Annotated in this window: 47 protein-coding genes; 25 read left to right on the top strand and 22 right to left on the bottom strand. The window is 73.3% G+C overall.

Translation table 11 applies throughout. The features are described from left to right. Window positions 1-107 precede the first annotated feature (107 nt). Window positions 108-554 carry a DUF2550 domain-containing protein gene (locus WA762_RS12565; RefSeq protein ID WP_335935715.1) on the top strand — a complete coding sequence of 149 codons (447 nt, stop codon included), beginning with the start codon at window positions 108-110 and terminating at the stop codon, window positions 552-554. Window positions 555-981: 427 nt separating this feature from the next. On the opposite strand, the gene WA762_RS12560 is transcribed toward WA762_RS12565, so the two are convergent. Next, window positions 982-2,859 carry a glycoside hydrolase family 18 chitinase gene (locus WA762_RS12560; protein ID WP_335935621.1) on the bottom strand — a complete coding sequence of 626 codons (1,878 nt, stop codon included), beginning with the start codon at window positions 2,857-2,859 and terminating at the stop codon, window positions 982-984. Window positions 2,860-3,257: 398 nt separating this feature from the next. Between WA762_RS12560 and WA762_RS12555 the strand changes: the two genes are divergently transcribed. Then, complete coding sequence (locus WA762_RS12555) at window positions 3,258-3,800, top strand: hypothetical protein (RefSeq protein ID WP_335935620.1); 543 nt, start codon at window positions 3,258-3,260, stop codon at window positions 3,798-3,800. Between the two features lie 81 nt (window positions 3,801-3,881). Here the strand turns inward: WA762_RS12555 and WA762_RS12550 are convergent, their stop codons facing one another. Next, complete coding sequence (locus WA762_RS12550) at window positions 3,882-4,454, bottom strand: cob(I)yrinic acid a,c-diamide adenosyltransferase (RefSeq protein WP_335935619.1); 573 nt, start codon at window positions 4,452-4,454, stop codon at window positions 3,882-3,884. Window positions 4,455-4,774: 320 nt separating this feature from the next. Here WA762_RS12550 and WA762_RS12545 point away from each other — a divergent pair, with 320 nt between their 5' ends. The 3 genes from WA762_RS12545 to WA762_RS12535 all read left to right on the top strand — a co-directional run bounded on the left by WA762_RS12545 (window position 4,775) and on the right by WA762_RS12535 (window position 9,263). After that, complete coding sequence (locus tag WA762_RS12545) at window positions 4,775-5,623, top strand: 3-hydroxyacyl-CoA dehydrogenase family protein (protein WP_335935618.1); 849 nt, start codon at window positions 4,775-4,777, stop codon at window positions 5,621-5,623. Window positions 5,624-5,887: 264 nt separating this feature from the next. Continuing rightward, window positions 5,888-6,211, top strand: coding sequence for an STAS domain-containing protein (locus WA762_RS12540; protein WP_335935617.1), 324 nt, complete (start codon window positions 5,888-5,890; stop codon window positions 6,209-6,211). 436 nt (window positions 6,212-6,647) lie between these two features. Next, window positions 6,648-9,263 (top strand): ATP-binding protein, encoded by a 2,616-nt coding sequence (locus tag WA762_RS12535; RefSeq protein ID WP_335935616.1) that lies wholly within the window; start codon window positions 6,648-6,650, stop codon window positions 9,261-9,263. Between the two features lie 331 nt (window positions 9,264-9,594). Here the strand turns inward: WA762_RS12535 and nucS are convergent, their stop codons facing one another. Next, window positions 9,595-10,266: an endonuclease NucS gene (gene nucS, locus WA762_RS12530; protein ID WP_335935615.1), complete on the bottom strand. Its 672-nt coding sequence runs from the start codon at window positions 10,264-10,266 to the stop codon at window positions 9,595-9,597. A 284-nt stretch (window positions 10,267-10,550) separates the two neighbouring features. Here nucS and WA762_RS12525 point away from each other — a divergent pair, with 284 nt between their 5' ends. After that, window positions 10,551-10,943, top strand: coding sequence for an SCO5389 family protein (locus WA762_RS12525; protein ID WP_335935614.1), 393 nt, complete (start codon window positions 10,551-10,553; stop codon window positions 10,941-10,943). A 173-nt stretch (window positions 10,944-11,116) separates the two neighbouring features. On the opposite strand, the gene WA762_RS12520 is transcribed toward WA762_RS12525, so the two are convergent. Then, window positions 11,117-12,175 (bottom strand): LLM class flavin-dependent oxidoreductase, encoded by a 1,059-nt coding sequence (locus tag WA762_RS12520; protein ID WP_335935613.1) that lies wholly within the window; start codon window positions 12,173-12,175, stop codon window positions 11,117-11,119. Window positions 12,176-12,386: 211 nt separating this feature from the next. Here WA762_RS12520 and WA762_RS12515 point away from each other — a divergent pair, with 211 nt between their 5' ends. Continuing rightward, on the top strand, window positions 12,387-12,716 hold the full coding sequence (locus WA762_RS12515) for an ATP/GTP-binding protein (RefSeq protein WP_335935612.1): 330 nt from the start codon (window positions 12,387-12,389) through the stop codon (window positions 12,714-12,716). A gap of 85 nt (window positions 12,717-12,801) precedes the next feature. Here WA762_RS12515 and WA762_RS12510 read toward each other — a convergent pair whose 3' ends face one another. From WA762_RS12510 to mce, 7 genes are all read right to left on the bottom strand, one after another. Continuing rightward, window positions 12,802-13,689, bottom strand: coding sequence for an ABC transporter permease subunit (locus tag WA762_RS12510; RefSeq protein ID WP_335935611.1), 888 nt, complete (start codon window positions 13,687-13,689; stop codon window positions 12,802-12,804). Next, the gene (locus WA762_RS12505; RefSeq protein WP_335935610.1) at window positions 13,686-14,825 is read right to left on the bottom strand and encodes an ABC transporter ATP-binding protein; all 1,140 of its coding nucleotides are present in this window, start codon (window positions 14,823-14,825) and stop codon (window positions 13,686-13,688) included. Before WA762_RS12505 ends, WA762_RS12510 begins: the two co-directional genes overlap by 4 nt. Window positions 14,826-15,170: 345 nt before the next feature. Next, a complete protein-coding gene (locus tag WA762_RS12500) occupies window positions 15,171-15,950 on the bottom strand; it encodes an ABC transporter permease (protein WP_335935609.1) in 780 nt (259 codons plus the stop codon). A gap of 5 nt (window positions 15,951-15,955) precedes the next feature. Beyond that, window positions 15,956-17,053: an ABC transporter ATP-binding protein gene (locus tag WA762_RS12495; RefSeq protein WP_335935608.1), complete on the bottom strand. Its 1,098-nt coding sequence runs from the start codon at window positions 17,051-17,053 to the stop codon at window positions 15,956-15,958. A gap of 242 nt (window positions 17,054-17,295) precedes the next feature. Continuing rightward, window positions 17,296-18,231: a coiled-coil domain-containing protein gene (locus WA762_RS12490; RefSeq protein WP_335935607.1), complete on the bottom strand. Its 936-nt coding sequence runs from the start codon at window positions 18,229-18,231 to the stop codon at window positions 17,296-17,298. A 418-nt stretch (window positions 18,232-18,649) separates the two neighbouring features. After that, on the bottom strand, window positions 18,650-22,576 hold the full coding sequence (scy, locus tag WA762_RS12485) for a polarized growth protein Scy (protein WP_335935606.1): 3,927 nt from the start codon (window positions 22,574-22,576) through the stop codon (window positions 18,650-18,652). 164 nt (window positions 22,577-22,740) lie between these two features. After that, the gene (mce, locus tag WA762_RS12480; RefSeq protein ID WP_335935605.1) at window positions 22,741-23,169 is read right to left on the bottom strand and encodes a methylmalonyl-CoA epimerase; all 429 of its coding nucleotides are present in this window, start codon (window positions 23,167-23,169) and stop codon (window positions 22,741-22,743) included. A gap of 135 nt (window positions 23,170-23,304) precedes the next feature. On the opposite strand from mce, the gene WA762_RS12475 reads away from it, so the two are divergent. From WA762_RS12475 to WA762_RS12460, 4 genes are all read left to right on the top strand, one after another. After that, on the top strand, window positions 23,305-24,504 hold the full coding sequence (locus WA762_RS12475) for an acetyl-CoA C-acetyltransferase (protein ID WP_335935604.1): 1,200 nt from the start codon (window positions 23,305-23,307) through the stop codon (window positions 24,502-24,504). A 209-nt stretch (window positions 24,505-24,713) separates the two neighbouring features. Then, the gene (meaB, locus tag WA762_RS12470) at window positions 24,714-25,670 is read left to right on the top strand and encodes a methylmalonyl Co-A mutase-associated GTPase MeaB (protein ID WP_335935603.1); all 957 of its coding nucleotides are present in this window, start codon (window positions 24,714-24,716) and stop codon (window positions 25,668-25,670) included. Between the two features lie 362 nt (window positions 25,671-26,032). After that, window positions 26,033-28,522: a protein kinase domain-containing protein gene (locus WA762_RS12465; RefSeq protein ID WP_335935602.1), complete on the top strand. Its 2,490-nt coding sequence runs from the start codon at window positions 26,033-26,035 to the stop codon at window positions 28,520-28,522. A 61-nt stretch (window positions 28,523-28,583) separates the two neighbouring features. Then, window positions 28,584-30,929, top strand: coding sequence for a protein kinase domain-containing protein (locus WA762_RS12460; RefSeq protein WP_335935601.1), 2,346 nt, complete (start codon window positions 28,584-28,586; stop codon window positions 30,927-30,929). A 54-nt stretch (window positions 30,930-30,983) separates the two neighbouring features. Here the strand turns inward: WA762_RS12460 and WA762_RS12455 are convergent, their stop codons facing one another. The 4 genes from WA762_RS12455 to WA762_RS12440 all read right to left on the bottom strand — a co-directional run bounded on the left by WA762_RS12455 (window position 30,984) and on the right by WA762_RS12440 (window position 33,647). Then, window positions 30,984-31,460 carry a MarR family winged helix-turn-helix transcriptional regulator gene (locus WA762_RS12455; protein WP_335935600.1) on the bottom strand — a complete coding sequence of 159 codons (477 nt, stop codon included), beginning with the start codon at window positions 31,458-31,460 and terminating at the stop codon, window positions 30,984-30,986. A gap of 137 nt (window positions 31,461-31,597) precedes the next feature. Then, window positions 31,598-32,362: an AIM24 family protein gene (locus tag WA762_RS12450; protein WP_335935599.1), complete on the bottom strand. Its 765-nt coding sequence runs from the start codon at window positions 32,360-32,362 to the stop codon at window positions 31,598-31,600. Continuing rightward, a complete protein-coding gene (locus WA762_RS12445; protein WP_335935598.1) occupies window positions 32,359-33,009 on the bottom strand; it encodes an AIM24 family protein in 651 nt (216 codons plus the stop codon). Before WA762_RS12445 ends, WA762_RS12450 begins: the two co-directional genes overlap by 4 nt. Then, window positions 33,009-33,647 carry an AIM24 family protein gene (locus WA762_RS12440; RefSeq protein ID WP_335935597.1) on the bottom strand — a complete coding sequence of 213 codons (639 nt, stop codon included), beginning with the start codon at window positions 33,645-33,647 and terminating at the stop codon, window positions 33,009-33,011. Before WA762_RS12440 ends, WA762_RS12445 begins: the two co-directional genes overlap by 1 nt. 390 nt (window positions 33,648-34,037) lie before the next feature. Between WA762_RS12440 and WA762_RS12435 the strand changes: the two genes are divergently transcribed. Together WA762_RS12435 and WA762_RS12430 are read left to right on the top strand one after the other, a co-directional pair. Next, a complete protein-coding gene (locus WA762_RS12435; protein WP_335935596.1) occupies window positions 34,038-34,388 on the top strand; it encodes a DUF3817 domain-containing protein in 351 nt (116 codons plus the stop codon). Continuing rightward, complete coding sequence (locus WA762_RS12430; RefSeq protein ID WP_335935595.1) at window positions 34,385-34,684, top strand: MTH1187 family thiamine-binding protein; 300 nt, start codon at window positions 34,385-34,387, stop codon at window positions 34,682-34,684. The genes WA762_RS12435 and WA762_RS12430 overlap by 4 nt, the downstream gene beginning before the upstream one ends. 175 nt (window positions 34,685-34,859) lie before the next feature. On the opposite strand, the gene WA762_RS12425 is transcribed toward WA762_RS12430, so the two are convergent. Beyond that, entirely contained in the window at window positions 34,860-35,861 is a 1,002-nt protein-coding gene (locus WA762_RS12425; RefSeq protein ID WP_335935594.1) for an ArsR/SmtB family transcription factor, read from the bottom strand. A 111-nt stretch (window positions 35,862-35,972) separates the two neighbouring features. Between WA762_RS12425 and WA762_RS12420 the strand changes: the two genes are divergently transcribed. The 4 genes from WA762_RS12420 to WA762_RS12405 all read left to right on the top strand — a co-directional run bounded on the left by WA762_RS12420 (window position 35,973) and on the right by WA762_RS12405 (window position 40,275). Further along, window positions 35,973-37,481: an MFS transporter gene (locus WA762_RS12420; protein ID WP_335935593.1), complete on the top strand. Its 1,509-nt coding sequence runs from the start codon at window positions 35,973-35,975 to the stop codon at window positions 37,479-37,481. Window positions 37,482-37,491: 10 nt separating this feature from the next. Then, on the top strand, window positions 37,492-38,001 hold the full coding sequence (locus WA762_RS12415) for a MarR family winged helix-turn-helix transcriptional regulator (RefSeq protein WP_335935592.1): 510 nt from the start codon (window positions 37,492-37,494) through the stop codon (window positions 37,999-38,001). Window positions 38,002-38,135: 134 nt separating this feature from the next. Next, a complete protein-coding gene (locus WA762_RS12410; protein ID WP_335935591.1) occupies window positions 38,136-38,468 on the top strand; it encodes a DUF3817 domain-containing protein in 333 nt (110 codons plus the stop codon). 106 nt (window positions 38,469-38,574) lie between these two features. Then, on the top strand, window positions 38,575-40,275 hold the full coding sequence (locus WA762_RS12405; protein WP_335935590.1) for an acyl-CoA mutase large subunit family protein: 1,701 nt from the start codon (window positions 38,575-38,577) through the stop codon (window positions 40,273-40,275). A gap of 84 nt (window positions 40,276-40,359) precedes the next feature. Here the strand turns inward: WA762_RS12405 and WA762_RS12400 are convergent, their stop codons facing one another. Beyond that, window positions 40,360-40,989, bottom strand: coding sequence for a TetR/AcrR family transcriptional regulator (locus WA762_RS12400; protein WP_335935589.1), 630 nt, complete (start codon window positions 40,987-40,989; stop codon window positions 40,360-40,362). A 314-nt stretch (window positions 40,990-41,303) separates the two neighbouring features. Between WA762_RS12400 and WA762_RS12395 the strand changes: the two genes are divergently transcribed. From WA762_RS12395 to WA762_RS12380, 4 genes are all read left to right on the top strand, one after another. Beyond that, a complete protein-coding gene (locus WA762_RS12395; RefSeq protein WP_335935588.1) occupies window positions 41,304-42,278 on the top strand; it encodes a tetratricopeptide repeat protein in 975 nt (324 codons plus the stop codon). A gap of 600 nt (window positions 42,279-42,878) precedes the next feature. Next, window positions 42,879-43,532: a DUF6230 family protein gene (locus tag WA762_RS12390; protein ID WP_335935587.1), complete on the top strand. Its 654-nt coding sequence runs from the start codon at window positions 42,879-42,881 to the stop codon at window positions 43,530-43,532. Between the two features lie 97 nt (window positions 43,533-43,629). Next, window positions 43,630-44,205 carry a DUF6114 domain-containing protein gene (locus WA762_RS12385; protein ID WP_335935586.1) on the top strand — a complete coding sequence of 192 codons (576 nt, stop codon included), beginning with the start codon at window positions 43,630-43,632 and terminating at the stop codon, window positions 44,203-44,205. Further along, window positions 44,195-45,538: a hypothetical protein gene (locus WA762_RS12380; protein ID WP_335935585.1), complete on the top strand. Its 1,344-nt coding sequence runs from the start codon at window positions 44,195-44,197 to the stop codon at window positions 45,536-45,538. Before WA762_RS12385 ends, WA762_RS12380 begins: the two co-directional genes overlap by 11 nt. A 118-nt stretch (window positions 45,539-45,656) precedes the next feature. Here WA762_RS12380 and pyk read toward each other — a convergent pair whose 3' ends face one another. The 3 genes from pyk to pta form a co-directional block, all read right to left on the bottom strand. After that, window positions 45,657-47,087 carry a pyruvate kinase gene (gene pyk / locus WA762_RS12375; protein ID WP_335935584.1) on the bottom strand — a complete coding sequence of 477 codons (1,431 nt, stop codon included), beginning with the start codon at window positions 47,085-47,087 and terminating at the stop codon, window positions 45,657-45,659. Window positions 47,088-47,161: 74 nt separating this feature from the next. Beyond that, a complete protein-coding gene (locus WA762_RS12370; protein WP_335935714.1) occupies window positions 47,162-48,376 on the bottom strand; it encodes an acetate kinase in 1,215 nt (404 codons plus the stop codon). A gap of 35 nt (window positions 48,377-48,411) precedes the next feature. Further along, window positions 48,412-50,523 carry a phosphate acetyltransferase gene (gene pta, locus WA762_RS12365; protein WP_335935583.1) on the bottom strand — a complete coding sequence of 704 codons (2,112 nt, stop codon included), beginning with the start codon at window positions 50,521-50,523 and terminating at the stop codon, window positions 48,412-48,414. Window positions 50,524-50,818: 295 nt separating this feature from the next. On the opposite strand from pta, the gene WA762_RS12360 reads away from it, so the two are divergent. After that, complete coding sequence (locus WA762_RS12360; RefSeq protein ID WP_335935582.1) at window positions 50,819-51,844, top strand: ATP-dependent 6-phosphofructokinase; 1,026 nt, start codon at window positions 50,819-50,821, stop codon at window positions 51,842-51,844. Between the two features lie 160 nt (window positions 51,845-52,004). On the opposite strand, the gene WA762_RS12355 is transcribed toward WA762_RS12360, so the two are convergent. Continuing rightward, a complete protein-coding gene (locus WA762_RS12355) occupies window positions 52,005-52,676 on the bottom strand; it encodes a response regulator (protein ID WP_335935581.1) in 672 nt (223 codons plus the stop codon). Beyond that, entirely contained in the window at window positions 52,673-54,493 is a 1,821-nt protein-coding gene (locus tag WA762_RS12350) for a sensor histidine kinase (protein WP_335935580.1), read from the bottom strand. The genes WA762_RS12355 and WA762_RS12350 overlap by 4 nt, the downstream gene beginning before the upstream one ends. A gap of 167 nt (window positions 54,494-54,660) precedes the next feature. Between WA762_RS12350 and WA762_RS12345 the strand changes: the two genes are divergently transcribed. From WA762_RS12345 to trxA, 3 genes are all read left to right on the top strand, one after another. Continuing rightward, window positions 54,661-56,028: a cation:dicarboxylate symporter family transporter gene (locus tag WA762_RS12345; RefSeq protein WP_335935579.1), complete on the top strand. Its 1,368-nt coding sequence runs from the start codon at window positions 54,661-54,663 to the stop codon at window positions 56,026-56,028. Between the two features lie 110 nt (window positions 56,029-56,138). Then, on the top strand, window positions 56,139-56,543 hold the full coding sequence (locus WA762_RS12340; protein WP_335935578.1) for a MerR family transcriptional regulator: 405 nt from the start codon (window positions 56,139-56,141) through the stop codon (window positions 56,541-56,543). Window positions 56,544-56,546: 3 nt separating this feature from the next. After that, window positions 56,547-56,894: a thioredoxin gene (gene trxA / locus WA762_RS12335; RefSeq protein WP_335935577.1), complete on the top strand. Its 348-nt coding sequence runs from the start codon at window positions 56,547-56,549 to the stop codon at window positions 56,892-56,894. Window positions 56,895-56,946: the final 52 nt, after the last annotated feature.

The raw sequence follows: 56,946 nt of genomic DNA, 5'->3' as shown, positions 1-56,946 counted from the left end.
CGGCACGGCCTGGAGACCCCTCCGGACCGTGCCGCGGCTGAGGCGATGCAGGTGCCTGTGAAATTCTGGTGTATCCGTTACTCGACGACGCGAGGAGGTCGGTGGAGATGTTCCTCGCGCTGTGGGTGGGCGGGCTCGTCGTCGCCCTGGTCCTGGTGGGACTCTTCGTCTTCGGTCTGCGCCGGAGGCTGATCCAGCGTTCCGGGGGGACCTTCGACTGCAGCCTCCGCTGGAACGTGCCGGGGGAGCCCGATGTCTCGGGCAAGGGCTGGGTGTACGGGGTCGCCCGGTACAGCGGCGACCGGATCGACTGGTTCCGGGTCTTCTCGTACTCGCTCCGTCCGCGCCGGGTCCTGGAGCGGGCCTCGATCGAGGTGATCGCGCGCCGGATGCCCGAGGGCGAGGAGGAGCTGGCGCTCCTCTCGGACGCCGTGGTGCTCGGCTGTCTCCACCGCGGGACCCGCCTGGAGCTGGCCATGAGCGAGGACGCGCTGACCGGCTTCCTCGCCTGGCTGGAGGCGGCCCCGCCCGGCCAGCGGGTCAACGTGGCCTGAGAACCGGTGTCCCACGGGCGGGGGATGTTCGTCGTGCCGCGCGTGGTGCCGTCCGTGGTTCCGTCTGTCGCTCGCTCCACGGGACGCCGACGGATTCGGCCGGTCCGGTCGGTTCCGGGGGCGTCTCGCGTCCCGGCGAGAGCCGGTTTCCCGGGCGCGTGGGCCCTGTGGGTGCGGCGGGGGCGCGCCCGTTCTTTCTTCCCGTGCCACGGCCCCTGGGCGCGCGCCCTGTCGGCGCGGCGGCGCCGGGCCCGTTCTTCGTACGCCACGGCCCCCGCCGGTGAACTCACCGATCGGGGGCCGTGGCCTACGGTCCCGCTCCGCGGGCTCCGGCGGGAGCCCGCGGGAACGCGGAAACCGGGGAGACAGGGGGCGGACCTGTCTCCCCGGTGGCTTTCCGGAGGAGCGCGCCACGGCGCGCGAGGGGTTACTTCAGGCCGTTGCTGATGGCGCCGACCAGTTCACCGTTGGCGGTGTCGCCGCTGAACTCCCAGAAGAACGCGCCTCCCAGGCCCTGATTCTTCGCCCAGGTCATCTTGGAGGAGATGGTGGCCGGGGTGTCGTAGCTCCACCAGTTGGAGCCGCAGCGCGCGTACGCGGTGCCGGCGATGGTGCCGGTGGCGGGGCAGCTGTTCTTGAGGACCTTGTAGTCCTCGATGCCGGCCTCGTAGGTGCCGGGGGCGGCGCCGGTGGCGGTGCCGCCGGGCGCGTCCTGGGTGACGCCGGTCCAGCCGCGGCCGTAGAAGCCGATGCCGAGCAGGAGCTTGGAGGCGGGGACGCCCTGGGCCTTCAGCTTGGCGATGGCGTCGGCGGAGTTGAAGCCGGCCTGCGGGATGCCGTCGTACGAGGTCAGCGGGGAGTGCGGGGCGGTCGGGCCCTTCGCCTCCCAGGCGCCGAAGAAGTCGTACGTCATCACGTTGTACCAGTCCAGGGACTGCACGGCGCCCGCGTAGTCCGTCGCGTCGATCTTGCCGCCCGCGGAGGCGTCGGCGGTGATGGCGGCCGTCACCAGGTTCTTGCTGCCGAACTTGGCGCGGAGCGCGGACGTGATGCCCTTCAGCGCGTTCGGGCCGCTGGTGTCACAGGTCAGACCGCAGGCGTTGGGGTACTCCCAGTCGACGTCGATGCCGTCGAAGACATCGGCCCAGCGCGGGTCCTCGACCAGGTTGTAGCAGGACTCGGCGAACGCGGCCGGGTTCTTCGCGGCGTCGGTGAAGCCGCCGGACCAGGTCCAGCCGCCGAACGACCACAGCACCTTGATGTGCGGGTACTTCGCCTTCAGCTTGCGCAGCTGGTTGAAGCTTCCGCGCAGCGGCTGGTCCCAGGTGTCGGCGACGCCGTCGACCGACTGGTCGGCGGTGTACGCCTTCTCGTAGTCGGCGTAGGAGTCACCGATCGTGCACTTGCCGCCCTGGACGTTGCCGAAGGCGTAGTTGATGTGCGTGATCTTCTCGGCGGAGCCGGAGGTGACCAGGTTCTTGACGTGGTAGTTCCGGCCGTAGACGCCCCACTCGGTGAAGTAGCCGAGGTTGACCTTGCCGCCGGGGCCGGGCGGGTTCCCGCCGCCGCCACCGGTGGTGTGGACCTTGACGGCGGCACTGGCCGGGCCGGTCTGGTCCGCGGTGTCACGGGCCCGCACCGTGTAGGAGTAGTCGGTGCCCGCCGTCAGACCGGTGTCGGTGTAGGTGGTGCCGGTGACGGTGGCGACGACGGCGCCGTCGCGCAGCACGTCGTAGTTCTTGATGCCCTTGTCGTCCGTCGCCGCGGCCCAGCTCAGCTTCACCGAGGTGTCGGTGATGTTGCTCGCGGTGGGGGTGCCGGGCGCGGAGGGGGCGTTGTCGCCGGGGACGCTGCCGCCGTCGCAGGAGCCGCCGTTCAGCTTGCAGCCGGTGGGGGCGCCGGAGCCGGTGCCGTTGAAGCCGAAGGAGATGCTGGCGCCGGGCGCGAGCGAGCCGTTCCAGCTCAGGTTCTTCGCGGTCCAGTGGGTGCCGGAGCCGGTGACGGTGGCGTCCCAGGCGGAGCCGACCGCGGTGCCCGTGGGGAAGTCCCACTCGACGGTCCAGGACGACAGGGCGGTGGTGCCGGTGTTCTTCACCGTCCACTGGCCCTCGAAGCCGCTGCCCCAGTCGGACTTCTTGAGGTACGTGGCGGTCGCCGAGGTGGCGGCTTCGGCGGGGGAGGCCAGGCCGACCATGGCGGCGAGCGGAAGGAGCAGCGCGGTGACGCCCGCGACCGCTCTGGACTTGGTGGCTCTACCGGTCCCGAGTCTGAATCGGGTCCGGCGTAGGGGGGTTTCAGTGCTCAACGGTGCTCCTCGGTTGAGGTCCGGACAATCGGGGGTGGTCCGTGGACTGCAAACCCTGCGCCGCCCAGAGCGCGCCTTGTCATGGCGCACTCACCGCAGTGTGTTGTCCGGCGAGATTAGGAAGGTCTGGACCAATCGTCAAGAGGTCCAGACCAAAGAACGTGCTCCCGTTCCCCGCACTCAACTCCCGTGCCGGTGCCGCCGCCTGGGGCCTTTGCGCCGTTCCGCCCGGGAACCCGCGCGGCGAAGCCCCGTCTCCCCGCAGGGAATCACCACCGGGTCTCCCTCGGTCTCCGCCGGGGTCTCCATCGAAAGAAGCAGATGGATTTCGTCTCCGGCGACGAGGAAACGGGGCCGCGCGGCCGTGAGAATGGGGGAGAACGGGAGGGAGAAGAACCGTGATCGTCACGCTGATCCTGCTCTGCGAAGTCGGCTTCTGGGTGCTGCTGGCCGTGGGGCTCGCGCTGCGGTACGCGGCGAGGAGGCCGCGGCTGGGCGCGGCCGTGCTGCTGTGCGAACCCCTGCTGGAGCTGGTGCTGTTGGCGGTGACGGCCATCGACCTGCGGAACGGGGCCGTGGCCGACTGGAAGCACGGGCTGGCCGCGGTCTACATCGGCTTCACAGTGGGGCTCGGCCACTCCACCATCCGCTGGGTCGACGCCCGGGTCGCCCACCGCTTCGCGGGCGGCCCGCCGCCGGCGCGGCCGCCGAAGTACGGCATGGCGCGCGCGGCGCACGAGTGGAAGGTCGCGGCCCGCTGGGGAGCCGCCTCGCTGACGGCGCTGGCGCTGCTCCAGGCGGCCGTCTGGTACGTCGGCGACGGCGACGTGTCGACGCTGCGGTCATGGCAGCAGACGATGCTGTTCGTGCTCGGGATCAACGTGGTCATCGCGGGCAGCTACACCCTGTTCCCGAAACGGGAGCCCGCGGGGAAGCCGTGACGCCTGACGCCCGCCCGGGGCCCCGGGACACCCGGCGTCCGCCGGGCCGGGGCGCGGCGGCGGACGCGGCGGGCGGTTCGGCTACCGCTCCCCGCCCGGCACCCACAGCACGTCCCCGACCTCCTTGTTCGCCGTCCGCGCGAGGATGAACAGCAGGTCGGAGAGCCGGTTGAGATACGTGGCCGTCAGCGCGTTCATCGTCTCGCCGTGCACCTCCAGAGCCGCCCAGGTGGACCGCTCCGCGCGCCTGACCACCGTGCACGCCTGGTGCAGCAGCGCCGCCCCCGGCGTACCGCCCGGCAGGATGAAGCTGCGGAGCTTCTCCAGATGCTCCAGGAAGCGGTCGCAGTCCGCCTCCAGCTTGTCGACGTAGCTCTGCTCCACGCGCAGCGGCGGGTACTTCGGGTTCTCGACGACCGGGGTCGACAGGTCCGCGCCCACGTCGAACAGGTCGTTCTGCACGCGGGAGAGGACCTTCACGACCTCCTCCGGAAGCCGGCCCAGCGCGATCGCCGTGCCGATGACGGCATTGGCCTCGTTCGCGTCGGCGTACGCCGCGATCCGCAGATCGGTCTTGGCGGTCCGGGACATGTCACCGAGGCTGGTGGTGCCCTGGTCGCCGGTGCGGGTGTAGATGCGTGTCAGATTGACCATGCGGCCAGCCTAGGCCGTATCCCCTCATCGCCGCCCCGACGCCCCGACGCGGCACGGCGGACGGCGGGGCGGCGACGCGGTCCGGGGCCCGTCTCCGCACCCTCGCTCACGGTGCGGCGCGAAGGGGCTCAACTGCGCCCGGCGGGCCGTCGGGTGGAGTGTCGGTGTGATGTCCGTCATGTGAGACGTGACGCGCATCTCTTCGTGGTCACAGGAACCCTCGCGGGTACTAATCTCCGCCGAAGAACAATGTGAACAACCGTTATGACCGGGGCCGTGCAGACCAGCTGCAGGGGCGAACCGAACCGAGGGGTGCAGACGTGGCCAGGAAGCTCGCCGTCATCGGAGCCGGACTCATGGGGTCCGGCATCGCGCAGGTCTCCGCCCAGGCGGGCTGGGACGTCGTGCTGCGCGACGTCACCGACGAGGCCCTGACCCGTGGCCGGGACGGCATCAGGGCCTCCTACGACAAGTTCGTCTCCAAGGGGAAGCTGGAGGCGGCGGACGCCGAGGCCGCGCTCGCCCGGATCACCACGACCACCGATCTCGACGCCGTCGCCGACGCGGACGTGGTCGTGGAGGCCGTCTTCGAGAAGCTCGACGTCAAGCACGAGATCTTCCGGTCCCTCGACAAGATCGTCCGGGAGGACGCCGTCCTCGCGTCCAACACGTCCGCCATCCCGATCACCAAGATCGCGGCCGTGACCGAGCGCCCGGAGCGCGTCGTCGGCGTGCACTTCTTCTCGCCGGTGCCGATGATGCGGCTGTGCGAGCTCGTCCGCGGCTACAAGACCAGCGACGAGACCCTCGCCACCGCGCGGGAGTTCGCCGAGTCCGTCGGCAAGACCTGCATCGTCGTCAACCGCGACGTGGCGGGCTTCGTCACCACCCGGCTGATCTCGGCGCTCGTCGTCGAGGCCGCCAAGCTGTACGAGTCGGGCGTCGCCTCGGCCGAGGACATCGACATCGCCTGCAAGCTGGGCTTCGGGCACGCCATGGGGCCGCTCGCCACCGCCGACCTGACCGGCGTCGACATCCTGCTCCACGCCACGAACAACATCTACACCGAGTCGCAGGACGAGAAGTTCGCCGCACCCGAGCTGATGCGCCGGATGGTGGACGCGGGTGACATCGGCCGCAAGAGCGGGCAGGGCTTCTACACGTACTGATCTTTTTTCGGTCCTCCGGTCCGCCCGACCCGCCGTCGGTCGGGCCCGGAGGAGCGGGGGGCTTCCGGGGCGACCGGGCGCTTCATCGCCGGGTCTCCGCCCTCGGGCTTTCAAGGCCCGTCGCGGGCCTCGGTCACTCCGTGGAGTGAAATCGGCATCGGTTCGCTTACAGACGGCAACTTCTCTGTCTCCGCCGCAGTCAGTTGTGGGAGAGACAGAACAGACAGACGAAATCTTGTGACGGAGCATTCCCGGGGAGCACATATGCACATCAGGGGCGACCACACCGAGCTGGTCGTCGGGGGCCGCCTCGACGTCCGGAGCGCGGCGGACGCCCGTACGGCCCTGCACTCGGCACTCGACGACGGAGCCGGAGACCTGGTGCTCGACCTGACCGAGCTGGACTCCTGGGACGCCACGGGGCTCGGCGTCATCATGGGCGCGCACCGCCGCGCCGGGCGGGCCGGGCGGCGGCTGGTGCTGCGGGGCGTGCCGCCGCAGATGCAGCGCCTGCTGGTCGCCACCCGCCTGCACCGCATCCTGGCCATCGAGGGCGGCCTCGCCGCGGACTCCCTGCCGCGCGTGTGATCACGGGCTGCCGCCCGCCCGACCACGGATTTCCCCACCTCCGCCACGGACTTCCCGCGTGCGCGCGGAGCGCCGTGCGGGTGACCGCGGCCGGGGCGCGCGGTGGCGGCACGGACCGCGCGGACGCCCGCCGGACCGCCCCAAGGGGCGTACGGTCGCGGCCCGTTGCCGACGCGGGCTCCGGCCCGTCCGCCGTCGGATTCCGGCACGCGCGAAATCGGCCATGCGGTGCGCACGAGGAGTCACATTCCGTACGAGAACGCGCGCATCGGACAGCTCGGCCCCCCCGACCGTGCGCGGGAACCGGGCGACGGTCTAGGGTCGGCCCGTCCGCCGATTGACGGCACCCCCCGGGCGGACACCGGCCCGGAGGCGACAGCAGGGCGCGCGAGGCCGGGAGGGGCAATCATGCGCGACGCGTCTGGGGGCTTTGGCGATGGACCCGACACACCAGGGGCCGGAGGAGTACGGCCGGGACGAGAACGGCTCCGGCGGCGGCGCCGACGGACGGCGCCCCTCCCCGGAACCGTCGCCGGGCTCCCGCACCCGTTCGGGCAGAGGAGGCGCCGCCGCTCCGGACTTCGGGCAGCCGGCGCCGCATCCGGCCCGGGTCGTCCGGCTCATATCGGGCGACTATCTGCTCACCGTCAACCCGGTCGACGGCAGCGAGGTCGAGCTGTGCCCGCCGGGGGAACACCCCGAGCCCCCGGTCCGGCGCACCGCGACGGAGCGCGCCGCCCGTGAACGCGCCGCCGCGCCCCCCGTGCCGCCGGGGCCGCCCGCCCCTCAACCGCCCCTCCTCGAACGCTCGGAGGAGCGCGAGCGGCTGGTGCGCCTGCTGGCCCGGGGCCGCTCCGTACGGCTCACCGGACCGGCCGGCTCCGGCCGTACCACCCTGCTGAACGCCGTCGCCGCCGACTGCGCCGACTTCGCGCCCGACGGCGTCGTACGGCTCTCCGGCCACAAGCGGTCCGTCACGGACGTGCTGTACGCGCTCTTCGAGGCCGTCTACGAGGCCGCGCCGCACCGGCCCGAGCACGCCGGCCTCCTCGACCTCCTGCGGGGCGTCGGCGCCGTGGTCCTCCTCGACGACCTGGAGTTCGGCGGGGCCGCCCTGGAGGAACTGCTCGACGCCACACCGGAGTGCGCCTTCCTGCTCACGGCGACCCCGGACGTCGCCGCCCCGGCCCCCGACTCGGACCTCGAAGAGGTCTTCCTCCCCGGACTCGGCCGGGGCTCCTCGGTCGAGCTGCTGGAACGGCTCGTCGAGCGTCCGCTCACCGAGGAGGAGAAGAACTGGGCGGGGGACCTCTGGTTCGAGTCCGAGGGGCTGCCGCTGCGCTTCGTCCAGGCGGGCGCCCTGCTGTGCCGGCGCGATCTGCTGCGCGCCGACCCCGGGGCCCGCGACCTCTCCGGCGCGCCCGCCGCCGCGGACCGTCCCGCGGAGCCGCCCTTCGGGCACGACGAGGCCACCGACGGCGTTCACATACCGCTGCCCGGTCTCGGCGAGGCCGCGGCGCCCGCCCCGCTGCTCGCCTCCGGGCTCAGCGAGCCCGCCCGCGACACCCTGCGCTTCGCGGTCGCGCTCGGCGGCGAGGTGCCGCACCAGGCGCACCTGCCGGCGCTGGTGGGGGACACCCACGCGGATGCCGCCCTGGGCGAGCTGGCCGCCTGCGGACTGCTCTCCCCGGCTGGCTCCCGCTACCGCCTGGCCGCGGGGGCCGTCGCCCAGCTGGAGGCCGCCGGATACGGAGCGGACAGCGCCGAGCACGCCCGGACGGCGGCCCAGCACTACGCCTGGTGGGCCGGGCACCCCTCGGTCACCCCGGGCAGGGTCACCGCCGAGGCCGACGCGGTCGTCGCCGCCCTGGCCCGGCTCGTCCCCGGCGAGGAGGCCGGGCAGACCAGCGCGGCCGTGCTCCTGGCCCGCAGCGCCGCCCCGGCCTTCGCGGCGGGGCTGCACTGGGGCGCCTGGGAGAAGACCCTGAGGATCGGTCAGGAGGCAGCCAGGATCGCCGGGGAGGTGGCCGAAGAGGCGTACTTCCACCATGAGCTGGGCATTCTGGCGCTCTGCTCCGGCAGCCCGGACCGGGCCCGGACGGAGCTGGAGACGTCCATCGGGATGCGCGGGGCCCTCGCCGACAAGCCCGGCATGGTGGTCGGGCGGCGCGCGCTGGCCCTGGTCGCGGACCGCTCCGGCGGACCGCTGCCCGGCGGACCGCTGCCGGGCGGCCCGACGCCCGGCGGTCCCGTACCGGGCGGTCCCGTGCCCGGCGGTCCGGTGGCCGGAGGGCCCGCGGCGGTGGGCCGGACGACGCCGACGCCCCGGTTCGACGAGACGACGCCGCTGCCCCTGGGGCCGGCGGCCGCGGCGGCGCGGAAGCGGGCGCCGGGGTCCGCGACGGACACCACCGCGGTGATCCCCTCGCGCGCCGGAGCCGCCCCCGCACCGGGCGCGGGCGCGGCCAAGGGCCGCATCGCCCTGCTGGGGAAGGCCCGGCGCAATCTGGTCGCGATCGGCGCGGGCGCGCTGCTCGCCGCCGTGCTCGGCACGGTCGTGGTCCTGGGCGCCACCTCCGGCGACGGCACGCCCCGGGGGAACCCGGGCGTCACGTCCGAGGAGTCGCCGGGCGACGACGCGAACGGGGCGACGGACGACGGCCCGGCGGACGGCTCCGGTCAGCAGGACCGGGCGCCCGACGACGGCCCGGTGACGGCCGGCCCGTCGGAGGGCGAGCCCACCCCGAGCGGAAGCGGTACGCCGACGGGCTCGGCGGAGCCCAGCGACCGCCCCTCGCCGGGCGCCCCGTCCGACGACCACCCCGCCCCGGACGGGACGACCGACCCGGCCACGCCGACGAAGCCGTCCACGCCGACGGCGTCGGGGGAGCCGAGCCCGAGCCCGACGGACGACACCTCCACGGAACCGACGCCCCAGCCCTCGGAGACCCAGCCGGTCCCCCCGGACACCACCGACTCGGCGGGCGGACCGGCCTCGTCCTCCCTCTCGGCGTCGGCGGAGGCCGAGGACGGCGCGCCGGAGGTGGTCTGAGCCGCGCCGGGATCGCCGCGCCGGGATCGCCGCGCCGCGTCCGGGCCGGCGTCACATGCGGGAGCGGAACGACGGACGCCGCCGGAAGGCCGCGTGACCGCCCGCCGCCACGCGGGAAAGCGGAACGCCGGACGCGTACGGGGCGTCCGGCGTCGGGGCGATGCGGCGGGGGAGCGGGGCCGGCCAGGAGAGCGGAGCCGGCCGGTGGAAACGGGCTGTTCGGGGCGGAGACGGGCCGGTCAGGGCGGAAAGGGACCGGCCAGGGGAAACGGGGCCGTCCGGCGGAAGCGGGCCGTCCGCGGGGACGGGCCCGGACCGGGGGAGCGGGGCGTCAGAACAGCCGCAGCTTGTCGTCCTCGATGCCGCGCAGCGCGTCGTAGTCGAGGACCACGCAGTCGATGCCCCGGTCCGTCGCCAGCACCCGGGCCTGCGGCTTGATCTCCTGCGCCGCGAAGACGCCCTTCACGGGGGCGAGGTGGGGATCGCGGTTGAGCAGCTCCAGATAGCGGGTCAGCTGCTCCACGCCGTCGATGTCGCCGCGCCGCTTCAGCTCCACGGCCACCGTGCCCCCGTCCGCGTCCCGGCAGAGGATGTCGACGGGGCCGATCGCGGTGAAGTACTCGCGGCGGATCAGCGTGTAGCCCTCGCCGAGAGTCTCGATCCGGTCGGCGAGGAGTTCCTGAAGATGCGCCTCGACGCCGTCCTTGATGAGCCCCGGGTCGACGCCGAGTTCGTGCGACGAGTCGTGGAGGATCTCCTCCATCGTGATGATCAGTTTCTCGCCCGCCTTGTTCACCACGGTCCAGACGGACGCGGTGTCGTCGGCGCCCTCCTTGAGGGTGCAGGGCGGCGACATCCAGTTGAGGGGCTTGTACGCCCGGTCGTCGGCGTGGATCGATACGCTCCCGTCCGCCTTGATCAGGATCAGGCGGGGGGCGGAGGGCAGGTGGGCGGTGAGCCGGCCGGCGTAGTCGACGGAGCAGCGGGCGATGACGAGACGCATGGTCGGCAACGCTACTCGACGACGGGTCCTCCACGCGATTCTCCCCCTTCCGTCCCCGACCGGACCGGACCGCCCGGAGCGCCGGTGAGATCGGGTGCTTTCGTTCTTGTCCCTCTTTGCTCTCCTTCGTGAGTGGCCGGTTGTGTTCCCAATCTCCTGGTGCGGCCAGGACCGCACCCTTACCGTGTAATCAGGAGGTCGCCGTGTGTGCACGCCGCGTCGTCGCCCTCCTTGCCCTGCCCGTAGGGCCCCGGCCCGGCGTCGGGGCCGCGAGAGGAGAACCCATGTCGCTCGACGTCTCACCGGCGCTGTTGGAACAGGCCGAGCGAGGCGAGGTCGACGAAGCCGATTTCGTCGACTGCGTCCGGACCTCCCTGCCCTATGCGTGGGAGATGATCAGCTCGTTGGTGGCCCAGCTGAAGGTCGACGGCGGAGAGTTCGCCGACAACCAGACGCCCCCGCCGGACGAGCAGGCCCGTGGTCAGCTGCTGCGTGCGCTCGCGAGTGATGCGATACGCGGCGCTCTGCAACGGCACTTCGGAGTGCGCCTGGCATTCCAGAACTGCCACCGCGTCGCGGTGTTCCCGTTGGACTCCTCGGCCGACGAACGGTTGGCCCGATTCACCTCGGTGAGGGGTCAGTTGCTCAACCAGTCGCCCGAACTCCGGGACTGCTGAGGTCGGTTCGGCGGCAGGGTCTGCCCGGTCATGAGCCGTCGGGCAGACCCTGAGCGCTGCCGTCGTCGTGCCGCGGACCCCGGCCGGGGCGGGCCGGCCGGACCGGGGCGGTGAGCACGGAGCACGTTTCGCGATGCCCCCGCGGAGTGCGTCCCGCGACGCCTCGGACGGCCTCAGGCGAGGAGCGGCAGCACCTCCGTGCCCAGCCGCGCCACGTTCTCCTCCGTGACCGTCAGATCGCCCGAGCCCTCCACCAGGAGCGCGAAGCGGGTGATGCCCGTCCGCTCGGCGGTGGCGGCGAGCCGGTCGGCGGCCAGCCGGGGCGGGCCCACCGGATGAAGACCGCACAACAGCTCCGTATAGGCCACCGGGTCGCGCATCACCCGGTGCCGTCCGTCCACCGTCACATGGGCGTCCAGACCCTGCCGCAGCCAGCCGGGCATCGCCTTGACCAGGGTCTCCACCGCGTCCTCGGCGTGGTCGGAGATCTGCGCCACCCCCGCCGAGACGTGTCCGGCGGCCCGGACGCTCTCCGGCGGACGGCCCGCGGCCAGCGCGGTCGACCGCCACAGGGCGATCATCTCCGCCTTCTCCTCGTCCCCGCAGTGCATCCCGAGGAGCATCGGCAGCCCGCGCTCCGCGGCCAGCCGCACCGTCTTCGGCGAGGTGCAGGCGACGACCACCTCGGGGCCGCCGCACCCCTCGCCGCCCGGCCCGGCGCCGCCGCAGCCGTCGAGCGGGTCGTCGGCCCGGGGGACCACCGCCACCTCGCGGAAGCCGTATCGCGGACCCTTCCCGGCCACTCTCGGCGCGGTCAGCCAGTCGAGCAACAGCCCCAGGGACTCCGGGAAGTCCCTCTCGTACGCCTCCAGACCGCCGCCGAACACCTCCAGGTCCACCCAGGGGCCGCCCCGGCCGACGCCGAGGGTGAATCTGCCGCCGCTGGTGAGATGGAGCAGCGCGGTCTGTTCGCCCAGCGCGACCGGATGCTGGGCCGGCAGCACGCTCACCGCCGTGCCCACCCGGATCCTTCTGGTCCGGCCCAGCAGCAGCGCGGCCAGGGTGACGGCGGACGGGCAGACCCCGTACGGCACGAAATGGTGCTCCGCCAGCCAGACCGAGTCGAGCCCGGACTCCTCCGCGACCTCGGTGGACCGGATCGCGCGATGCAGCGCCTCCCCCGGGCCCTGCCCCGGAAACTGGGCTGCCAGTACGAACGTTCCCACGCGCATCGCCAATTGCCTCCTCGCGGCCGACGCGGGTCTCTCCCCTACGGGCAACAACGTCTGACACGTGCCAAGGGCACGGGGTGGAGGCGGGTTGTTCTGATTGTCCGGTAAGTCGGCAAAGTCGGAGGGAACGTTCCGGCACGACAGGGTGCGCGTGGCTGGGCCGAATGGCCCTACGCTGGGGGAAACCGCCCGCCCGTCTGTGAGGTGTCCCGTGTCCCCGCGCCGCAACCGCCCCCGAGGCGGCGAGAGTCCCCACGAGCCGGCCATGGAGTGGGGGACCCGGTACGGCGGTGGCGGACGCACCGAGGAGTGGCGGGGCGAGGAGTGGTCGGTGCGCCCGGTGAGCGGCGCGAGCGCCGCGGGCAAGCGGTACCGCTGTCCCGGCTGCGACCAGGAGATCCCGCCCGGCGTCCCGCACCTGGTGGCCTGGTCCGAGTACGGCGGGATCGACGACCGCAGGCACTGGCACAAGGCGTGCTGGAACGCGAAGGACCGCCGCACCACGCAGGTGCAGCGGTCCAGGAACGCACCCCGCCACTGAGGCGGGCGGTCGGCGGAGGGCGGTCGGCGAGGGCGACCGGGCGGGGCGGCCCGTCGGACGTCCCGGCCCGTCGGACTCCCGCTTCTCAGACGTCCCGCTTCTCCAGCGTCACATAGGCGATCGCCATGGCCACGGCCGTCGCCCCGAGCATGGCCCACAGCGGGTCCCAGCCGGTCGGGCCGGAACCGCTGACCGAGGTGTCGTAGAGGACGCTGAGCAGACTGGGGATGGAGTAGGTGAAGAGCGCCTTCTGCACGCCGTGCAGGGACTCCGTGAACATGAACATCCCCAGCACCAACGGCAGCAGCACCACACCGATCATGACGGTGATGGCCCCGGCGGAGTGCCGGACCAGGGTGCCGACCGCCAGGGAGAACAGCCCCAGCAGCGCGATGAAGAGGCCGACGCCGACGGTGGCGCGCAGCCAGTCGTCCGCGTCCGCCCGCCGGCCGCTCAGCATCGAGGCCTGCACCACGGCGACCGCCGTGGCCGACACCGTGGTGACGGCGAAGGCGAGCAGGAAGAAGACGGCCGCCTTGGCGGACAGCACCCGGGAACGGCTGGGGCAGGCCGTCAGCGTTGCGCGGATCAGGCCCGTGCCGTACTCGGACGTGATGGTCAGCACGCCGAGCGTGATCACGCAGAGCGAGCCCAGCAGCACACCGAAGAAACCGAAGCTGAGCTCGGGGACATCGCTGATGAGGGAGTCGGTCAGCCGGAGGGTGACCGCCACCAGCACGCCGAGACCGATCACCAGGACGGTCATGACGCCGAGCGTCCACATGGTGGAGCGCACCGAGCGGATCTTGGTCCACTCGGCGGCGAGCGCGTCGCCGAAGGAGGCGGGCCGCGCCGTGATCGGGGAGGCGTAGGACCCGGTCGGCGCGTCCTGCCGGTTCTGCCGGGGAAGGGGCGCCTGCTGACCCGGCGCCTGCGGGTGGCCGGCTGCCTGCGGGGTCGGCGGTGTCGTCATCGGGCGTCCTCGCTGGTCTCGCTCTTGGTCAGGTCTGCGGGGGCCGCCGGGGCGGTGCGGGGAGGGGCCGCCGGGGCTGCGGCCGGGGTCCGCGCGGGCGGCGGCGGGGCGTACCAGCCCTCCTGCGGCACCTCGGGGATCCGCTGCTCCCCGTACGGGTGCTGTCCGTACGGGTCACCGGGGCCCGGCGCCGGCTGCTGCAGCCCGGCCTTCTGGTCCGCCGTCGAGCGGTAGTCCACGGCCCCCTGCGTCATCCGCATGTACGCCTCCTCCAGCGACGCCTGGTGCGGGGAGAGCTCCCACAGCCGGACGTCCGCCTCATGGGCGAGATCGCTGATCCCCGGCAGTGTCAGGCCGGTGATCCGCAGCGCCCCGTCGGGCTCGGAGAGCACCTGGCCGCCCGCCTCGATGAGCGCGGCGGTCAGCCTCTCCCGGGACTCCGGGGGCCCGTCCGCCACCCGCACCCGGGCGAAGCCGGCCGAGTTGGCGGCGATGAAGTCCTTGACGCTCATGTCGGCGAGCAGCTGCCCCCGGCCGATCACGATCAGATGGTCGGCGGTGAGCGCCATCTCGCTCATCAGGTGCGAGGAGACGAAGACCGTGCGGCCCTCCGCCGCGAGGGCCTTCATCAGGTTGCGGACCCAGAGGATGCCCTCGGGGTCGAGCCCGTTGACGGGTTCGTCGAAGAGCAGCACCTGGGGGTCGCCCAGCAGCGCCGCCGCGATCCCGAGCCGCTGGCCCATGCCGAGCGAGAAGCCCTTGGTCCGCTTCCGCGCGACCTCGTGCAGCCCGACGACCCCGAGCACCTCGTCGACCCGCGCGGCCGGGATCCCGGCCAACTGGGCCAGCGAGAGGAGGTGGTTGCGGGCGCTGCGCCCGCCGTGCACGGCCTTGGCGTCCAGCAGCGCGCCCACCTCGCGCGGGGCGTTCGGCAGGTGCCGGAAGGGGTGGCCGCCGATCGTGACATGACCGGAGGTCGGCCGGTCCAGACCCAGCATCATGCGCATGGTGGTGGACTTGCCCGACCCGTTGGGGCCGAGGAAGCCCGTGACGGTACCCGGCCGCACCTGGAACGAAAGGTTGTACACGGCCGTCTTCGCGCCGTAGCGCTTGGTCAGGCCGACTGCCTCGATCATGCTTCAGCCCCATCGACTCTTGTCCGTCGTCGGGGCCGGGCCGTCCGGCCGCACACCCCCCGTAAGGGTTACGAGGATATCCAGCCCTTGACGGTTGCGGCCAAGCCGCTCGGGCCGCGCGTCGCGGCCCGTCGTGCGGCCGGCGACCGTACGGGACCGGTCGGGGCGGCTTCCCGGGCGGCGGCCGTCAAGCCGCCGACGAGGCGGATGTCACGCTTACGGGGGAGGGGCGGGCCGTCCCGCAGGGCGGCCCGCCCGCCGCCGCCAGTCCGCCGCGTCCCGGCCCGTCCCCCAGGACGGCCCGCCCCGGTCCCGGTGCCCGGCGTCCGCGCCCCGGCCCGTCGCTCAGGCGTCGCGCTTCCGCAGCACGAGAAGGCCGCCGACCAGCGCCGCCGCCGTCCACGCCAACAGGATGCCGAGCCCGCCCCACGGGCCGTACGGGCTCGGGCCGCTGCTCATGGCGTCCGGCACCACCTGCATGATCTTGGAACCGGCCTGGTCGGGGAAGTAGCGGGCGACCTTCTTCGCGCCCGGCACCACCGACAGGATCCGCGAGACCAGGAAGAAGAAGGGCATCAGGATGCCCAGCGACAGCATGGAGCTGCGCAGCATCGTCGCCACGCCCATGGAGAAGGTCCCGATCAGCCCCATGTAGAGCCCGCCGCCGATCACCGCGCGCAGGACGTGCGGCGCGCCGATGTCCGTACGCAGCGTCCCGAGCAGCGCCTGCCCCAGGAAGAACGAGACGAAGGAGGTGACGAGGCCGACCGCCAGCGCCAGCGCCCCCGCCACGGCGATCTTGCCGAAGAGGAAGGAGCCGCGTCGGGGCACCGCCGCCAGCGAGGTGCGGATCATGCCCGAGCTGTACTCCGTGCCGACCACCAGGACGCCGAAGACGACCATGGCCAGCTGCCCCAGAACCATGCCGGAGAAGCTGACGAACGTCGGGTCGAAGGTGGCCCGCTCCATCGGGGGCAGGTCGTCGAACTGGGCGTTCATCAGGGCGCAGAGCGCCGCGCTCATCAGAACCGTCACGGCGAACGCGGAGACCAGGGTCCAGACGGTCGACGAGACCGTACGGATCTTGGTCCACTCGGAGGTCAGGACCGCGGAGACCGATGCCATCGTCGTCACACCTCCTTGCCGGTGGAATCGGTGATGCCGGTGGGACCAGTGACGCCCGTGGCGCCGGTGGGGTCGCTGACGCCTGTGGCGCCGGTGATGCCGGTGGGATGGCTGACGCCCGCGCTGCCGGTGGTCCGTCGGAGGTACTGCTCGCCCCAGCGAGGGCCCGGGGGCGGCGGCGCGCCGGGGGAGCCGGGCTCCGAATGCGCGTGGTACTCCACCGCGTCCGCCGTCATCCGCATGAACGCCTCCTCCAGGGAGGCCCGCTGCGAGCTCAGCTCGTGCAGCACGATCCGGTGCCGGGCGGCGAGTTCGCCCAGCGCCTCGGTGGTGGCGCCGTCGACCTCCAGTACGCCGGCCGCCGTCTCGACCACGACCAGCCCCTCCGCGTGCAGCACGTCCCGCAGCCGCTCCTGGTCCGGCGAGCGCAGCCGGACGTAGCCGCGGGAGTTCCGGTGGATGAAGTCGGCCATCGAGGTGTCGGCGAGCAGCCGGCCCTGGCCGATCACGATCAGATGGTCGGCGGTGAGCGCCATCTCGCTCATCAGGTGCGAGGAGACGAAGACGGTCCGCCCCTCCGCGGCGAGGGCCTTCATCAGGTTGCGGATCCAGTGGATGCCCTCGGGGTCGAGCCCATTGACGGGCTCGTCGAAGAGCAGCACCCGGGGGTCGCCCAGCAGCGCCGCCGCGATCCCGAGCCGCTGGCTCATGCCGAGGGAGAAGCCCCGGGTCCGCTTCTTCGCGACCGCGGTCAGGCCGACGGTGTCCAGCACCTCGGCGACCCGGCCCACCGGGATGCGGTTGCTCTGCGCCAGACAGAGCAGGTTGTTGTACGCGCTGCGCCCGCCGTGCATCGACTTGGCCTCCAGCAGCGCGCCGACGTGCTTCAGGGGCTCGTCGAGCTCGCGGTAGCGCCGGCCGTCGATGCGCACCGAACCGCTCGTCGGGTTGTCGAGGTCGAGCACCATCCGCATCGTGGTCGATTTGCCCGCCCCGTTCGGGCCCAGAAAACCCGTCACCATTCCGGGGCGGACCCGGAACGAGAGCCGGTCCACGGCGACCTTGTCCCCGAAGCGCTTGGTGAGGCCATCGAGCTCGATCATGCGCTCACGCTAAGCGCTGACCCGGCCTCCCCGGTGGACCGGCGCGCGGCCGTGGCGCGCCCGCCGGGGACGGCGCGGCCCCGGCCCGGGAGGGCGCCCGCCGGGGCCCCGGAAAGCGGCAGACGCCCTCCCGGGCCGCAGAGCCGCCGGGGCCCGGAAACGCCCGCGCGCCCGGCGCCGCCACGAGGGCGGAGCCGGGCGCGCCGGGAGTCACGCGGAGATACGGCCGCGGGCCGTCCGGATCAGCGGGTCTGCTGGGCCGGGACGCCGCGGGTGGACTCCTCGTCGCCGGTACCGCCCGCGGCGGCCACCGCGGCGCCGGTGAGCGTCGCCAGCATCTCGCGGACGTTGGTCAGCTGGGCGTTGATCGAGTCGCGGCGGTTGGTGAGCGCCGCCAGCTCGCGCTCCGATTCGCTGCGGATGCGGTCGGCCTTCGCGTTGGCGTCGGCCACGATGTCCTCGGACTGGCGCTGCGCGGTCTCGACCGTCTGACGGGCCCGGCGCTCGGCGTCCGTACGGAGCTTCTCGGCCTCCAGGCGGAGCTGCTCGGCACGGTGCTCGATCTCGGCCAGACGCTTCTCGGCCTTGGCCTGACGGGACGCCAGGTCGCGCTCCGACTGGTCGCGGCGCTTGGCCAGGTTGGTCTCGAAGTCGGCGGCGGCCTGGGCGGCCTTGGCGCGGGTCTCCTCGAAGAGGGCGTCCGCCTCCTCGCGCTTCTGCGCGGCGTCCTTCTGGGCGTCCGCGACCAGCGTGCCGGCCTCGCCCTTGGCCTTCTCGACGATGCGCGCGCCCTCGTCCTCGGCCTTCGTCTTGCGGTCGGCGGCGAACGCCTCCGCGTCGTCGCGCACCTGCTGGGCGGCCGACTCGGCGAGTTCGCGGAGCTGCTCGGCGGCGCGGCGGGCCTCCTCGCGCTGCTCCTTCGCCTCCTCCTCGGCCAGGCGCAGGATCTTCTCCACGCGCGCGCCGAGACCGGCGTACGACGGCTCCGCGTCGGTCACCTGGGCCTGGGCGCTCTGCGTCTCGAGGTGCAGCTCCTCGATGCGCTTCTCGAGCGAGGTGATTCGGGCGAGGGCGCTGTCACGGTCGGCGACGAGCTTGGCGATGCGGTTGTCTACCTGACTGCGGTCGTATCCACGTCGCACGAGCTCGAAGCCGAAGGGGGAGGAAGGGTCGCTCATGGGGTTCCTGTCGAAAGAGACCGGTGAGGTGTTAGGGGGAATCCTAGGCCGCGGAACGGCGTGTCATCGAGTGGATGCGGTTTCGATCTGGAGAATGACACCCCTTTTGGGTGGCCGACCCCCGGTGGCGCTTGCCAACCGGAGGGCCGAACCTCCTTTTCTCGGCGCGGACATGACGTGGCATGGGCTCTCGGGAGACGTACCGGCTCCTGGACGACGTGACTGACTCTCGGATGGCGTACCGGCTCCGGTGCACTGGGGGTGTCTGATGAATGAGTGCGGGAGAAGGAGCGGGGGCCGGTGCGTGCGATCGCAAGGCGCCGGAGCGTCTGCGTGGCGGAGCCACGTGGGCGGTTCGGCAACGCCGCGAGCGTGCGCACCGGACCCCGCGACGCCGCAGGTATGTGTCAGACACCCCCTAGCCCTCGGACGACTTGCCGCCCGAGCGGCCGCCCGAGGACGCACCGGCCTTGACGCCGCCGTTGGAACCACCGTTGCCGCCCTTGCCGCCTGACGGCGTCTCGAACGACTCCAGGGCCTCCAGCACGTCCTGCACGCGGGAGATCTCGGTGTTGATGTCCTCGCGGCGGCGCACCAGCACATCCAGCTCGTGCCGGCCCTCGTCGACCATGCGCTTCGCCTCGGCCGCCGCGTCGGCCCGCAGCTTCTCGGCCTCGCGGACCAGCGTGGCCTTCTTCTGCTCGGCCTCCTTCAGCAGCGTCTCGGCCCGCTTCACCGCCGCGATCCGGACCTTGCTCGCCTCCGAATTCGCGTTCGCCAGCAGCTCCTTGGCCTTGGCTTCGGCGTCCTCGCGCTGCTCGGTCGCCGCCTTCATCAGCTTGTCGACGCGCTCGCCCGCCGTCTTCATCTGCTCGGCGGTCTCCCGCCGCGCCCGGTCGTGGAGCTCCTCGATCTCGCTCTCGATCCTGGTCCGCAGCTCCTCCGCCCGTTCCCGGATGGCGGTGGCGTCCCGGCGGGCCCCGACCAGCAACTCGTCGGCGTCCGTACGGGCCCGCTCCACCAGGGAGTTGCCCTCCACGGTCGCCTCCGAGGTGATCCGCACGGCCTCCTTGCGGGCCGCGCCGACCATCGTGTCGGCCTGCTTCTCCGCCTCCGCGGTGGTGCGCAGCGCCTCCTCGCGGGCCTTCTCGACGAGCTGGTCCGCCTGCTCGGCGGCGTCGGCACGGCGCTTCGCCGCCGCCTCCCGCGCCTCGTCGAGCAGCCGGTCCGCCTCCTCGCGGGCCCGGGTGCGGGTCTGCTCGGCCGCGGCCTCCGCCTCGGCGCGCGCCCGCTCGGCCTCCTCGCGGGTGCGGGCCGCGTGCTCCTGCGCCGACGCCACGGTGGCCGCCGCCTCCGCGCGCAGCCGCTCGGACTCGTCCGTCGCCTCGGCGCGGACCCGCCGCGCCTCCTGCTCCGCCTCGCCGACCAGCCCGGCGGCCCGCTCGGTGGCCTCCTCGACGAGCGTCCCGGCCTGCCGCGTCGCCTCGTCGACGCGCTCGGCGGCCTGCCGCGCCGACTCCGCGAGGAGCCGCTCGGACTCGCTCGTCGCCTCGCCGACCAGCCGGTCGGCCTGGGCCGCGGCCTCGGACCGCATCCGATTGGCGTCCTCGCGGGCCTCGGCCCGGCTGCGCGCCGCGTCCTGCTCCGCCGACGCCAGCGAGTCGGACGCCTCGGTGCGCATCCGCTGGCTGTACTCCGCGGCGTCCGCGCGCAGCCGCTCCGACTCGGCGGCCGCCTCCGCGCGCAGCCGCTCCGACTCGGTGATCGCCTCCGCGACCGTCCGCTCGGCCATCGCCTTCGCGGCCTCGGACTCCTCCTGCGCCTCCCGGCGGATCCGCGCCGCGTCCTCGCCCGCCCGGTCGCGTTCCGCGTAGGCGTCGGTGCGAACCCGGTCCGCCTCCTCCTGCGCCTCGGACCTGGTCCGCTCCGCCGCGTGCTCCGCGGCGGAGCGCAGCCCGGCGATCTCCTCCTCGGCCTGCTCCTGGAGCCCGCTGACCGAGTCCCGCACCTTCTGGGCGGCCTGCTCGGCCGCGGCGACCAGCTCGGTCGCCCGGCCCTCCGCCTCCTCGACCAGCCGCTGGGCCTCGGCCTGCGCCTCCTCGACCCGCTTGCGGGCCGAGGCCAGCAGCTCCTCGCTCTGCTCGCGGGCCCGCTCGCGCTCCTGGTTCGCCTCGGTGCGCGCCGCGTCGAGGGTCTCCTCGGCCTCCCGGCGACGCCGGTTCGCCTCCTCGCGCGCCGCCTCCAGCGCCTCGGTGGCCTCCGCCTCCACCCGCTCGGCGGCGGCCGCCGCCTCGGACCTCAGCCGGTCGGCGTTCTCCTGCGCCTCGGTCTTGAGCCGCTCCGCCTCGGCGGCCGCCTCCGTGCGCAGCCGTACGGCGGTGGACTCGCCCTCCGCCCGCGACTGCGAGGCGTCCGCCGCGGCCTCCTCGCGCAGCCGCTCCGCCTCCGCCTCGGCCTGCTCCCGCAGCGCCTTCAGCCGCTCGGCGGCCTCCGTGCGCAGCCGCTCGGACTCCTCGTTCGTCTCGCGGCGGATCCGCTCCGCCTCGGCGCGCGCCTCCGCGAGCGCCTCTTCGGCGGCGACGAGCTTGGCCCCGGCCTCGCCGTGCTGCCGGGCCAGCTCCTCGGCCGCCTCGGCCTCCCGGGCCGCGACCGCGCCCTCGGTCTCCTCGCGCAGCTCCGCCGCCGCCCGCTCCGCCGCGGCGGTGGTGGACTCGGCCTGCTCCTCCGCCTCGGCGCGCAGCTGCTCCGCCTCCGCGCGGGCGCGCTCCAGGGCCTCCTCGGCCTGCTTGCGCAGCGTGGCGGCGCGCTCGGACGCCTCGGTGCGGACCCGCTCGCTCTCGGCGCTCGCGGTCGCGCGCAGCTCCTCCGCGTCGCTCTTCGCCTTGGCCAGCAGCTCCTCGGCGGTCTTCGCGCCCTCCTCCAGCTGCTGGACGGCCTCGCGGCGGGCCTCGCCCCGGATCCGCTCGCCCTCGGCGACCGCCTCGGAACGCAGCTGCTCGGCCTCGCCGCGCAGCCGGCGCGCCTCCTCCTGGAGCTCGACCGTCCGGGCCCGGTACTCCTCGGTGTCGTCCTTGGCCGCGCCCTTGAGCTGATCGGCCTGCTCGGCCGCCTCGGCGCGCAGCCGGTCCGCCTCGGCCTGGGCCTCGCGGCGGATCCGCTCGGCCTCCTCGCCCGCCGCCCGGGTGGTGGACTTCGCGTCCTCGGACGCCTTGGTCAGCACCTCCTCGGCGGACCTGGCGGCCTTGGCGAGCTGGGCCGCGGCGTCCTCGGCGGCGTCCGAGCGGGCCTTCTCGGCCGCCTCGGCCTTCAGCCGCTCCGCGTCGTCGCGGGCGTCCGCGAGCGCCTGTTCGGCCTCCGCCCGGAGCGCCTCGGCCTCCTTGGTGGCCTCGCCGACCAGCCGGGCGACCTCCGACCTGGCCGTACGGGTGCGCTGCTCGTTCTCCGACTCGGCGGCGGCCAGCCGCTTGGCGGCCGTCTCCTTCGCCTCCGCCGTGACCTTCTCGGCCTCCAGCCGGGCCTCGCGCAGCCGGGTCTCGGCCTCCTGCATGCGCTGCTCGGCGGCCCGGCTCAGCTCCGCCGTCCGCTGCCGCGCCTGCTCGGTCTCGGCGGCCGTCGACGAACGCAGCCGCTCGGCGTGGCCCGCGGCCTCCTGCGCCTGGGCGGAGGCGGTGTCCAGCATCCGCTCGGCGTCCTTGCGGGCGCGCAGCAGGAGCGTCTCCGCCTCGGCACGGGCCGCCTCGGCCTCGGCGCCGAGCCGCTGCCGGGTCTCCTCCGCCAGCCGGGCGGACTCCGCCCGCGCCGCCGCCAGCGCCTGCTCGGCCTCGGCCCTGGACTCGTCCAGCAGCCGCCGCGCCTGCGACTCCGTCCGGGCCCTGAGCTGCTCGGCCCAGGCGACGTTCTCGTTGACGTGGGACTCGACCGTACGGCGGCGCTCGGCCAGCTCCTGGTCCAGCTGCTGGCGCCGCTGCACCGCCTCGTTGTGCAGCTCGGCCTGGAGCCGCGCCTGGTGCTCGGCGTGCTCCTGGAGGATCCGCTGCGTCTGCGCCCGGGCCTCGCGCAGCTCCCGTTCGGCGTCGGTGCGCATCTGCTCGGCCTGCATCTGCGCGTTCCGGAGCATCTGCTCCGCCTGGTAACCGATGTCCGCGCCGTCGTACGCGGGACGGTTCGCGAGATTGCGCCGAGCCTCGTGCAGCTTGGCGCGCAAGACCTCGACCTGGTAACCGAGGTCCTCGGCGTGCTGGACGGCCTTCTCCCGGTCGGTCTTCAGCCGGTCCATCTCGGCTTCGAACCGCGAGAGATGGTCGTCGTCAGCTCGGTGGCTCTCCTGGCGTTCGTAGCCCCGCACTGCGCGGTCCCATCCGTCCCATGGTCGCAACTCTCCAACGAGTACCGTTCGCCGGCGAACGGTCCCCCGGGGAATGGTGACAGATCAACGGCTGGGGACGCGGCGCGGCCCCGACCCGGCCCCGGCCCGGAACGGCCCACTCTACCGGGCCAGGTAACCGGAGGTCAGTGCTCCGCTGCGGACGTGACCAGTTCGGTCAGGACGCCGTGGCAGTCCTTGGGGTGCAGGAAGGTGATCCGGGACCCCATCGACCCGGTCCGCGGCTCGTCGTAGAGCACTCTGACCCCCTTCCCGCGGATCTCCGCGGCGTCCGCGTCGACGTCCGCGGTGCCGAAGGCGATGTGATGGACGCCCTCCCCGTTCTTCGCCAGCCACTTCCCGACCGGGGAGTCCTCCCGGATCGGCTCCAGGAGCTGGAGGTACGAGGCGCCCCCGTCGGACGTATCGTTGATCTTGAGCATGGCCTCGCGTACGCCCTGCTCCTCGTTGACCTCCGTGTGGAACACCTCGAACCCGTAGGTCGAGCGGTAGAACTCGACGGTCCTGTCCAGGTCGGAACAGGCGATCCCGATGTGGTCGATGCGCGTCAGCATGGAACCAGTGCAGCGCCCCGCCCATGGTTACGCAACGTGCGCGCCGTCACACTCGCTGCCGGATGACGGGCGGGGTACCGCTCAGTACATTCGAGTAAACCCTCGTTCACACCTCATCCCAGGGGGCTGCGCCTCATGTCAGGAACGACCGGTAACACCTCAGTGATCGTCGCGGGCGCGCGTACGCCCATGGGCCGTCTCCTCGGTTCCCTGAAGAGCTTCTCCGCCGCCGAGCTCGGCGGCTTCGCCATCAGGGCCGCGCTGGACCGGGCCGGCATCGGCGGCGACCAGGTCGAGTACGTGATCATGGGGCAGGTGCTCCAGGCCGGGGCCGGCCAGATCCCGGCCCGCCAGGCCGCCGTCAAGGCGGGCATCCCGATGAACGTCCCCGCGCTCACCGTCAACAAGGTGTGCCTCTCCGGGCTCGACGCGATCGCGCTCGCCGACCAGCTGATCCGCGCCGGCGAGTTCGAGATCGTGGTCGCCGGCGGCCAGGAGTCCATGACGAACGCCCCGCACCTGCTCCCGAAGTCCCGGGAGGGCCACAAGTACGGCGCGATCGAGATGCTCGACTCGATGGCGTACGACGGCCTGACCGACGCCTACGAGAACATCCCGATGGGCGAGTCCACCGAGAACCACAACACCCGGCTGGGGCTGACCCGGCCCGAGCAGGACGAGATCGGCGCACTCTCCCACCAGCGCGCCGCCGCCGCCCAGAAGAACGGCGTCTTCGAGGCCGAGATCACCCCGGTCGAGATCCCGCAGCGCAAGGGCGACCCGGTGCTCTTCGCCAAGGACGAGGGCATCCGGCCGGAGACCACCGCGGAGTCCCTCGGCAGGCTGCGCCCGGCCTTCAGCAAGGACGGCACGATCACCGCCGGCACCTCCTCGCAGATCTCCGACGGCGCCGCCGCGGTCGTCGTCATGAGCCGGGCCAGGGCCGAGGAGCTGGGCCTGGACTGGATCGCCGAGATCGGCGCCCACGGCAACGTCGCGGGCCCGGACAACTCGCTCCAGTCGCAGCCGTCCAACGCGATCCGGCACGCCGTGAAGAAGGAGGGCATCCAGGTCGAGGACCTGGATCTGATCGAGATCAACGAGGCGTTCGCGGCGGTCGCCGTCCAGTCCATGAAGGACCTCGGAGTCACCCCGGAGAAGGTGAACGTCAACGGCGGCGCCATCGCGCTCGGCCACCCGATCGGGATGTCCGGCGCCCGGCTGGTGCTGCACCTGGCGCTGGAGCTGAAGCGGCGCGGCGGCGGCACCGGCGCGGCGGCGCTGTGCGGCGGCGGCGGTCAGGGCGACGCGCTGATCATCCGCGTCCCGAAGTAGGCAGGGGGCGGACCGGGGGAGCGGGGCGCCCCGGTCCGCGGCCGGTCCGCGCCAGGCCCCCGCGCCCCCGGTCCGGGCGCGGCAAGGCCCCGCAGGATCGCCCCCGCAGGAACGCCCCGGCGGGGCCGTACGTAGTACAGGTGGTGCCGTGACCGGCGGCGGGCCCGCCGCCGGGGCACCGGAGCACACAGCGAGCGAACGGAGCGGTGATGGTGGACGTCCCCACCCTGGTCGAGCAGGCGCGCGCCGGCCGGCCGAGGGCCGTGGCCCGGCTCATCTCCCTGGTGGAGGGGGCGTCGCCGCAGCTGCGCGAGGTGATGGCGGCGCTGGCGCCGCTGACCGGCAACGCGTACGTGGTCGGCCTGACGGGCTCGCCCGGCGTCGGCAAGTCGACGTCGACCTCGGCGCTGGTCTCGGCGTACCGGCGGGCCGGCAAGCGGGTCGGCGTCCTGGCCGTCGACCCGTCCTCGCCGTTCTCCGGCGGGGCGCTGCTCGGCGACCGGGTGCGGATGTCGGAGCACGCCTCCGACCCGGGCGTCTACATCCGCTCCATGGCCACCCGGGGGCATCTGGGCGGTCTCGCCTGGGCGGCGCCGCAGGCGATCCGGGTGCTGGACGCGGCCGGGTGCGACGTGGTCCTGGTGGAGACGGTCGGGGTCGGCCAGTCGGAGGTGGAGATCGCCTCCCAGGCCGACACCTCCGTCGTCCTGCTGGCGCCCGGCATGGGCGACGGCATCCAGGCGGCGAAGGCCGGGATCCTGGAGATCGGCGACGTGTACGTGGTCAACAAGGCCGACCGGGACGGCGCGGACGCCACCGCGCGCGAGCTCAACCACATGCTGGGCCTGGGCGAGGCGCGCGGCCCCGGCGACTGGCGCCCGCCGATCGTGAAGACGGTCGCCGCCCGGGGCCAGGGCGTCGACGAGGTGGTCGAGGCGCTGGAGAAGCACCGGGCGTGGATGGAGGAGCGCGGCGTGCTCGCCGAACGGCGCAGGGCGCGCGCGGCCCGCGAGGTCGAGACCATCGCCGTCACCCGGCTGCGCGAGCGCATCGGGGACCTGCACGGCGACCGCCACATCGGCGCGCTCGCGGAACGCATCGTCGCGGGGACCCTGGACCCGTACGCGGCGGCGGACGAACTGGTGGCGGGCCTCACGGAGTCCTGACGGCCCCGGTAGTCCTGACCGCCCCGGCGGTCCCGGCGGCCCTGGCGGTCCCGATGGTCCCGGCGGTCCCGGCAGCGCTGGCAGTTCCGGCGGTCCCGTTGGCCTCGGAAGCCCTGACGGTCCGCCCTGCCCCGGCGGTCCCGACAATCTCGACGGAGGCCCCGGGGTGGGCCGCCGTCGGGCCGCACCGGTCGCTGACGGCGCGTCAACCGCCGCCGGAACAGGGGTTCCCCGTCGCGGGCCGCCGCCCCAGCTCGTGACGTGTCCGTGGCAAAATTGCGCCCGGACGCACACGCGGCGGATCTTCGGCACCCTTCGGCGTGCCGTCGGCGTGCCGCGGGTATCGACGGGGGGATCGGCGCATGCTCGGACCGTTGCGGGAGGACTCGCCCAGACGGATCGGACCGTACGGGATACGAGCCGGACTCGGCGCGGGCGGCATGGGGGAGGTCTTCCTCGGGCTGCGCGACGGCGACGACGTCCCGGTGGCCGTCAAGACGGTCCGCCGCGACGTGGCCGGCGACCCGGGCTTCCGCGACCGCTTCCGGCGCGAGATCGACGTCGCCCGGTCCGTCGCCGGGCCCCATCTGGCCCCGCTGCTCGACGGGGACGCCGAGGCCGAGGTGCCGTGGCTGGCCACCGGATACGTGGCCGGGCCGACCCTGTCCGCCGCCGTCCGCGGGGCCGGGGCCATGAGCGAGGCCGAGGTGCGGATGCTCGGCGCCGCGCTCGCCCGCGCGCTGGCCGCCGTGCACGGGGCCGGGATCGTCCACCGCGACATGAAGCCCGGCAACGTGATGCTCGCCGCGGACGGCCCGCGCCTCATCGACTTCGGGATCGCACGCGACACCGGCGCGACCCCGCTCACCACCACCAGCCGCATGGTCGGCAGCCCCGCCTTCATGTCCCCGGAGCACGTGGCGGGGAGCGGGCGCGTCGTCGCCGCCTCGGACGTCTTCTGTCTCGCCTCCGTGCTCTGCTACGCCGCCACCGGGCGCGATCCCTTCGGGGACGGGCCCGTCGCCGCCGTGCTCTACCGGGTCAAGTACGTCGAGGCCGATCTCGACGACGTCCCCGAGACGCTGCGCGCCGTCCTGGCGGACTGCCTGACCCCCGACCCGGCCGCCCGCCCCACCGCCGGCGAACTCGCCCGGCGGCTGGACCCCGGCGCCGCCGGCCGCTGGCCCGAGCCGGTGGTGCGCCAGATCGTCGAGCACGAACGCGAACTCGCCCGGATCCTCGCCCTCGGCGGCCCCCTGCTGCCCGGCTACACCCCCACCGAGGCCGCCACCGGAAGCCGCGCCGCCGCCCACCAACTTCCCACCCGGGGAACCGACTTCGCCCCCGGCCTGCATGCCGCGCCCACCCAGGGGCCCGGCCTCGCCCCGCCCCGGCGCCGCTCCCGCCGGGTCCTGGGCGCCGCCCTCGCCGCCCTGGTGGTGCTGGGCGCGGCCACCGGGGGCGTCCTGTTCTGGCGCGGCCACCACGGCGGCGGGGACCGGGCGACGGAGAAGAGCCGCCCGGCCGTCGCCGCCCGGATCACGGCGGGCGTGGACGAGAACGGCGGCCCGGACGGCTCGGGCACCGTCCCGTACGGCCGCGACGTCCGGCCCGAGGGCTGGAAGAAGTCCTGGAAGGGCCGGTTCGCCCATAAGCCGATCGGCTGTTCCGCGGGGCGCGACGCGCTCGTCTGCCGGCTCGTCGACGGCACCTACGAGGCGCTCTCGGCGGCCGACGGACACCGGCTGTGGACGCTCGACGTCGGCCAGGAGACCCGGCCGGCGGGCTGGGGGCCGAGGGGACAGTTCTTCATGCCCGCCAACGCCACCCGGCCCACCGTCCACGACGACACCGTGCTGCTCGCCGCGGGCGGCCGACTGCAGTCGCTGGATGCGCGGACCGGCACGGTCCGCTGGGAGACCCCCTCCGGCGGCGCGCACGACCTGGACAGCGCCCCGCTGGTCCTCGGGGACCAGGTCTTCGCCGCGACCACGTCCACCCCCGACGGCGCCTCGCTCGCCGCCTACGACCGGGCGACCGGCGCCCGGAAGTGGCAGAAGCCGCTGGGCCCGCAGACCCTCGCCAACGCGCAGAAGGGGAACTTCTGGCCGGTCGCCACCGACGGAAAGACGCTGTACGCGATCGGCGAGGAGGCGCCGAAGGCGTTCCGGCCCGAGGACGGCGCCCTGCTGGGCACGGCCGGCGGCGAGGCGGTGCAGGGAACGGGGGGCGACCGCAACAGCTCCGGCTGCGGGGAGCTGCGGGTGCGCGGCCGGTCGGCCTTCTGCGCCGCCCACGTCCGCAACGACGACCCCTCCGGCTTCGGCATGGACATGGTCGCGCTGCGGTTCGCGGCCGGGACGCTGGAGGCGGAGGGGCGCGTGCCGTTCGACCACGCCCTCGCCGCCGAGGCGGACCTGACCGCGCTCGACGACCACGTGATCACGCTCCGCCGGAAGAGCGACGCGGGCACGCCGGGCGTACCGGACGAACTCGTCGTCCTGAGCCGGGACGGCGGCCGGACGCTCGGCCGCTTCCCGCTCGGCGGAGAGCAGGCGCCGGGCATGAGCAACCCGGTCTCCGACCCGATGATCGTCGCGGACACGCTGGTGTGGGCGGACAGCACCACTCTGTACACGGTCCCGATCGGTGACGACGGCACGCTCGGCGCCCCGAAGCGGACCCGGCTGGCGGGCGCCCCCGGGCCGAGCCCGACGCCGACGTACGACAGCCTGACCGACGGCATCGAGCTCGACAGGGAACTGCTCGACCCGCAGGTGCTGCCGGTCGGCGGCGTCGTCCACGTCGTCTACGACGACGGCACCACGCTCTCCGTCCCGCTGCCCGAGTGAGCCGTTCGATCCCTCCCCCTGCACGAGTGAACCGTCCGACGAACAGCTCAGGAGCCGCACAGTGATCCAGCCGCTTCCCTCGGGCCGGGCCCGCCTGATCGGCCCCTACCAGCTGCTCGGGCTGCTCGGCGCGGGCGGCATGGGCGAGGTGTACCTGGCCCGCCCGGCCGGTGCGGCCGATCCGCGCGCCGGGCTGGTCGCGCTGAAGACCGTGCGCCCGGACCTCGACCTCGACGACGGCTTCCGGGTCCGTTTCCGCCGGGAGATCGGCGCGGCGGGCGCCGTCCGCAGCCCGCACACCGCGGCCCTGGTGGGCGGCGACGCGGACGCCCGGCTGCCCTGGCTGGCGACCGAGTACGTCCCGGGCCCCTCGCTGGCCGAGGCGGTGACCCGCTGCGGGCCGCTGCCCGAGCACATCGTGCGGGAGCTGGGCGCCGGGCTCGCCCGCGCGCTCGCCGACATGCACGCCGTGCGCGTGCTCCACCGCGACCTCAAGCCCGGCAACGTGCTGCTGGGCCCGGACGGTCCGAAGGTGATCGACTTCGGGATCGCCCAGGCGTTCGACGCCACACAGCTGACCCGGACCGGGGTCGTGGTGGGCAGCCCCGGCTACATCTCGCCCGAACATGTCAACGGCTCGCGCTCGCTCGTCCCGGCGTCCGACGTGTTCTGCCTCGGCGCGGTGCTCGCCTTCGCCGCCGCCGGGCGGGGCCCGTTCGACGACTCCGACATGGCCGCCGTGGTCTTCCGGATCTCCCGGGGCGAGGCCGAACTGTCCGGCGTGCCGCCCCGGTTGAGGGAGGTGGTCCGGCAGTGTCTGCACCGCGCGGCCGAGGCCAGGCCGACCCCGGAGCGGCTCGCCGCCCTGCTGCTGCCCGACGGGCCGCCGTCGGCGGCCGGGCCCGGCCCGTTCCCCTGGCCGGACGCGGTACGGGGGCTGCTCGCCGCGCACGCGGCCGGGGCCCGCGCCGCCGACGAGGCGACCGCGCCGCAGGCCGCCGCGCCCCCGGCCCCGTTCCGTGCCCCGGAGCACGCCCCGGCGTACGTTCCCGGCCCGGGGGAGGGGGCGCCAGCCCCGACGCCGGCCGTTCCGGCGGCCGCACCGGGCGAGGGGGGACGGCGCGGGCGGGCGCGGTGGATCGGGGCGGCGGCAGCCGTCGCGGTGTGCGCGACGCTGGGGGCGGTGTTCCTGCCGGGCCTCCTCGACGGCGGTGACGGCGGGGGCGCGTCCGCGGGCGCGGGACGCCCGGCCGACTCGGCCTCCGCCTCCCCGTCCGGCGCCGCCGGGGCCGGGGCCGTCGTCGTGCCCGGCGCGGACCCCGGCCGTACGGGCGACTTCGGCGCCGCCGCCGCGGCCCTCGCCACCCGGCCGGCCGGCTGGCAGGCGTGGCGGACCCGGATCGAGGACGGCCCCGCGGAATGCGTCCTGGCGGACGCCACCCTGGTCTGCGGCGGGCCGCGCCGCGTCACGGCGCTGGACGCGACGAACGGGAAACAGCGCTGGCAGGCCCCGCCGGGCCGGACCGGGGCCGGCCCGGCCTCGGTGGCCGCCGTCGTCGGCGCCACCGTGTACGCGTTCGAGGACGGCGCCCTGGTCGCGCGCGACCTGGCCGACGGGACCGAGCGCCGGCGCGAGCCGTTCCTCGCCGGAGCCCGCGTCGTCGACTCCGTCGCGTCCGGCCGGGTCCTGTACTACGTCACGCGGACCGGTGCGGGGGCGGACACCGCCGGAACCGGGCGTTCCCGGGTCGTCGCCCGCGAACTCTCCGCCGCGCACCCCGTCATCTGGGACACGGCGCAGGACGGTCCGGCCGGGGCGACCGCGCTGGCCCTCGCCGACGGCCGGCTCGTCGTGGCCGGCGACGGCGTCACCGTCCTGAACGCCGCCGACGGCCGACGGCTGGCCTCCGTCCCGGCGGGTGAGATCAGTTGCCGCATGCCGGTCCTGAAGGGGAAGCGGCTTCTCTGCGCCGGCCCGCTCGGCCTGTCGGTCATGGACGTGACGGCCCCGGGCGACCGCCGCTGGGTCGCCGAGGGGCTGGACGTCGCCTTTCCGCCGGTCCTCTCGCGCGACGGCAAGGTCGTGGTGAGCAGCCGGACGACGACGTACGCGTTCGGCCTGTCCGACGGCCGCCAGTACTGGGCCACCAAGTACGGGGGCACCGACGGCCTGGAGACCATGGGCAGGCCGTCCCTGGTGGGTGACCGGCTGCTGGTCGTGGGCAAACAGTCGGTGGCGGTCGCCGACCTCGCGACGGAGGGGTACCCGGACTGGAACGGCAACCCCCCGGCCGGATGGCCCCAGCGCGGGACCCGGCTCGATCCGGCGTCCATCTCACTCGTCGCGCGCGGCAACGTCGCCTTCCTGTCCTTCAAGGACGGAACGGTTCTCAGCTACGCGCCCTGACCCCGCCCGCGGACCGGCCCGGCCGCCGGGCCCGTGCCGGACTCCGCCGGCGGGTCAGACCTTGCCGCGCCGCCCCCGCAGGTGCTCGGCGACCGGGGTCAGCGCCGTGTGCAGATCCGCCAGCGCCTCCGGCGTGAGCAGGTCCATGAAGTGCTTGCGCACCGACGCCACGTGGTGGGGCGCCACCTTCCGCATCGTCTCCGCTCCGTGCTCGGTGAGGACTCCGTACAGTCCGCGCCGGTCCGACTCGCAGTTCTCCCGGCGGACCAGACCCGCGTTCTCCATGCGGGTGATCTGGTGCGAGAGCCTGCTCTTGGACTGCAACGTCGCTGCGGCGAGGTCGCTCATCCGCATGCGCTGACCCTCCGACTCCGAGAGATTGACCAGGATCTCGTAGTCGTTCATGGTCAGGCCGAAGGGCTGGAGGTCCTTCTCCAGCTGGTGCATCAGCAGCCTGCTGACCTCCAGGTGGGTGCGCCAGGCGCACTGCTCCGCGTCGTTCAGCCAGCGGGTGGCCGTCTCGGTCTCCATGTATGGATTCTACCTAAGAAGTTGAATTCTGGACGAAGTGAGAAGGTGTGACGTCCGGCGATCGCCCGGTACTCGCTCGCGGCCGGGTCCGCGGGGCGGTGCGCGGACGTCCGGCGTCACAGTCCGCAGACTACCGCTCACCAACCGAAGCGACGCTGGAGGTCCCCGAGCTGACCGGCCGAACGGTGCGCGGAGCCGGGTTGACCCGGGGCGCCCGGCACCCCCGGCCCGGCCGGTGTCGTCCCCGTCGGCTGATCGGGCACCAGCGCCTCGGTCGACTGGAGCAGCACCGTGCCCGCCCCCACGAACTCGAACTGGTGCTCCTCGCCCGAGGTGCCGCCGAGCCCGGTCAGCGACCGCAGCCCGCCGAGCACGCCCGTCAGATAGCCGTGGTCGTAGTGGTGGCACGGCGAGGGGCAGTCCGCCCAGCCCACCAGCGCCTGCGGGTCGACCCGCATCGGCGGCTCCATGAAGACCACCGGACCGTTGGACGCCGCCACGAACTTCCCCGTGCCGATCAGCGTCAGGAACCCCGGCACGATCGACTGCTTGAGTGCCAGGGACGGCTGGAACGCCAGCAGGTTGCCCGAGCGGATCGTCAGGTTCCCGTCGTCCAGGTCGTACGAGTTCACGTCGAAGGCGCGGTCCGCCAGCAGCATCTTGCCGCTGCCCTCGGCCACCACCCAGTCGCTCGCGTGCAGCGGCGAGTGGAAGCTCGTCCGCAGCAGGTGCTCGAAGCGGCCGTGGCCGACGCCGTCGAACCCGATCCGCCCGTAGTAGGCGATCATCTTGCCCTTCTGCAGGAACCACTGGCTCCCGGCGAGTTCCACGCAGAAGGTGTACGCGTTGACGTTGTCGTCCGCCGGCAGCGTCATCGGGTCGAAGACCACGGGCGTGCTCACAGCTTCTCCTCCGATGCCTGGACGTAGACCGCGCCGTTGCCGCTCAGCTCCAGCTGGAACGCCTCGCCGGAGCCGCGGCCCACCATCTCGCGCCAGCCGAGCGCGGCGGAGAGCTTGTTGCGCACGTCGCCGTGGTGCGCCACGTACGCCTGCGGGTCCACGTGCACCTCGTGCCCCGGGGAGATCGGCAGCTCGATCACCCCGCCGTGGGCCATCACGGCGACCGCCCCGTGCCCCGTCAGGGTGGTGGTGAACAGGCCCTGCCCGGTCACCTGGCCGCGCACCATCCCCATCACCCCGCCCTGCGAGCCCATGAACATCGTGGACTGCTGGAGCGATCCGTCGAAGGCGAGCAGCCGGTCGGCCTCCACATAGAGGGTGTCCCCGGCCAGGTCGATCACCTGGATGTGGTGACCGCCGTGGCCGAACATCACCGTGCCGTTCCCCTCGACCGTCATCAGCGGAGTCGCCTCGTTCGCCACTCGTCGGCCGATCATCGACATCACGCCGCCCTGGCCGCCCTGGATGTTCGGGGTGAACGACACCTCGCCCCGGTACGCGAGCATCGCGCCCCGCTGGCTGTACAGCTTCTGGCCGGGCACCACCGTCGCCTCGACCATCTTCGCGTTGATCTCACGGAACGGCATCAGAGGTCGCCCCCGAGGGTGTTGCGCTCACTGGGCTGCACGTAGACGATCCCCTCGCCCTCGAACCGGATCTGGAACGCCTCGCCCGAGCCCTCGCCGATCAGCGTCCGGAAGTTCACCCCGGACTGGAGGTGCTGGCGCAGATCCCCCTGGTGGGCGATGTAGGCGCCGGGGTCGACGAACAGCGGGTACTGCGGCGAGACCCGCAGCGCCACGGCCGAACCGTCCGACATGATCGCCACCTGCCCGGTCCCCTCGACGGTCGTGGTGAACAGCCCGTTGCCGCTCGCCCCGCCGCGCAGCCCGGTGAAGGTGGTGCCGGTGCGCAGCCCGCCGTCGGTGCAGAGCAGGTTGCTCGCCTCGACGTAGAGCTTGTCGCCGTGCAGCGAGACCAGGCTGATCTCGCTCGCGCGGTCGGCGAAATAACAGGTGCCCTTCCCCGTCACCTGCATCACGGCCATCTGCTCGCCGGTCAGCCGGCGCGTCACCATGCCGCGCAGACCGTCGCCGCCGCCGGTCATCTTCTTGAACGTCATCCGGCCGTCGTACGCCACCATCGAGCCGTTCTTGGCCCGGACGGCGTCACCGTTCAGGTCGACGGCCAGAGTTCTGCTGCCTTGGAGTCGGAACGTCGCCACCCGCCCGACGGTATCCGCAGCGCTCCGGCCCGGACAGGGCCATGAGACGGATCCGGCCCCCTGATCCGTCCCTGATACACATCCGGTACTGGACCCGGACACGCCCGGGACGAATCCGCCGCGTGCCGGGCGAGGGGCCGCGCGCCCCGCGCACGATTCCGCGCGCGTTGGGGCGTACGCGCCGTACGTGAGCCGCGTGACGGCTCGTCCTGGTGCGTCCCCGGCGCGTCCGGAACCCCGCACGCGAGTTCGACGCAGTCCCCGTACGCGTCACCGTGACCGGGGACACCCGCCCCCCGGCACCGGGCGCCGCCCCCGCCGATGCCACAATGGGGGGCGCTTGTGCGCACGTTCACAAGCTGTCACGACCCTCCCACCGAAGGTGCCCTCGTGGACATCAAGACCGCTACCGCCCTGCACCGGCTGCGCCTCATCTCGATCCCCGAGGCGCTCTCCTTCCCGGCGCTGATCATCTTTGGCTCGATCCTCAGCCGGATCTCGGACATCGACTTCCTGATGATGCCGCTCGGCATACTGCACGGCGTGCTCTTCGTGATCTACGCCGTGCTGCTGCTCGACGTCTGGTCCAAGACCAAGTGGCCGCTGAAGCGGGTCGCGCTCTTCTTCCTGCTCGCGCTGCTGCCGTTCGGCGGGCTGTACGGGGACAAGCTGCTCAAGCGCTACGAGGCCGACGGCGTGATCGCCGCCCGGGCCCGCCGGGAGGGAGTGGTCGGCGCATGATCGTCGCGTTCTCCGTCAGTCCGCTGGGGGTCGGCGAGGACGTCGGCGCGTACGTGGCCGACGCCGTCCGGGTCGTCCGCGAGTCCGGGCTGCCCAACCGCACGGACGCCATGTTCACCTCCATCGAGGGGGAGTGGGACGAGGTGATGGACGTCGTCAAGCGCGCCGTCGCCGCCGTCGAGGCCCGCGCCGGCCGCGTCTCCCTGGTGCTGAAGGCCGACATCCGGCCGGGCGTCACCGACGGCCTGACCTCCAAGGTGGAGACCGTCGAGCGCTACCTCGCGGAGAAGGACTGACGCCCACCCCCGCCGCACTGTGCGCCGAACCCGAGGAGCCCCCGGCCCGAGGCGATCGCCCCGGACCGGGGGCTCCGGCCGTTCCCGCGCACCGTCGCGCGCGCCGTTCCCGCCCGTCGCGTGTCCCGCCCGCCGCGTCCGCCCGCCGCGTCACCAACCTGCCCGAACAACACACCTAGGCCCGCTCGTCGGGGCCGTCCGGCGCCGCCAGGGCGATGCCCAGCGGCGTCCGCTCGTACAGCACCTGATGGCCGTAGCGCCGCGAGGTGAGCAGTCCCGCCTCGCGCAGCACCGACAGATGCTCGGACACGGAGGAGAGCGCGAGGCCCAGCCGGTGGGCCAGGGTGCTCGTCCCGGCCGGTTCGTCGAGCGCGCACAGCACCTCGGCGCGGCCCCGGCCCAGCAGCCGGGCGAGCGCCTGCGGGGTCCGGTCGGCGGACCGCGCCCACAGCCCGCCGATCCCGCGAGCCGGGTAGATGATGGCCGGCTGCCAGGGCGGCTCGAAGCCGCTGACCGCGTCCGGCCAGCCGAAGACGCTGGGGATCAGGACGAGCCCCTGCCCGCCCAGCACCCTGCTGTGCCGCCCCTGGAGCCCGACGATGGTGAGCGTCGACCGGGACCAGCTCAGCTGGGAGCTCAGCTCTCCCAGCAGCCGCCCGAAGCCGACCGCCGCGAGCCGCCGCGAGTGGTAGGCGATGTCCGCCTCCAGCAGGGCCCGCAGCCGGGGCCAGTGCGGCTCGACCAGCACCCGCCAGGCCTGTTCCAGCAGGTCGGCCAGGGTCCGCAGGGTCCGGGCCGGATCGGCCAGCATCGCCCGCCCGGTGGCGGAGCGCAGCCCGCCGGGGCGGCCCGCCAGGGTGAGTTCGAGATCCTGGCGGACGAGTTCCGGATCGAGTGCCCGCATGCCCGCGATCTCCTCCTCGAAGGAGGGGACCGGGCCGGGCGGCGGCGGGCTGAAGAAGTCCGGGCAGTGACCGCCGCGGGGCATCAGCAGCCACAGCGGCCGGAGATCGAGATCTTCTGCCGCCTCCCGGATCAGCCGGAGCCACGGCAGGTGATACCCCTGCCGGTAGGGCTGGGCCAGCACCCGCACCGCCGCCTGCGTCTCCCCGAGCGGGGAGAGCGCGAACCGGCAACGGAGCAGATCGCTCTCGTCCAGATGCAGATGGAACGCCATGTGCCGCCTCCGAGTGGACTCCCGCCGGTCCCGGGCCCCGGGCCCTCCCGTGACTTTCGGCGTGGACCGAAAGTCTACGGAAGGCGGTCCGGGTCCCCGCAGGCTGCGCCCATGCCGAGAGACAAGCCGAGAGGCACCGAGACCGTCGCCGCGCCCGCACCCCGGCCCGGCGTGCCGCAGGAGCCGGCCGACGCCGCGCCGCGGGACCGCCGCCCCGACACCGCCCTGCAGGACCCCCCGGCCGGCGCCGCGCCCGGAGCACGGGCCCCGCGCGGCTACCGTGCCGTCTTCGCCGTGCGGGAGTTCCGGGCGGTCTTCGCCGCGCACCTGCTCTCCCTGCTCGGCGTCGTCGTCAGCGAACTCGCCCTCACCGTCCTGGTGTACGGCCTCACCGGATCGCCCCTGCTCAGCGCCCTCACCTTCGCGCTCGGCTTCCTCCCGTACCTCGTCGGGGGCACGCTGCTCGCCGGGATCGCGGACCGGTATCCCGCCCGGCGGGTCCTCGTCACCTGCGATCTGGTGTGCGCGGCGTGCGTCGCGGTGATGGTGCTGCCGGGCACGCCCGTCGGCGGACTGCTCCTGCTGCGCTGTCTGGTCGCCGCGGTGTCGCCCGTCTTCACCGGGACGCGCATGGCCGCGCTCACCGAGATCCTGGGCGACGGCGAGGCATACGTCCTCGGCCGCTCGCTGCTGCGGATCGTCTCGCAGAGCGCGGTGCTCATCGGGTTCGGCGCGGGCGGGATGCTGCTCGCCGTCCTGTCCCCGCGCGGGGCGATCACCATCACCGTCGTGACGTTCCTCTGCTCCGCCGTCCTGCTCCGCTTCGGCACCCGCCACCGGCCCGCCCGGTCCTCCGGACCCGCCGGCCCGGACGCGCGGAACGGGGACCGGGTTGGGGACGGGCAGGGGAACGGCGGCGGCGCCCTGCTCAAGGAGTCGCTCGCCGGGGCCCGCAGTCTGTTCCGGGACCGCCGGATCCGGGTGCTGATGCTGCTGTTCTGGGCGCCTCCGCTGTTCCTCGTCGCGCCGGAGGCGCTCGCCGCCCCGTACGCGGACGAGATCGGCGTCGGGACGACCGCGCTCGGACTGCTGATGTGCGCGATGCCGGTCGGCCAGATCGCCGCGGAGCTGTACACGGGCACCGGGCTCTCCCCGCGCCTGCGCTCCCTGATCGTGCTGCCCGCGGCGGTCGTGGGACCGCTGCCCCTGCTGCTGTACGTCCTCCGCCCCGGCGTGGTCCCGGCCGTGATCGTCCTGGCGCTGGCCGGGGCGAGCGGGGCCTATGTCATCGGCCTGGACAAATGGTTCGTCGCGGCCGTCCCGGAGTCGCTGCGCGGCCGGGCCATGACCCTGCTGACCGCCGGGATGATGACGCTCCAGGGCGTCGGCATGGCACTCGCCGGGCTCGCCGCCGAGTTCTTCCCCGTCCACCAGGTGGTCGCCGGGGCGGGCGCCGCCGGCGTCCTCTGCCTGCTGCCGCTCGTCCTGACGGCGCGCAGGCTGAACGTGGCGGAAGCGGCGCGGGGAGGACCGTCCGCGGCGGCGACGGGAGGACCGCCCGCCGAGCGTGTTCGGACCAAGGTTCGAGACGAGGCTGACCAGCATATGACCAGTGGGTAAGGTCGGTCGTGTGCCGAAGCCGCTCAGTCTCCCCTTCGATCCCATCGCCCGCGCCGACGAGCTCTGGCGGCAGCGCTGGGGACCGGTACCCTCGATGGCCGCGATCACCTCGATCATGCGCGCGCAGCAGATCCTGCTCGCCGAGGTCGACGCGGTGGTCAAGCCGTACGGTCTGACCTTCGCCCGGTACGAGGCGCTGGTGCTGCTGGCCTTCTCCAAGGCGGGCGAGCTGCCCATGTCCAAGATCGGGGAGCGGCTGATGGTGCACCCCACCTCCGTCACGAACACCGTGGACCGGCTGGTGCGCTCCGGGCTGGTGGACAAGCGCCCCAACCCGAACGACGGGCGCGGCACCCTCGCCTCCATCACCGACAAGGGGCGGGAGGTCGTCGAGGCGGCGACCAAGGACCTGGTCGCCATGGAGTTCGGCCTCGGGGCCTACGACGCCGAGGAGTGCGCGGAGATCTTCGCCATGCTGCGGCCGCTGCGGATCGCGGCCCAGGACTTCGAGGAGCCGTAGCGGCGCGACCGCGCCGCGTGACGTCGCGGTGCCGGGACGGCCCCGATCCGGGGGGCGCGGGGAACCGCGGGACGGCGTTGCGGTACCCCGGCCCGCTGCAAGATCGCCCCGGACGTCCGGTTACGCTCGATGCCATGAAACGCAGTGTGCTGACCCGGTACCGGGTGATGGCCTACGTCACCGCAGTCATGTTGCTGGTGCTCTGCACCTGCATGGTCTTCAAGTACGGCTTCGACACGGGCGAGAGTCTGACGCTCGTCGTCTCCCAGATCCACGGCGTGCTGTACATCATCTACCTGGTCTTCGCCTTCGACCTCGGCTCCAAGGCGAAATGGCCGGTCGGCAAGCTGCTGTGGGTGCTGATCTCCGGCACCATCCCGACCGCCGCGTTCTTCGTCGAGCGCAAGGTCGTCCGCGAGGTCGAGCCGCTGGTCGCCGACGCCTCCCCGGCGACGGCCAAGGCCTGAACCGAGGGGCCGCGGGCCCGGCCCGCGCCCTCCCGAACCGCCCCGTGCCGCGCGCCGGGCGGTTCCCCATCGACATTTACTAGGACGTCCTAGTAAATTCGATGGCATGGACGCTGACGCGATCGAGGAGGGCCGCCGCCGCTGGCAGGCCCGTTACGACAAGGCCCGCAAGCGTGACGCGGACTTCACGACGCTCTCCGGGGACCCGGTCGAGCCCGTCTACGGCCCCCGCCCGGGGGACGCGTACGAGGGATTCGAGCGGATCGGCTGGCCCGGCGAGTACCCGTTCACCCGGGGGCTCCACCCGACCGGCTACCGGGGGCGCACCTGGACGATCCGCCAGTTCGCCGGCTTCGGCAACGCCGAGCAGACCAACGAGCGCTACAAGATGATCCTCGCCGCGGGCGGCGGCGGGCTCAGCGTCGCTTTCGACATGCCGACGCTGATGGGCCGGGACTCCGACGACCCCCGCTCGCTCGGCGAGGTCGGGCACTGCGGGGTGGCCATCGACTCCGCCGCCGACATGGAGGTCCTGTTCCGGGACATCCCGCTCGGCGACGTCACGACGTCCATGACGATCAGCGGCCCCGCCGTCCCCGTCTTCTGCATGTACCTGGTCGCCGCCGAGCGCCAGGGCGTCGACCCGGGCGTGCTCAACGGCACGCTCCAGACCGACATCTTCAAGGAGTACATCGCGCAGAAGGAGTGGCTCTTCCAGCCCGAGCCGCATCTGCGCCTCATCGGGGACCTCATGGAGCACTGCGCCCACGGGATCCCCGCCTACAAGCCGCTCTCCGTCTCCGGCTACCACATCCGCGAGGCCGGGGCGACGGCCGCCCAGGAGCTCGCGTACACCCTCGCGGACGGCTTCGGGTACGTGGAGCTGGGCCTGTCCCGGGGGCTGGACGTCGACACGTTCGCGCCCGGCCTGTCGTTCTTCTTCGACGCGCACGTCGACTTCTTCGAGGAGATCGCCAAGTTCCGCGCGGCCCGCCGGATCTGGGCCCGCTGGATGAGGGAGACCTACGGGGCGAAGACCGACAAGGCGCAGTGGCTCCGCTTCCACACCCAGACCGCCGGCGTCTCGCTCACCGCCCAGCAGCCGTACAACAACGTCGTGCGCACCGCGGTCGAGGCGCTCTCCGCGGTTCTCGGCGGCACCAACTCGCTGCACACCAACGCCCTCGACGAGACCCTCGCGCTCCCCTCCGAGCAGGCCGCCGAGATCGCGCTGCGCACCCAGCAGGTGCTGATGGAGGAGACCGGCGTCGCCAACGTGGCCGACCCGCTGGGCGGTTCCTGGTACGTCGAGCAGCTCACCGACCGCATCGAGGCCGACGCCGAGAAGATCTTCGACCAGATCAAGGAGCGCGGCGCCCGGGCCCACCCCGACGGGCAGCACCCGGTCGGGCCGATCACCTCCGGCATCCTGCGCGGCATCGAGGACGGCTGGTTCACCGGCGAGATCGCCGAGTCCGCCTTCCGCTACCAGCAGGCCCTGGAGAAGGGCGACAAGCGCGTCGTCGGCGTCAACGTCCACCACGGCTCGGTCACCGGCGACCTGGAGATCCTGCGGGTCAGCCACGAGGTCGAGCGCGAGCAGGTCCGGGTGCTCGCCGACCGCAAGGACGCCCGCGACGACGCGCGGGTCGAGGCGGCGCTGGCCGCCATGCTGACCGCCGCGCGCGACGGCTCCAACATGATCGGGCCGATGCTCGACGCGGTGCGCGCCGAGGCGACGCTGGGCGAGATCTGCGGGGCGCTGCGCGACGAGTGGGGCGTCTACACCGAGCCGCCCGGCTTCTGACGGCAGGAGGCCGCGCCCCGCCGCCGGCCCCACGCGGGCCGGGGCGGGGCGCGGCGCTGCGACGGGGCGCTGCGGGCCCGGCTCTCAGACCGAGGCCGCCGCCCCCAGCCCCCCGAGCAGCAGCACGGTGAAGCGGCGGGCCCACTCCGCGTCGATGGGCTCGGCGCTCACCAGGGCCCGGTGCACGACCGCGCCGGCGATCACGTCGAAGACCAGGTCCGCGGTCCTCGTCGCGACGGCCCCGTCCTGCTCGACGGGCAGCTCGCCCCGTTCCTGGGCGCGTCGGCGCCCCTGGAGGACCAGCCGCTTCTGCCGGTCCACGATCGAGTCGCGTATCCGGGCCCGCAGCGCCTCGTCCCGGGTCGACTCCGCCACCACCGCCATCAGCGAGGTCCGGGTCTCCGGCCGTTCCAGCAGCGCGGCGAACTGGAGCACCATCGCCTCCACGTCGGCCGTCAGGCTGCCCAGGTCGGGCAGCTCCAGCTCGTCGAAGAGGACCGCGACGGCGTCCACCACCAGCTCGTTCTTGCCCGCCCACCGCCGGTACAGGGTCGTCTTCGCGACCCCGGCCCGCGTCGCCACATCGCCCATCGTCAGCTTCGACCAGCCGAGGTCGACCAGGGACGCCCGGGTCGCCTCCAGGATCGCCTCGTCGGCGGCGGCGCTGCGCGGACGTCCCGTTCGTGGGGATTCGGGGTGGCTGCGGCTCAGCATGCCGCGACCATACCGGTCAGTAAGGAGAACCGAACGGGCCCCGGCTCCGTGAGACAGATCACCGGAGGCCCCTGTGCGCGAGGGGTGCCGGACAGTTACGCTACGGGTCGTAGCGTAAGGCGGCGGTGTCGCCGGCCTGACGCCGCGACCGAACGACAGCCACAGGCACCGGGTGGGGACCCGGCGCCGAACGGGCCATTCAGGGGCCCACGGACCGCGTCCGGCCGTCCACTCCGCACACCGGCGGGAGCGCGGACGGGTGCGGTTCCCGTATCGCTTTCCGTATCGGCGTGCCGAGGGGGGAGGATGTACGCATGCAGCCTAGGAACATGTCCATGAGCGGCGTCGTCGACCTCGCCGCGGTGAAGGCGGCCGGCGAGGCCAAGGCCAAGGCGGAGCAGGCCCGCGCCGAGGCCGCCCGGCAGGGCGGTGGCGGCGCCGTGCCGCCCTCCGCCCTGGTGATCGACGTCGATGAGGCGGGCTTCGAGCGCGAGGTCCTCCAGCGCTCCACCGAGGTCCCGGTCGTCCTCGACTTCTGGGCCGAGTGGTGCCAGCCGTGCAAGCAGCTGGGGCCGCTGCTGGAGCGGCTGGCCCAGGAGTACAACGGCCGCTTCGTGCTGGCCAAGATCGATGTCGACGCCAACCAGATGCTGATGCAGCAGTTCGGCATCCAGGGCATCCCGGCGGTCTTCGCCGTCGTCGCCGGGCAGGCCCTCCCGCTCTTCCAGGGCGCCGCCCCCGAGGCCCAGATCCGCCAGACGCTGGACCAGCTGATCCAGGTCGGCGAGGAGCGGTTCGGCCTGACGGGCATCGCGGTCGACCAGGACGCCGCCGAGGAGGCCGGCCGGCCCCCGGCCGAGGTCCCCGCCGGTCCGTACGACGCCCTGCTCGAAGCGGCCGTAAGGGCCCTGGACGCCAACGACTTCGCCGGCGCCGTGCAGGCGTACAAGAACGTCCTGGCCGACGATCCGGCCAACACCGAGGCCAAGTTGGGCCTGGCCCAGGCCGAACTCCTCTCCCGCGTCAAGGAGATGGACGCGCAGCAGGTGCGCCGGGACGCCGCCGAGCGTCCGTCCGACGTCGCCGCCCAACTCGCCGCCGCCGACCTGGACTTGGTGGGCGGTCATGTCGAGGACGCCTTCGGGCGGCTGGTCGAGACGGTGCGCCGCACCTTCGGCGACGACCGGGACGCGGCGCGGGTCCGGCTGCTGGAGCTCTTCGAGGTGATCGGCCCCGACGACCCGCGGGTGACCGCCGCGCGCACGGCGCTGGCGCGGGTCTTGTTCTGATGTGACAACCCGGCCGCGACGCCCCGTGGGCGTCGCGGCCGTTTTCGCGATCGGGCGACAAGAGGCGGCCTCCCTTTACCAAATCTTGATAAAGAGGACGCCTGTTACTCGCAGTAAATCGCCCCGGGGGCTCTGCCTTGATATCGCATCAGATGCCCCCTTTGATCCTTCCTCGTGGGGCCACCGTGCGTGCCTGGGTGGTGTCACCCTGTCGCGGCCCGTTCATCGCGCCATTACCAGTGAGTAACGAACCCCTTGTGCGGCGGGCGTGAATGCACCACGATCGGCCACGCTCGGTCCGATGAAGCCAAGCCCGGTTGCCAGCCGGCGCGGTGGCTCCGTCGGGTCCCCACCGAGTGGGCCGGCGGCAGTGACGCCGGCTCCGGACAGGGGGGTTCCTGCCGTCCGGCGGGGCCTGTCCGATCGCGCCGCGCGCCTCGCGCGGCCAGTGGTTGTCGCTCGGGGGTGATCGCCGGTGACTCGGACGCGGTTCCCGCCTCCGTGCGCGGGCGCTCTCCTTACCGAGGACGTAGCACTTCTCCCATCCCAGGACGGGCCCGGCCCGTACCGGAGATGTACGTCCGAGAAGGAGGAAAGAGAATGAGTTCCCAGGTTCGTGGCGGCACGAGATGGAAGCGCTTCGCTCTGGTCATGGTGCCGAGCGTCGCCGCGACCGCCGCCATCGGTGTCGGGCTCGCGCAGGGCGCCCTCGCGGCGTCGTTCAGCGTGTCGGGCCAGGACTTCAAGGTCCGTGCGGGCAGTCTCGTCGGTCACAACTTCGTGCAGTACGGCTCCGTGGCCACGGGGAAGAGCCTTGAGGGCAAGGACGAGGCGCACCCCGTCGCCGTCTCCGGCTTCAGTGACGCCACGATCACCAACATGTGCCAGTCGGTGGTCACGCCGAACCTTCCGTTCGGTCTCGGCAACGTCACACTGCAGCTGAGGGCGGGCACGGACCCGAACAAGCCGGTCGAGGCGACCAACCTGTACCTGGACATCGCCGATCTCAACGCGGACGCCGAGTTCACGAACATCGACATCGGCGTCGCCGCGGGTTCCCTCAAGAACCCGAACAAGCCCGACTCGATCGGCATCCAGCCCCGCACCCAGGCCAATCCGAACGGCTTCGCGCAGCGTGCCGACGTGGCCAAGCTGACCGACGTGAAGCAGAGGGCGTGGGCGACCACCGCGGGCACCTTCAAGCTCAGCAACCTGAGCCTGCGGCTGAAGTCGGGCGTCAAGGAGTGCTACTAAGCACTCGCCCGGGGCGGCCGGGGCGCCCGCGACGGGTCCCCCGGCCGCCCACCCTTTTTCTTCTCACAGCAGTACCGGTTCCAGGGAGCTGTTTTCCATGAGCCCCGAGTCCACAGGGCAGAACGAGCACTTTCTCCGCGTCTTCCGGCGCGAATTCCGCGCCTGGCGGGGTAACCGGCCGTTCTGGGCGGGCCTGTTCACCATGATGGGCGGTCTGCCCATCGCGTACCTCCCGTACGCCAACATGCACCTCGGCAACATCACGCTGGCGATGTCCACGACCGCGGGCGCGGGATCTCTGATCATCGGCGTCCTGCTGGTCACGCTGGGCCTCACCATGTGGTTCCACCACATCGTCAGAGTCTTCGCCGGGGTCGCCACGATCCTGCTGGCGCTGGTCTCCATACCCGTGGCCAACATCGGCGGCTTCGTCATCGGCTTCCTGTTCGCCCTGCTCGGCGGCGCGCTCTCCGTCGCCTGGGCCCCCGGCGAACCGCGGCCCGAGACCCCGGAGGACAGCATGCGCGACGGGGGCTCGGCGGACGCCGGCACGGGGATACGGGAGCCCGGGCCCGACCTCCGCAAGGCGGCGGTGGTGCCCCAGCGGAAGCCGGAACATGACGACGACGAGGCGGCGGCCGAGGCCGACGGCGGGAGGCATCGTGCGGGGTGACGAGACACGGCTGAACTCGGCCGCGGAGGACCGGGACCACCGGACGGGGACCGGACCGCGCCACGCGGCCCCCAGGAAGTCCCTGCTGACGAAGCTGCACATCCCCGCCGGCAAGGCGTTCGCGCTCGCCGCGATGCCGACGGCCGTCTTCGTGGGCATGGGCCTGACGCCCCGGCTCGCGCTGGCCGACGACAAGCCGGACATCCCCTTCGCGCCCGGCCCCTGTGTGACCCGCTCCGACGAGCCGGGCGAGTCGCCGTCCCCGTCCGCCTCGGCGACGGAGTCCCCGTCCCCGTCGCCGTCCGGCGGCGACTCCGGCGGCGAGGACGAGGACCGGGCGCCGAAGCCCTCGACGACCCCGGCGGCGGGCGGCGCGACGCAGCCCGGGGCCAGGGCCGGGGCCGGCGCCGGGCCCACCGCCGGCGCCGAGTCCGGTGCGGCGAACGGGACTTCGGCGGACTCCCCGCAGACCACGCCCGCCGCCCCCACGCCCACGAAGTCGAGGAACCCGCTCGACCCGCTGGGCGTCGGCGACGCGCTCAGGGACCTCTTCGGCATCCCGGACAAGAAGACGGCCGCGCCGACGCCGACGCCGTCCGAGAGCGCGGACTCCCCGGAGCCCGCACGGACCCCGGCCCCCTCGGAGAAGCCCGCCGAGCCGGCCGAGCGGCCCGCCCGCACGGCGGAGAAGCCCGCAGGCGCCGGGACGGAGACCGCCGACGGGACCGCGGCCGCCATCCGCGAGGCCGCGGAGAAGGCCGGCGCGCCCGTCGAGGAGCTCGCCGACGACGTCAAGGGCCTCGACGCCAAGAAGGACGAGGACATCCCGGACGGCGCCAAGCCGCGCTTCCCCTGCCCGACCGCCGACCCGGAGGCCCTGGCCGCGGCCGACCTGGAGACGGGCGTGCCGCTGCTTCCCACCGACCCGTGGATCCTGGACAGCTCGCTGCTCACCCTCAACGGGCTCGACTACAAGGGCATCGTCGAGGTGAAGACGTACGACGGCACCGTGAAGAAGGTGCTGAAGTTCACCGCGAACTCCATCGACATCGGGAACCTCCACCAGAAGACGGTCGGCCCGAACGGCACCACGGCCCACGTCGAGGCGCGCAAGGGCTCGACGTCCACCATCCGCGACGGCAAGGTGACCATGTACACGGAGGAGCTGAAGGGCAATCTCTTCGGCCTCATCCCGGTCACGTTCAGCCCGAAGACCCCGCCGCCGCTGAACGTCCCGTTCGCCTTCTTCACCAAGGTCAAGGTGACCCAGGCCGGCCAGTTCGGCGGAACGCTCACCGTGCCGGGCCTGCACAACTACTTCACCGGCGCCTGACGCGGCCGGGACGGACCCGTTCGGGACACGCGCGAGGCGGTGGCCGCACCCCCCGAGGGGAGCGCGGCCACCGCCTCGCCGCATGCGTTCGCGCGGACCGTACGGGCGGGCCGCCGCGTCAGTCGCGCGATCCGCCGCCCACGTGGTGCACGCGGACCATGTTCGTGGTGCCGGGGATGCCGGGGGGCGAGCCGGCCGTGATGATCATGGTGTCGCCCGCGTTGTAGCGGTCCAGCTTCATCAGCTCCGCGTCGACTAGGTCGACCATCGCGTCCGTGTTGTCCACGTGCGGGACGACGTGGGCCTCGACGCCCCAGCTCAGGGCGAGCTGGTTGCGGGTGGACTCGTCCGTGGTGAAGGCCAGGATCGGCTGGGCCGCGCGGTAGCGGGAGAGGCGGCGGGCCGTGTCGCCGGACTTGGTGAACGCCACCAGCGCCTTGCCGTTCAGGAAGTCCGCGATCTCGCACGCGGCGCGGGCCACCGAACCGCCCTGCGTACGCGGCTTCTTGCCCGGGACCAGCGGCTGCAGGCCCTTGGAGAGCAGCTCGTTCTCGGCGGCGACGACGATCTTCGACATCGTCTTGACCGTCTCGATCGGGTACGCGCCCACGCTGGACTCGGCGGAGAGCATGACCGCGTCCGCGCCGTCCAGGATCGCGTTGGCGACGTCGGACGCCTCGGCGCGGGTCGGACGGGAGTTGGTGATCATCGACTCCATCATCTGGGTCGCCACGATCACCGGCTTGGCGTTCCGCCGGCACAGCTCCACCAGGCGCTTCTGCACCATCGGGACCTTCTCCAGCGGATACTCCACGGCCAGGTCGCCGCGGGCCACCATCACACCGTCGAAGGCCATGACGACCTCCTGCATGTGCTCGACCGCCTGCGGCTTCTCCACCTTGGCGATGACGGGGACCCGGCGGCCCACCTCGTCCATCACCTTGTGGACGTCCTTGATGTCGTCGGCGTCCCGCACGAAGGAGAGCGCCACCAGGTCGCACCCCATCCGCAGCGCGAACCGCAGGTCCTCGACGTCCTTCTCGGACAGCGCCGGGACGTTGACCGCCGCGCCGGGCAGGTTGATGCCCTTGTGGTCGGAGACGACGCCGCCCTCGATGACGATCGTCCTCACCCGGGGGCCCTCGACCGAGACGACCTTCAGCTCGACGTTGCCGTCGTTGATCAGGATCGGGTCGCCCTTGACGACGTCGCCGGGCAGGCCCTTGTACGTCGTGCCGCAGATCGACTTGTCGCCGGGCACGTCCTCCGCGGTGATGGTGAACTCGTCGCCCCGGACCAGCTCGACGGGGCCCTCGGCGAACTTCGCCAGACGGATCTTCGGTCCCTGGAGGTCGGCGAGCACGCCGACCGCGCGGCCGGTCTCGGCGGCGGCCCTGCGGACCCGGTCGTACCGGCCCTGGTGCTCCTCGTGGCTGCCGTGGCTGAAGTTGAAACGGGCCACGCTCATGCCGGCCTCGATCAGAGCGACGAGCTGCTCGTGCGAGTCGACGGCGGGGCCGAGCGTACAGACGATTTTCGAACGGCGCATGAGGCGGATCCTATCGGTTTGTTCAGCAGCGGAATATTCCGTCTGGCGGAAGGTACAAAGGGGCGCGGGGTCGCTCAGTTGTGGCCCCGTCCGACGAGCGCGAAGGTCTGGACGGCTATCTCCAGCTCCTCGTCCGTCGGCACCACGGCGACCGCCACCCGCGCGCCGTCCGGCGAGATCAGCCGCGCCGCGCCGGACCGCACGGCGTTCAGATCCGCGTCCACCGCCAGGCCGAACCCCTCCAGTCCGGCGATCGCAGCCTCCCGCACCGGCGCCGAGTTCTCCCCGACCCCCGCCGTGAACGCCACCGCGTCCACCCGGCCGAGGACCGCCGAATAGGCGCCGATGTACTTCTTCAGCCGGTGCACATAGACGTCGAACGCCAGCGCCGCGCGTTCGTCGCCCTCGTCGACCCGGCGCCGGATCTCCCGCATGTCGTTGTCGCCGCACAGCCCGACCAGACCGCTCCGCTTGTTGAGCAGGTCGTCGATCTCGTCCGTCGACATCCCCGCCACCCGCTTCAGGTGGAAGGTGACGGCCGGGTCGACGTCGCCGGAACGCGTGCCCATCACCAGCCCCTCCAGCGGGGTCAGGCCCATCGAGGTCTCCACGCACCGGCCGCCCGCCACCGCCGAGGCCGAGGCGCCGTTGCCCAGGTGCAGCACGATGACGTTGACCTCCTCGGGGGTGCGCCCCAGCAGCTCGGCGGTCCTGCGCGAGACGTACGCGTGCGAGGTGCCGTGGAAGCCGTAGCGCCGGATGCGGTGCGCGTCGGCGGTCTCCCTGTCGATCGCGTACCGCGCCGCGTACTCCGGCATCGTCGTGTGGAAGGCCGTGTCGAACACCGCCACCTGCGGCAGGTCCGGGCGCAGCGCCTGCGCGGTGCGGATGCCGAGGAGGTTCGCCGGGTTGTGCAGCGGGGCCACCGGGACCAGGCGCTCGATCTCCTCCAGCACCTCGTCGTCGACCACCACCGGCTCGGTGAACCGCAGCCCGCCGTGCACCACCCGGTGGCCGATCGCGGCCAGCTCGGGGGAGTCCAGGCCCAGCCCGTCGGCCGCCAGCTCCTCGGCCGCCGCCTTCAGCGCGGCCTCGTGGTCGGGGATCGGCCCGGTGCGCTCCCGCCGTTCGCCGCCGCCCGCCAGCGGGGTGTGCACCAGCCGGGACGTCTCCTCGCCGATCCGCTCGACCAGCCCGGCCGCCAGCCGGGAGTGGTCGCTCATGTCCAGCAGCTGGTACTTCACCGACGAGGAGCCGGAGTTGAGGACGAGTACGCGATGTGCCGCCATGGTCGGGGAGCCCTCCGGGACCGGGATCGGGGTGGTCATGCGGTGCGCTCCTTGGCCTGCGCCTGGATCGCGGTGATGGCCACGGTGTTGACGATGTCCTGGACGAGCGCGCCCCGGGACAGGTCGTTGACGGGCTTCCGCAGCCCCTGGAGCACCGGCCCGACGGCGACCGCGCCCGCCGAGCGCTGCACCGCCTTGTAGGTGTTGTTGCCGGTGTTCAGGTCCGGGAAGATCAATACGGTGGCCCGCCCCGCCACCTCGGATCCGGGCAGCTTGGTCGCGGCGACGCCCGGGTCCACCGCGGCGTCGTACTGGATGGGCCCCTCGATCAGGAGGTCCGGCCGGCTCGCCCGGACCAGGTCCGTCGCCTCGCGCACCTTGTCGACGTCGGCGCCCGACCCCGAGGTGCCGGTCGAGTACGACAGCATCGCGATCCGCGGCTCCACGCCGAAGCGGGCGGCGGTGGCGGCCGACTGCACCGCGATGTCCGCGAGCTGCCGCGCGTCCGGGTCCGGGTTGACCGCGCAGTCGCCGTACACCAGGACCTTGTCGGCCAGGCACATGAAGAAGACGGAGGAGACGATCGAGGCGCCGGGCCCGTTCGTCCCGTCGCCGGTCTCCGCGGGCCTGGTCTTGATGATCTCGAACGCGGGGCGGATCGTCGCGGCGGTGGAGTGCACGGACCCGGAGACCATGCCGTCCGCGAGCCCCGACTCGACCATCAGGGTCCCGAAGTAGTTGGCGTCGGCGACCACGTCGTACGCCAGCTCCGCCGTGACGCCGCGGTGCGCGCGCAGCTGCGCGTACCGCTCGGCGAACGTCAGGCGCAGCTCGGAGGACTGCGGGTCGATGATCTGCGTGTCGGCGAGGACGATGCCCAGGTCGGCGGCCTTCTTGCGGATGACGTCGGGCTCGCCGAGGAGCGTGAGGTCGCAGACGTCGCGGCGCAGCAGCACGTCGGCGGCGCGCAGCACCCGTTCCTCGGAGCCCTCCGGCAGGACCACCCGGCGCCGGTCGGCGCGCGCCTGCTCCAGCAGCTCGTGCTCGAACATCATCGGGGTGACCCGCCCGCTGCGGGCCACCGAGATCCGCTCCAGCAGCGCCGCGGTGTCCACATGGCGCTCGAAGAGGCCCAGCGCGGTCTCCGCCTTGCGGGGCGTCGCCGCGTTCAGCTTGCCCTCCATCGCGAAGAGTTCGTACGCGGTGGGGAAGGAGCCGCCCGCCACGGAGACCACCGGGGTGCCCGGCGCGAGGCGCTCGGCCAGGGTGAGTATCTCCGGGCCGGGGCGTTCGTCCAGGGTGAGCAGCACCCCGGCGATGGGCGGCGTTCCCGCGCTGTGCGCGGCCAGCGAGCCGACCACCAGGTCCGCCCGGTCCCCGGGCGTGACCACCAGACAGCCCGGCGTCAGCGCCTTCAGCAGGTTCGGCAGCATCGCGCCGCCGAAGACGAAGTCCAGCGCGTCCCGGGCCAGTCCGGAATCGTCGCCGAGCAGCACCGTGCCGCCGAGCGCCGCGGTGATCTGGGCCACCGTCGGGGCGGAGAGCGCGGCGTCGTCCGGCAGCACCGAGCAGGGGACGGGCAGCTGGGACGCCAGCCGCTCCGCGAGGGCGTCGCGGTCCCCGGCCGCCACCCGGTTCACGATCATCGCGGCGACGTCGCAGCCCAGCCCGGCATAGGCGCGGTACGCGTTGCGGGCCTCGGCGCGCACCGACTGCGCCGTCTGGCCCCGGCCGCCGACCACCGCGATCACCGGGGCGCCGAACTCGTTGGCGAGCCGGGCGTTGAGCGCCAGCTCGTCGGGGAGCTGGGTGGCGGCGAAGTCGGTGCCGAGGACCAGGACCACCTCGTACTCCTGGGCGACCTGGTGGAAGCGGTCGACGAGCCGGGAGACGAGTTCGTCGGTACCCTGCTCGGCCTGGAGGGCGGACGCCTCCTCGTAGTCGAGGCCGTAGACGGAGGCGGGGTCCTGGGAGAGCCGGTAGCGGGCCCGCAGCAGCTCGAACAGCCGGTCCGGCCCGTCGTGGACGAGCGGTCGGAACACCCCGACCCGGTCCACCTGACGCGTCAGGAGCTCCATGACTCCCAGATCGACGACCTGGCGGCCGTCTCCCCGGTCGATCCCGGTCACGTACACGCTGCGCGTCACGCGTGCTCTCCCGTCCATATTTGCGGTTTGGGACGTATCGCCACGTTGACGATACCCATGGCGTCCGAGGCGCCGCCCGCCGGGCACGGCCCCCGTGTCCACGGCCGCCGGGACCCCGCCCGCCCCGCCGCCGGACCCCGTCCCCCACGCGGCGGACCACCCGCGCGGGTGTCACCTGAACGGGCGAGACCACGAGGTCTGGACCACGTGGGACAATCGTCATGGTTCACGGTACGGGGGATCTTGTCCTCGCCCCCGTGGCGCACGGCACCAGCGAGGCAGGAGACACAGGACGATGCGCATCGGAGTTCTCACCGCAGGCGGCGACTGTCCGGGTCTGAACGCGGTGATCCGCTCGGTCGTGCACCGTGCGGTGGTGGGGCACGGTGACGAGGTCATCGGCTTCGAGGACGGCTTCAAGGGCCTGCTCGACGGCCACTTCCGCCCTCTCGATCTGAACGCGGTCAGCGGCATCCTCGCCCGCGGCGGGACCATACTGGGCTCGGCCCGTCTGGAGCGCGCCCGGCTGCGCGAGGCCGCCGAGAACTGCGCGGAGCTGAGCCGCCGCTACGGCATGGACGCGCTCATCCCGATCGGCGGCGAGGGCACCCTCACGGCCGCGCGGATGCTGTCGGACGCCGGGATGCCCGTCGTCGGCGTCCCCAAGACCATCGACAACGACATCTCCGCCACGGACCGCACCTTCGGGTTCGACACGGCGGTGGGGGTCGCCACCGAGGCCATAGACCGTCTCAAGACCACCGCCGAGTCGCACCAGCGCGTCATGGTCGTCGAGGTCATGGGCCGGCACGCCGGCTGGATCGCGCTGGAGTCCGGAATGGCGGGCGGCGCGCACGGCATCTGCCTGCCGGAGCGCCGCTTCGAGGTCGACGACCTGGTCAAGATGGTCGAGGCGCGGTTCGCGCGCGGCAAGAAGTTCGCGGTGATCTGCGTCGCCGAGGGCGCCCACCCGGCGGAGGGCTCCATGCCGTACGCCAAGGGCGAGATCGACCAGTACGGCCACGAGCGCTTCCAGGGCATCGGCAACCGCCTGGCCATCGAGCTGGAGACCCGGCTGGGCAAGGAGGCCCGGCCGGTCATCCTCGGCCATGTGCAGCGCGGCGGCACGCCGACCGCGTACGACCGGGTGCTCGCCACCCGCTTCGGCTGGCACGCGGTGGAGGCCGCGCACCGCGGCGACTTCGGCCGGATGACGGCGCTGCGCGGCAACGACATCCGGATGGTTCCGCTCGCGGACGCCATAACGCAGCTCAAGACGGTCCCCGAGGACCGGATGGACGAGGCCGAGTCGGTCTACTGAGGCCTGCCAGGTCCGTCGAGCCCGCTGAGGCCCGCCGAGGTCTGCCGAGGCCTGCCGAGCCCGGTCCTGTCGGGGGGAGGGCACGGCGGTGTCGCGGGCGGTGCGCCCAAGGGGCGGGGCGGGGCCGGCGCCGTCGGCGCTCGTCGTCGGGGCTTCGTCCTCAGTGCTTCCGGGAGACCCACCGGTAGTACAGCTCCGGCCGCCCGACCTGGCCGTACTGCGGGCTGCGCGCCGCGCGTCCCACCGTCACCAGGTGCTCCAGATAGCGGCGGGCGGTGATCCGCGAGATGCCCAGCTCGGCCCCGGCGGCCGCCGCCGTCACCCCGTCCGAGGCGCGCAGCACGCGGGTGACGGCCTCCAGCGTCGGGGCGCTCAGGCCCTTGGGGAGCCGGTTCGGCTGCGGGGCGCGCAGCACCCCGAGCGCGCGGTCCACCTCTTCCTGGCCGCTCGCCTCCCCGGCCGCCGCCCGGAACTCGGCGTAGCGCACCAGCCGGTCGCGCAGGGTGGCGAAGGTGAACGGCTTCAGCACGTACTGCACCACGCCGAGGGACACCCCTTCCCGGACCACCGACAGATCACGGGCCGAGGTCACGGCGATGACGTCCGCCGAGTGCCCGGCCGCGCGCAGCGAACGCAGCAGTTGCAGGCCGTGCCCGTCGGGGAGGTACAGGTCCAGCAGCAGCAGGTCGACGGGGGTGCGTTCCAGCGCCCGTACGGCCTCCGCGCGCGAGTGCGCGGCCGCGACCACGGTGAAGCCGGGGACCCGGCCCACGTACAGCTGATGGGCGTCCGCGGCGACGGGGTCGTCCTCGACGACCAGGACCCGGATCACGCGACGACCTCCCCGGCGGTGTGCTTCGCGCCGTCGCCGGCCGCCCACGGCAGCCGGACCGTGAAGCGGGCGCCGCCCTCCGGGCCGTGGTCCAGCTCCACCGTCCCGCCGTTGCGGCGCACCGCCTGCCGGACCAGGGCCAGGCCGATCCCGCGGCCCGCGCCGCGCGTGCTCCAGCCCCGGTCGAAGACGGCGGCGGCGTCGTCCGGGCCGATGCCCGCCCCGGTGTCGGCGACCCGGAGCAGCAGCGCGTCCTCCCCGGCGAGGGCGGTGACGGTGACCCTGGCCCGCCCGGCCCGGCCCGGTTCCGTGCCGTACGGGCCCGACGCGTCCGGGCCGGGTACGTCGGCGGGGCGCCCCTGGGCCTCGCCACGAGGACCGGGCACGGAGGAGCCCGCCGGGCCCGTATCGCCCGGGCCGGGTACATCGGCGGGGCGCCCCGGGCCCGTGCCGTCCGGGCCGGGTGCGCCGACGGGCACGGTGCCGGTCGCCGCCTCCGACGCCGCGTCCACCGCGTTGTCGATCAGGTTGCCGAGGATCGTCACCAGGTCCCGGTGCGGCAGCGTCGCGGGCAGGTCGCCGTCGTCGATCAGGCTGTCCTGCGTGAGCGTCAGCTCCACCCCGCGCTCGTTGGCCTGCGCCGCCTTGCCCAGCAGCAACGCCGCCAGCACCGGTTCGCCGACCGCGCCCACCACCCGGTCGGTGAGCGTCTGGGCCAGCTCCAGTTCGGCGGTGGCGAAGCCGACCGCCTCCTCGGCCCGGCCCAGCTCGATCAGGGAGACGACGGTGTGCAGCCGGTTCGCCGCCTCGTGCGCCTGCGAGCGCAGGGCCTGGGTGAACCCTCGCTCGGAGTCCAACTCCCCGGTGAGCGCCTGGAGTTCGGTGTGGTCGCGGAGCGTCACGACGGTGCCGCGCCGCTCGCCGCCCACCACCGGGCGGGTGTTGACCACGACCACCCGGTCCGCCGTCAGATGCAGCTCGTCGACCCGCTCCTCGGAGGCCAGCAGCGCCCCGGTCAGCGGCGCCGGAAGCGCCAGCTCGGCGACCCGGCGGCCCAACGCGTCCGGTCCCAGCCCCAGCAGTTCCCGGCCCGCGTCGTTGATCAGCGCGATCCGGCGCTGCCCGTCGAGCATCAGCAGCCCCTCGCGCACCGCGTGCAGCGTCGCCTGGTGGTAGTCGTGCAGCCGGCTCAGCTCCGCGGCGTTCATGCCGTGGGTGTGCCGCCGGAGCCGGGCGTTGATCACATACGTGCCGAGGCCGCCGAGCACCAGCGCCCCGCCCGCGGCCAGCCCCAGCGCCCTCAGCTGCTCCCGCACCTGCGAGGACACCCGGTCGACCGTGATGCCCGCGCTGACCAGGCCGGTGATTTCGCCGCCGTCCCGGATCGGAGTGACGACCCGGATCGACGGCCCGAGGGTGCCGGCGTAGGTCTCGGTGAACGTCTCGCCGCGCAGCGCCCGCGCGGTGTGGCCGAGGAACGGCTCCCCGATCCGGCCGGCGTCCGGATGCGTCCAGCGGATCCGCCCGGGCGACATGATGGTGACGAAGGCGATCCCGGTCTCCCTGCGGACCTTCTCCGCGTACGGCTGGAGCACGGCGGACGGGTCCGCGGCGCGGGTCGCCTCCCGCACGGACGGCGCGGCCGCGATCGCCAACGCCGCCGTCCTGACCTGTCGGGTCGCGGTCTCCTGCGCCTGCGCCCGGCCGGAGGCGTACGCGAAGAACGCGCACCCGGTCACCACCGCCGCCACCAGCACCACCTGCATGGCGAAGAGCTGGCCGGCCAGGCTGCGCGGACGGGTACGGGGGAGACGCATGTCCCCCAGTCTGCCTGGCCGCAAACATGTGAACGAAATGCACGTAACCGTGACCGCCCTCACACGGAGCGAGATATTCACCGAGGGTTTCTCCGGCCCCGATCCGCCGGACGACCCTTGCGCCCCCAGGGACGGGGGAGCGACCCGGACGAGCCGAGGAGAACCCCGTGAGCGTGGCAGCCGCCAGGCGGGACCGTACGCACTATCTGTATCTGGCCGTGATCGCAGCCGTGGGCCTCGGCATCCTGGTGGGCTTCGCGGCCCCCGGCGTCGCCGTCGAGCTCAAGCCGATCGGCACCGGCTTCGTCAACCTCATCAAGATGATGATCTCGCCCATCATCTTCTGCACGATCGTGCTGGGCGTCGGATCGGTCCGCAAGGCCGCCAAGGTCGGCGCGGTCGGCGGACTCGCCCTCGGCTACTTCTTGGCCATGTCGACGGTCGCGCTCGCCATCGGGCTGCTCGTCGGCAACTTCCTGGAGCCCGGCCAGGGCCTCCACCTCACCGAGGCGGCGCGCGCCGCGGGCGAGAAGCAGGCGGCGGGCGCGAGCGAGTCCACGGCGGACTTCCTGCTCGGCATCATCCCGACCACGATCGTCTCCGCGTTCACCCAGGGCGAGGTGCTCCAGACCCTGTTGGTCGCCCTGCTCGCGGGCTTCGCGCTCCAGGCCATGGGACCGGCCGGCGAACCGGTGCTGCGCGGCATCGGCCACATCCAGCGCCTGGTCTTCCGCATCCTCGCCATGATCATGTGGGCGGCCCCGGTCGGCGCCTTCGGCGCGATGGCCGCCGTGGTCGGCGAGACCGGCGTCGACGCGCTGAAGTCCCTCGCCATCATCATGATCGGCTTCTACGTCACCTGCGCGCTCTTCGTCTTCGTGGTGCTCGGCACGATCCTCCGGCTGGTCGCCGGGGTGAACCTGGTCGCCCTGTTGAAGTACCTGGGCCGCGAGTTCCTGCTGATCCTCTCCACCTCCTCCTCGGAGTCCGCGCTGCCGCGGCTCATCGCGAAGATGGAGCACCTGGGCGTCAGCCGGCCGGTCGTCGGCATCACCGTGCCGACGGGGTACTCCTTCAACCTTGACGGCACCGCGATCTACCTCACGATGTCCTCGCTCTTCATCGCCAACGCGATGGGCGACCCGCTGAGCTTCGGCGAGCAGGTCTCCCTGCTGCTCTTCATGATCGTCGCCTCGAAGGGCGCGGCCGGGGTCACCGGCGCGGGCCTCGCCACCCTCGCGGGCGGCCTCCAGTCGCACCGGCCCGGACTGGTCGACGGCGTCGGGCTCATCGTCGGCATCGACCGCTTCATGAGCGAGGCCCGCGCCCTGACGAACTTCGCGGGCAACGCGGTCGCCACCGTCCTGGTCGGCACCTGGACCAAGGAGATCGACAAGGAGCGGGTGGACCTGGTCCTGTCCGGGGCGCTCCCGTGGAACGACGCGATGCTCAGCCAGGAGGACGGTCACGACGGCGACGCGGACGCCGTTCCGGGGCCGCGCGGCGACCGGGAGCCCGCCGCGGCGAAGGCGTAGCCGCACCGGAAGCACACGGAGCACACCGGCGAGGGGCCGTCGCGGACACACATCCGCGACGGCCCCTCGCGCTTGCCCTGACGTCCGCGTCAACGTCTACGGTCGAGGACATGCGCATAGGGGAGCTGGCCGAACGGGCCGGGACGACCACCAGGGCTCTGCGGTACTACGAGTCACGCGGACTGCTGCCCGCGCGGCGCGCCGAGAACGGGTACCGCGCGTACGACGAGGACGACCTGCGGCTCGTCCAGCAGATCCGGACCCTCCAGGACTTCGGGTTCGAACTGGAGGAGACCCGCCCGTTCGTCGAGTGCCTGCGCGCCGGACACCCGGCGGGCGACGCCTGCCCCGCCTCGCTCGCCGTCTACCGGCGCAAGCTCGGGGAGCTCGACGCGCTCATCGCACAGCTCCGGGCCGTGCGCACCGAGGTCGGCGCGCAGCTCGCCCGGGCCGAGCTGGAGGCCGGGGCGAAGCTCCCCGGCGGACCGGAACCACGTTGTGAACTGGGAGGATGAGAGATGATTCATGCCGAGGGCGTGCCCGGGATCACCGACGCCACCTTCGACGCGGAGGTCCTGGCGGCCGACCTCCCCGTACTGGTCGAGTTCACCGCCGACTGGTGCGGTCCCTGCCGTCAGCTGGCCCCGGTGCTCGCCGCCGTCGCCGCCGAGGAGACCGGACGCCTCAAGGTGGTCCAGATCGACGTCGACCGCAACCCGGGCGTCGCCGGCCGGTACGCGGTGCTGTCGATGCCGACCCTGATGGTGTTCCGGTCCGGTGAGCCGGTGAAGTCGATGGTCGGCGCCCGGCCGAAGCGCCGGCTGCTCCAGGAACTGGAGGACGTGCTCGCGTACGAGGCGGCGTGAACGCGGGGCGTGGGGGGGGGGGCCCCCCGGCCCCCGCGCCCCCCACGGCCGC

Source organism: Streptomyces tyrfis, assembly GCF_037034285.1.
Taxonomy (GTDB): Bacteria; Actinomycetota; Actinomycetes; order Streptomycetales; family Streptomycetaceae; genus Streptomyces.
This window is presented reverse-complemented; position numbering and strand designations above follow the sequence as displayed.

What these genes read in the sequence shown, in the direction of transcription:
- WA762_RS12565 (WP_335935715.1), top strand. Translation starts at nt 108, where the DNA reads ATGTTCCTCGCGCTGTGGGTGGGCGGGCTCGTCGTCGCCCTGGTCCTG.
- WA762_RS12550 (WP_335935619.1), bottom strand. Translation starts at nt 4,454, where the DNA reads ATGGTCAATCTGACACGCATCTACACCCGCACCGGCGACCAGGGCACC.
- WA762_RS12540 (WP_335935617.1), top strand. Translation starts at nt 5,888, where the DNA reads ATGCACATCAGGGGCGACCACACCGAGCTGGTCGTCGGGGGCCGCCTC.
- WA762_RS12535 (WP_335935616.1), top strand. Translation starts at nt 6,648, where the DNA reads ATGGACCCGACACACCAGGGGCCGGAGGAGTACGGCCGGGACGAGAAC.
- nucS (WP_335935615.1), bottom strand. Translation starts at nt 10,266, where the DNA reads ATGCGTCTCGTCATCGCCCGCTGCTCCGTCGACTACGCCGGCCGGCTC.
- WA762_RS12525 (WP_335935614.1), top strand. Translation starts at nt 10,551, where the DNA reads ATGTCGCTCGACGTCTCACCGGCGCTGTTGGAACAGGCCGAGCGAGGC.
- WA762_RS12520 (WP_335935613.1), bottom strand. Translation starts at nt 12,175, where the DNA reads ATGCGCGTGGGAACGTTCGTACTGGCAGCCCAGTTTCCGGGGCAGGGC.
- WA762_RS12510 (WP_335935611.1), bottom strand. Translation starts at nt 13,689, where the DNA reads ATGACGACACCGCCGACCCCGCAGGCAGCCGGCCACCCGCAGGCGCCG.
- WA762_RS12505 (WP_335935610.1), bottom strand. Translation starts at nt 14,825, where the DNA reads ATGATCGAGGCAGTCGGCCTGACCAAGCGCTACGGCGCGAAGACGGCC.
- WA762_RS12500 (WP_335935609.1), bottom strand. Translation starts at nt 15,950, where the DNA reads ATGGCATCGGTCTCCGCGGTCCTGACCTCCGAGTGGACCAAGATCCGT.
- WA762_RS12495 (WP_335935608.1), bottom strand. Translation starts at nt 17,053, where the DNA reads ATGATCGAGCTCGATGGCCTCACCAAGCGCTTCGGGGACAAGGTCGCC.
- WA762_RS12490 (WP_335935607.1), bottom strand. Translation starts at nt 18,231, where the DNA reads ATGAGCGACCCTTCCTCCCCCTTCGGCTTCGAGCTCGTGCGACGTGGA.
- mce (WP_335935605.1), bottom strand. Translation starts at nt 23,169, where the DNA reads ATGCTGACGCGCATCGACCACATCGGGATCGCCTGTTCCGACCTGGAC.
- WA762_RS12475 (WP_335935604.1), top strand. Translation starts at nt 23,305, where the DNA reads ATGTCAGGAACGACCGGTAACACCTCAGTGATCGTCGCGGGCGCGCGT.
- meaB (WP_335935603.1), top strand. Translation starts at nt 24,714, where the DNA reads ATGGTGGACGTCCCCACCCTGGTCGAGCAGGCGCGCGCCGGCCGGCCG.
- WA762_RS12465 (WP_335935602.1), top strand. Translation starts at nt 26,033, where the DNA reads ATGCTCGGACCGTTGCGGGAGGACTCGCCCAGACGGATCGGACCGTAC.
- WA762_RS12455 (WP_335935600.1), bottom strand. Translation starts at nt 31,460, where the DNA reads ATGGAGACCGAGACGGCCACCCGCTGGCTGAACGACGCGGAGCAGTGC.
- WA762_RS12445 (WP_335935598.1), bottom strand. Translation starts at nt 33,009, where the DNA reads ATGCCGTTCCGTGAGATCAACGCGAAGATGGTCGAGGCGACGGTGGTG.
- WA762_RS12430 (WP_335935595.1), top strand. Translation starts at nt 34,385, where the DNA reads ATGATCGTCGCGTTCTCCGTCAGTCCGCTGGGGGTCGGCGAGGACGTC.
- WA762_RS12425 (WP_335935594.1), bottom strand. Translation starts at nt 35,861, where the DNA reads ATGGCGTTCCATCTGCATCTGGACGAGAGCGATCTGCTCCGTTGCCGG.
- WA762_RS12420 (WP_335935593.1), top strand. Translation starts at nt 35,973, where the DNA reads ATGCCGAGAGACAAGCCGAGAGGCACCGAGACCGTCGCCGCGCCCGCA.
- WA762_RS12410 (WP_335935591.1), top strand. Translation starts at nt 38,136, where the DNA reads ATGAAACGCAGTGTGCTGACCCGGTACCGGGTGATGGCCTACGTCACC.
- WA762_RS12405 (WP_335935590.1), top strand. Translation starts at nt 38,575, where the DNA reads ATGGACGCTGACGCGATCGAGGAGGGCCGCCGCCGCTGGCAGGCCCGT.
- WA762_RS12400 (WP_335935589.1), bottom strand. Translation starts at nt 40,989, where the DNA reads ATGCTGAGCCGCAGCCACCCCGAATCCCCACGAACGGGACGTCCGCGC.
- WA762_RS12395 (WP_335935588.1), top strand. Translation starts at nt 41,304, where the DNA reads ATGCAGCCTAGGAACATGTCCATGAGCGGCGTCGTCGACCTCGCCGCG.
- WA762_RS12390 (WP_335935587.1), top strand. Translation starts at nt 42,879, where the DNA reads ATGAGTTCCCAGGTTCGTGGCGGCACGAGATGGAAGCGCTTCGCTCTG.
- WA762_RS12385 (WP_335935586.1), top strand. Translation starts at nt 43,630, where the DNA reads ATGAGCCCCGAGTCCACAGGGCAGAACGAGCACTTTCTCCGCGTCTTC.
- pyk (WP_335935584.1), bottom strand. Translation starts at nt 47,087, where the DNA reads ATGCGCCGTTCGAAAATCGTCTGTACGCTCGGCCCCGCCGTCGACTCG.
- WA762_RS12370 (WP_335935714.1), bottom strand. Translation starts at nt 48,376, where the DNA reads ATGGCGGCACATCGCGTACTCGTCCTCAACTCCGGCTCCTCGTCGGTG.
- WA762_RS12360 (WP_335935582.1), top strand. Translation starts at nt 50,819, where the DNA reads ATGCGCATCGGAGTTCTCACCGCAGGCGGCGACTGTCCGGGTCTGAAC.
- WA762_RS12350 (WP_335935580.1), bottom strand. Translation starts at nt 54,493, where the DNA reads ATGCGTCTCCCCCGTACCCGTCCGCGCAGCCTGGCCGGCCAGCTCTTC.
- WA762_RS12340 (WP_335935578.1), top strand. Translation starts at nt 56,139, where the DNA reads ATGCGCATAGGGGAGCTGGCCGAACGGGCCGGGACGACCACCAGGGCT.
- trxA (WP_335935577.1), top strand. Translation starts at nt 56,547, where the DNA reads ATGATTCATGCCGAGGGCGTGCCCGGGATCACCGACGCCACCTTCGAC.